Below are 55,529 nucleotides of genomic sequence, written 5' to 3' on the forward strand. Positions count from 1 at the left end.
GGTGGGGTTGGTGCCCTGGTCCTGGCGCCGGCGGCACCAGGACCAGGGTGCTCACACGGCCGGCTGTGCTGTGGTGGCGGCCAGGGCCAGCCAGGTGTCCACGACGGCGTCGGGGTTCAGGGACACGGAGTCGATGCCCTGGCCCAGCAGCCAGGCGGCCAGCTCGGGGTGGTCGCTGGGGCCCTGGCCGCAGATCCCGACGTACTTGCCGCGCTCCTTGCAGGCGGTGATGGCCATTTCCAGCAGCTTCTTCACCGCCGGGTCGCGTTCGTCGAAGGAGGAGGCGACCAGGGCGGAATCGCGGTCCAGGCCCAGGGTGAGCTGGGTGAGGTCGTTGGAGCCGATGGAGAACCCGTCGAAGTGCTCCAGGAACTGCCCGGCCAGCAGGGCGTTGGCCGGCAGCTCGCACATCATCACGATCTCCAGGCCCTCCTCCCCGCGCCGCAGTCCGTTGGCGGCCAGCAGCTCGATCACACCCTGGGCTTCGTCGAGGGTGCGCACGAAGGGGACCATGAGCTTGATGTTTCTCAGTCCCATGGTGGTGCGGGCGTGGACGACCGCTGCGCACTCGAGCTCGAAGGCGGCCCGGAAGCTCTCCGAGAGGTACCGGCAGGCGCCGCGGAACCCGAGCATCGGGTTCTCCTCGGCCGGTTCGAACTCGGGCCCGCCCAGCAGGTTGGCGTACTCGTTGGACTTGAAGTCCGAGAGCCGGATGATCACCGGCTCAGGGGCGAAGGCCGCGGCGATCGTGGCGATGCCTTCGGCCAGGCGCTGGACGTAGTACTCGCGCGGTCCGGGGTAGGCGGCGATCCGTTCCCGGATCTGGGCGGCCACCCCGGGGTCCAGCTCGGGGGACCCGTTCTGCAGGGCGAGCAGGGCCAGGGGGTGGATGCCGATCTGGCGGTTGATGATGAACTCCAACCGGGCCAGGCCCACCCCATGGTGGGGCAGCTGGGCGAAGGAGAACGCCTGCTCGGGGGTGCCGACGTTCATCATCACTTTCAGCGGTGCGTCGGGCATCGCGCCCAGGGTGGTCTTCTCCACGGTGTAGTCCAGCAGACCCGCGTAGACCAGGCCCTCCTCGCCTTCCGCGCAGGAGACCGTCACCGGGTCCCCCTCGGCCAGCACCTCGCTGGCGTCCCCGGCGCCGACGACGGCGGGGATGCCCAGTTCCCGGGCGATGATCGCCGCGTGGCAGGTGCGCCCGCCGCGGTCGGTGACGATCGCGGCGGCCTTCTTCATGATCGGCTCCCAGTCGGGGTCGGTCATCGAGGCCACGAGCACGTCGCCGGCCTGGAAGGAAGCCATCTGCTCGACCGACTCCAGCACCCGCACCCGTCCGGCCCCGATCCGTTGGCCGATGGCCCGCCCCTGGGCCACCACCGTGCCGGTCTCGTGGAGCCGGTAGCGGGCCACGGCCCCGGCCCCACGGCGGGAGACCACGGTCTCGGGACGGGCCTGGAGGATGTAGAGGTGCCCGTCGGTGCCGTCCAGGCCCCACTCGATGTCCATCGGGCGGCCGTAGTGGGCCTCGATCGCCACCGCGTAGCGGGTCAGCTGCTCCACCTGTGCGTCGGTGAGGCTGAACCTCCCCCGCTGCGCCTGCGGCACGGGGACGAAACCCACGGTCTCCCCGAGCTCCTGGGAGTCGGTGTAGGTCATCTGCAGGGCCTTGTCCCCGAGCCCGCGCTTGAGCACGGCCGGGCGGCCGGCGGCCAGGGCCGGCTTGTGGACGTAGAACTCGTCCGGGTTCACCGCCCCCTGCACCACCGCCTCCCCGAGCCCGTAGGAGGAGGTGAGAAACACCGCGTCGGTGAACCCGGACTCGGTGTCCATGGTGAACATCACCCCCGAGGCGCCGACGTCCGAGCGCACCATCTTCTGCACCCCGGCCGAGAGCGCGACCTCGGCGTGGGCGAAGCCGTGGTGGACCCGGTAGGCGATGGCACGGTCGTTGTACAAGGAGGCGAAGACGTCCTTGACCGCCGCCAGCACGTTCTCCACCCCGCGCACGTTCAGGAACGTCTCCTGCTGTCCGGCGAAGGAGGCGTCGGGCAGGTCTTCGGCGGTCGCGCTGGAGCGCACCGCCCAGGACACTCCTGCCGGGTGGGTCCCGGCCAGTTTTTCGTAGGCATCCCGGATCCCGGTCTCCAGTCCGTCCGGCAGCGGTGCGTTGCGGATCAGGGACCGGATGTGCGCACCGGCGGCGGCCAGAGCAGTCACGTCGGCGGTGTCCAGGCCCTCCAGGGTCTGGGCGATCCGCGTGTCCAGGCCGTCGGCAGCCAGGAACTGGCGGAACGCGGTGGCGGTGGTGGCGAAACCGCCGGGCACCTGCACCCCGGCGTTGCTGAGGTTGCGGATCAACTCGCCCAAAGAGGCGTTCTTGCCGCCGACCTCCTCGAGGTCGGAGAGGTCGATGTCAGTGAAAGGAAGGACAGAGGTCATGAAGGACTCCTTCGGTGGGCGCCGCCCGGGCGGGGTGCCAGTGGATCGGGGATCGGTTCTGCCCGCCGGCCCGGCCGCAGGAACATCAGCGGTCGGGACCGACCGGCTCCTGCCGGGGCAGGGGCCCAGGGCAGGGGACGGGGTGGTTCGGGGGCGGTGAAAGGTTCAGTTGGTGGGGCGCAGTACCAGCAGCAGGTCTCCACCGGTGACCTGGGTGACCCCGGTCAGTGCGACCCGGACGACGGTGCCGCCGGTGGGGGCGGTGATGGAGGCCTCCATCTTCATGGCCTCGATGGTGGCGACCTGCCCGCCGGCCTCGATGAGGTCACCTTCGGCGACCGTGACGGTCACGGCCCCGGCGAAGGGGGCGGCCACGTGGCCGCGGTCGGCGGGGTCGGCCTTCTCGGTCTCGGGCACCGAGGAGGTGATCGAGGTGTCGCGGACCTCGATCATCCGGGGCTGGCCGTTGAGGGTGACCATCACGGTGCGCATGCCCTTGTCGTCGGGCTCCGAGATGGCCTGCAGGGTCACCAGCAGCCGCACCCCTTTGCCGAGGGAGATCACGTGCTCCCGGTCGGAGGTCAGCCCGTAGAGGAAGTCCCGGGTGTGCAGCACGGTGACGTCGCCGTACCTGGCTCGGACCGCCTCGTAGTCCCGGGTGGGTCCAGCGAACAGCAGCCGGTTCAGCGTGGCCCGCCGGGTCGCGGAGTCGGCGGCCAACGCGGTCGAGTCCTCCTCGCTGAGCTCGGTGACCCCGACACGCACGGTGCGGCCCTCCAGGGCCTTGGAGCGGAACGGTTCGGGCCACCCGCCGGGGGGAGTGCCGAGCTCCCCGGCGAGGAAGCTGATCACCGAGTCCGGGATGTCGAACTTCTGGGGGTTGGCCTCGAACTCGGCCGGGTCCACGCCCATGCCCACCAGCTGCAGGGCGAGGTCGCCCACGACCTTCGACGAGGGGGTGACCTTGACCAGCCTGCCGAGCATGGCATTGGCGGCGGTGTACATGTCCTCGATCGCCTCGAACCGCTCCCCCAGCCCCAGCGCGATGGCCTGCTGGCGCAGGTTCGACAGCTGCCCGCCGGGGATCTCGTGCCGGTACACGCGCCCGGTCGGGGCGGTGAGCCCGGACTCGAACGGGGCGTACATCCGGCGGATGACCTCCCAGTAGGGCTCCAGGGCGGTCGCGGCCTCCAGGGGGATGCCGGTGTCCCGGTCGGTGTGGGCCAGGGCCGCGATCAGCGCCGAGGCGGGCACCTGGGAGGTCGTGCCAGCCATCGAGGCCTCGGCCACGTCCACCGCGTCCACGCCCGCGTCGATCGCGGCCATCAGCGTGGCGAGCTGCCCGCCGGCGGTGTCGTGGGTGTGCAGGTGCACGGGCAGGTCGAAGCGCTCCCGCAGGGCCGTCACCAGCTTCGCCGCCGCGGCGGGGCGCAGGAGCCCGGCCATGTCCTTGATCGCCAGCACGTGGGCGCCGGCGTCGACGCACTGCTGGGCGAGCTCGAGGTAGTAGTCCAGGGTGTAGAGCTCCTCGGCCGGGTCCAGCAGGTCCCCGGTGTAGCACAGGGCGACCTCGGCGACCGCGGTGCCCGTCCTGCGCACGGCCTCGATGGCCGGGGCCATCTGCTCCACGTCGTTGAGGGCGTCGAAGATCCGGAAGATGTCCACCCCGGTGGCCGCGGCCTCGGCCACGAACGCGTCCGTCACCTCGGTCGGGTACGGGGTGTAGCCCACGGTGTTGCGCCCGCGCAGCAGCATCTGGATCGGGATGTTCGGCATCGCCTCCCGCAGCAGCCGCAGCCGCTCCCACGGGTCCTCCCCGAGGAACCGCAGCGCGACGTCGTAGGTCGCCCCGCCCCAGGCCTCGATCGAGAGCAGCTGCGGCAGGGTGTGCGCGTAGGCCGGGGCCGCGGCCAGCAGGTCCCGGGTCCGGACCCGGGTGGCGAGCAGGGATTGGTGGGCGTCGCGGAAGGTGGTGTCGGTGACCGCCACCGCGGTCTGGGCCCGCAGCGCGGCCGCGAAGCCTTCGGGGCCCAGCTCCTGGAGACGTTGCCGCCACCCGTCCGGCGGGGTGTGCGCCGAGGGCCCGTCGAAGGGGGAGCGCAGCGGCTCGTCCTGCTTGTCGCCCGGGTAGTGGGGGAGCTTGGTACGCGGGTCGATACCTTCCACCCGGGGGCCGTGGGGCTGATTGACGGTGACCTCGGCCAGCCAGGTCAGCGCCTTGGTGGCCCGGTCCCCGGAGATCTTGCCTTCGAGCAGTTCGGGGCGGGATTCGATGAAGTCGGTGGCGACCTCTCCGGCGAGGAACTGCGGGTCGGCCAGCACGGCCTGGAGGAACTGGATGTTGGTGGCCACCCCGCGGATGCGGAACTCGGCCAGGGCGCGCTGGGAGCGGTGCACGGCGGTGGCGTAGTCGCGGCCGCGGCAGATGAGTTTGACCAGCATGGAGTCGAAGTGGGGGGAGATCTCCGCCCCGGCGTAGACGGTGCCGCTGTCCAGGCGCACTCCGGCGCCGCCGGCGGAGCGGTAGGCGGAGATCTTCCCGACGTCGGGGCGGAACCCGTTGGCCGGGTCCTCGGTGGTGATCCGGCACTGCAGCGCCGCGCCCCGGACCGTCAGCGACTCCTGGGCGATGCCCAGGTCCGCCAGGGTCTCCCCCGAGGCGATGCGCAGCTGCGAGGCGACCAGATCCACATCGGTGATCTCCTCGGTGACGGTATGTTCGACCTGGATCCGCGGATTCATCTCGATGAACACGTGCTGACCGGCCCGCTCCCCGGCCGTGTCCACGAGGAACTCCACGGTCCCGGCATTGACGTAGCCCAGCTCTCTGGCGAACTTCACGGCGTCGGCGTGCAGGGCCTGACGGATGCCCTCGTCGAGGTTCGGGGCCGGGGCGATCTCGATCACCTTCTGGTGCCGGCGCTGGACGGAGCAGTCGCGTTCAAACAGGTGCACCATCCCGCCCTCGTTGTCGGCGAGGATCTGCACCTCGATGTGCCGAGGCCGCAGCACGGCTTGTTCGACGAACATGGTGGGGTCCCCGAAGGCGGTGTCGGCCTCGCGCATCGCCGCCGCCAGGGCTTCGGGCAGCGCCTCAGAGGTCTCCACCCGGCGCATGCCGCGTCCCCCGCCGCCGGCCACGGCCTTCACGAACACGGGGAAGCCGATCCGCTCGGCCTCCCCGAGCAGGTAGTCCACCTCCGAGGAGGGGGCGGAGGAGTCCAGGGTGGGGATCCCGGCCCGCTGGGCGGCCTTGAGCGCCGCGACCTTGTTGCCGGCCAATTCCAGGATCTCGGCCCGTGGGCCGACGAAGGTGATGCCCTCCGCGGCCGCCGCGCGGGCCAGGTCCGGGTTCTCCGAGAGGAACCCGTAGCCGGGGTAGATCGCGTCCGCCCCGGACTCCTTGGCCACCCGGATGATCTCCGCCACGTCGAGGTAGGCCCGCACCGGGTGACCCTCCTCCCCGATCTGGTAGGCCTCATCGGCCTTCTGCCGGTGGATCGAGTTGCGGTCCTCGTACGGGAACACGGCCACCGTCTTGGCGCCCAGCTCGTAGGCGGCCCGGAAAGCGCGGATCGCGATCTCGCCGCGGTTGGCGACCAGGATCTTGGAGAACATTGACACCCGTTCCGCACCTGGGCGCTCCATTGGAGGCCCGGGTGCTGTGTTGTGAATTTCTGACAAGGTCAACTGCGAAGGAGAAACGGCCGGGCACGGCAGGGGCCGCCGTGCCCGGGCAGGGCAGACCCGGGCCCTCGGGGCCGCGATGGGGCCGGGGTGCCGAGCGGATCCGCGACGGTGCGTCTGCGCGTGCTGCGGTTCACGCGCCGTCCGGGCCTGTCAGCCGAGCAGGATCACGTCGAGCGTCCGGGGCCCGTGCACGCCTTCGACGCGTTCGAGCTCGATGTCCGAGGTCGCCGAGGGCCCGGAGATCATGGTGACCGGGGCCGTGGGCTCCACCAGGGCCAGGGCCTCGGGGATCAGCTCCACCACCGTCTCAACCGGCACCACGCAGATGTGGTGGTCGGGGACCAGGCTGATCGCCCGCCGGCCCTCCTCGGGACGGCCGGTGAGGAAGATCGTGCCGGTCTCCGCGCAGGAGACGGTCGAGGACGTCACCACCGCGTCCACGGCGTTGAGCTCCCGCACCCCCAGGGCCGAGGCGTCGCGGGCGTCATTGGGATCCACCAGCACCCGGCGGGCGGCGGTGTCCTCCGGCAACCAGGCGGTGTCCAGACCGGTCGGGACTACATACCGGGCGGAGACCCCCAGCAGCTGGGCGATCCGCCCCGGCAGGGACGCGGGGGTCTCGTGGTGCACCGCGGCCTTGTAGTCGACCAGCCGGTCCACGAGCATCTCGACGACCTCCTCAGCCGCACGCTCCGAGACGCGGCGATAGGTGCGCTGCGCCGGTGCAGGGGTAGGCGCGTCGTGCAGCGCCCCACGGATCCGGTTGAGGATCTCGGTCTTTGCCTCGCTCATCGTGCTCCCCCGTCGTCTTCGGTGTCGGTCTCGGCCCCATCCGGTGCGGTACTGCCCGCATCCGGGCCGGTGGCCGGGCCGCCGTCGGCGGCCATCCGTTCCTGGGTCTCCTCGGCGTGCTTGGCCCACCAATGGCGGAAAGACTCCTTCGGCGGGGCGGGGATGTCGCGCTCATCGGTCCAGCCCCCGGCGATCCCGGGCAACCAGGAGATCGCCCGATCCTTGCCCGCCACCGCCCTCCCCAACGGCAGACCCTTCTCGGCCAACCCCATCCGGGTGCCCGAGGACATCACCACCGAAGCGCCCTTCATCATCAAATCCATCTGGGAGGGCACCCGGGGGGTGGGCTTGCTGCGCACGTCCTCGTCGCGCAGGTGCACGAGGATTTCCGGGATGTTGATCTTCACCGGGCACACGTCGTAGCAGGCCCCGCACAGCGAGGAGGCGTAGGGCAGGGAGGCGTTCTCCTCGGAGGTGATGCCGGTCAGCTGCGGGGAGAGGATCGCCCCGATGGGCCCCGGGTAGGTGGAGCCGTAGGCGTGACCGCCGGCCTGCTCGTAGACGGGGCAGACGTTGAGGCAGGCCGAGCAGCGGATGCAGTGCAGCGCCGAGCGCCCGGCGGGGTCGTCGAGCACCGCGGTGCGGCCGTTGTCCAGGAGCACCACGTGCACGTTCTGGGGGCCGTCCCCCGGGGTGACGCCGGTCCACATCGAGGTGTAGGGGTTCATCCGCTCCCCGGTGGAGGAGCGCGGGAGCAGCTGCAGGAACACCTCGAGGTCCTGGAAGGTGGGCACGATCTTCTCGATGCCCATCACGGTGATCAGGGTCTCGGGCAGGGTCAGGCACATGCGGCCGTTGCCCTCGGACTCCACCACGGTCAGCGTCCCGGTGGAGGCCACGCCGAAGTTCGCCCCGGACACCGCCACGGAGGTGGCGAGGAACTTCTCCCGGAGGTGGGTGCGGGCGGCCTCGGCGAGGTCGCGCGGCTCACTGGTCAAGGAATCATCCGTCTCCGGCATCCCCTTCCGGAAGATCTCCCGCACCTCATCACGATTGCGGTGGATGGCCGGGACCAGGATGTGCGAGGGCTTGTCGTGGGCGAGCTGGACGATCAGTTCGGCGAGGTCGGTCTCTGTGGCGGTGATCCCGTGCTCCTCGAGGTGGGCCTCGAGGCCGATCTCCTGGGTGGCCATGGACTTGATCTTGATGACGTCGGTGGACCCGGTGGCCTGCACGAGCTCGGTGACGATCCGGTTGGCCTCCTCCGCGTCCCGCGCCCAGTGCACGGTGCCGCCGCGGGCCGTGAAGTTGGCCTCGAACTCCTCGAGCAGGTGCGGCAGGTCCGCCATGACCTGCTCCTTGAGCGCGGAGCCGGCCGAGCGCAGCTCCTCCCAGTCGGGGAGCTCCCCGGCCACCGCGGCGCGCTTGCCGCGGATCGTGTGGGTGGCGTGGCGGATGTTGGCGCGCATCTGCGTGTTGCCCATCTCGGCCTTCGCCGCGGCGGGGAACGCGGTGGACGCGTGCAGATTCCCCTGCCCGTGGACGGGACGCACAGCAGGCATCCCCAGTGCAATACGACGGGTCATCGGGCGCCTCCGGTGGTGTGGGACGAAACGGACGAGGAAGCCGGACTCGCAGGACCCGCGGCCGAGGAACGCGCCGACGTGCACCCACCCCGCCCCCTGCTCTTCGGGATCGACAGCTCGACCGGTCCGGAGACCTCCAGCGGGTTCTCGCGGGTGGACGCGAGGATCTCGGCGAAGTGGACGGTGCCCGGCCCCGTTCCCCGGCGGGCCATGGCCCCGCCCAGGTGCATCAGGCAGGAGGCGTCCCCCCCGGTGCACAGCTCGGCCCCGGTGGAGACGATGTTGTCGATCTTCTCCTCGGCCATCGCGGCGGAGACGTCCGGGTTCTTGAAGGAGAAGGTCCCGCCGAAGCCGCAGCACTCCTCGGCGTCGGGCAGCTCCACGAGGTCGAGACCGCCGACCGAGGCGACCAGGTCCTTCTGCCGGTCGCCCAGGCGCAGCAGCCGCATCCCGTGGCAGGACGGGTGGTAGGTCACCCGGTGCGGGAACCAGGAGCCGAGCTGCGCGGCCGCGTCGCGCACGCCGAGCACGTCGGTCAGCAGCTGCGAGAGCTCGTAGGTGTTCCCGGCGACGGCTGCGGCGGCCGCCGCCAGCTCCTCGTCCCCGCCGGCGCGGGCGATCATCGGCTGCTGGTGGCCCAGGGAGGCGACGCAGGAGCCGGAGGGTGCCACGGCCACGTCGTAGTCCGCGGCGGTGAAGGCCTTCACGTGGTTGCGGACCACGGGCAGGGCGTCGTCGAAGTAGCCGCTGTTGACGTGCATCTGGGAGCAGCAGCCCTGGCCGGGCGGGAACACCACCTCGTGGCCGAGCCGCTCGAGCACCCGCACGGTGGCCAGCGCGACCCGCGGATACATCGCGTCCACGATGCACGTGGCGAACAGGGCGATTCTCATGGGACCTCCGGGGGACAGGAGAACAAGGACGAAAGAAGAAGAAAAAGGGTCGATGCGAGAACACCGCACCACCTGTGGTCTGACCATAGTAGGACTATGAGCCGCACCACACAACCAGGGCGGCAGGCGGCGAAAACATTGCGCCGAAGGGTTGGTGGTGTGATCTGGGTCATGTACTCTTCGTGGTCAGACCATTGTGGTCCGACCATACGGTGATGGCATGTCTGGTTCTTCTCGCGCTGGGGTGCGGGGAACCCGACCGGCCACCCGACAGACACCAAGGTCTGTGCTGCTTTTCCGGAACTCATCGAAAGGCGCATCGAGGCCACTGGGGCCGGCACGAGCTGCGCGTCGCGTCCCGGAAACTTTGACCCAGCCCGTACCACGCACCCGGCCCGCCCCGTCACCCGTGATCCTGCGGGGCAGGGCCCAGAAAGGATCTGTCCATGGACAATCTCGCTGTTCTGAGCCTGTTGGCTCTGCTGCCCCTGCTGTTGGTGGGTGTGCTGTTGGCCGGGTTCCGCTGGCCGGCGAAGTTCGCGATGCCGGTGGGCTACTTCGCCGCCGTCATCGTGGCTCTGGTGGTGTGGCAGATGAGCTTCACCGGGGTGCTGGCCGCCACCGTCGAAGGCCTCATCGTGGCCATCACCATGCTCTACATCGTCTTCGGCGCCCTGCTGCTGCTCGCCACCCTCACCGTGGGCGGGGCCATGGCCACCATCCGCGCCGGCTTCAACAACATCTCCGCCGACCGGCGGATCCAGGCCATCATCATCGGCTGGCTCTTCGGCTCGTTCATCGAGGGCGTCTCTGGCTTCGGCACCACCGCCGCGGTGGTGGCCCCGCTGCTGCTGGCCATGGGCTTCCCCGCGATGGCCGCCGTCATGATCGGCCTCATCGTCCAGTCCACCCCGGTCAGCTTCGGGGCGGTCGGCACCCCCATCCTCGTCGGGGTCGCCAACGGCCTGGGCGGGGACCCCGCGGTCGCTCAGCGCGTCGAGGTCCTGGGTGTGACCATGCCCGAGTTCATCAACTCGATCGGCTTCTACACCGCGGCCATCCACGCCATCGTGGGCATCCTCATCCCGCTGATTCTCGTCACCCTACTCACCGGGTTCTTCGGCCCCGAGCGGCGCTTCCGCGACGGGCTGGCCGTGTGGCCCTTCGCCGTGTACGCCTCCCTGGCCATGACCGTCCCCTACGTGCTGGTCGCCCGCTTCCTCGGCCCCGAGTTCCCCTCCATGTTCGGCGGGCTCCTCGGCATGGTGCTGGTGATGTACACCTCCAGCCGCGGCTTCCTCATGCCCAAGGACACCTTCCAGTTCGGCCCCCGCGCCGACTGGCCCACCCGCTGGATGGGCACCATCGAACCGGCCGAGGCCACCGACGTCTCCACGCACATGAGCACGGTCCGCGCCTGGGCCCCCTACGCCCTGATGGCGGGGCTGCTGGTGGCCACCCGTGTCATCGCCCCGCTGAAGGAATGGCTGACCGGTCTGGCGATCCCCTTCGAGAACATCCTGGGCACCGAGATCACCACCACCGTCCAGCCCTTCTACCTGCCCGGGTTCGTGCTGATCCTCGCCTCGGCCTTCGCCTACCTGCTGCACCGGATGAACTCCCGCGAGATCGCCCAGACCCTCAAGATCTCCGCCGGCCAGCTCGCCGGCACCGCCGCCGCCCTGCTCTTCGCCGTGCCCCTGGTCCGGGTCCTCATCCAGTCCGGCCCGGCCCTCAACGAGTCCGGGCTCTCCAGCATGCCGGTCACCCTCGCCGAGGGCGCCGCCGCGATCTCGGGCAGCTCCTGGCCCGTGATCGCCCCCTGGATCGGCGCGCTGGGTGCCTTCGTGGCCGGGTCCAACACCGTGTCCAACCTGACGTTCTCCCAGTTCCAGTTCTCCACCGGCGCCGCGATCGGTCTGGACCGTCCCGAACTCGTCGTGGCCGCCCAGGCCGTGGGCGGGGCCGGTGGCAACCCGATCGCGATCCACAACATCGTGGCCGCCTCGGCCACCGTGGGCCTGCTCGGGCGTGAAGGTGATCTGCTGCGCAAGACCATCATCGTCACCACCTACTACTGCCTCGCCGGCGGCGCGATCGCCTACCTGTTCATCCACGGGGTGGGCCTGAACCTGGGCACCATCATGCTGGTGGCCCTCATCGCCGGACTGGCCCTTATCGCCGCCCGACTGTGGCGCCAGGACGCCCCCACCAAGAACGAACTCCGGGTTTGAGCCCGGCACATGGGGCCGGGCTCATGACCGGCGCCGGCCCCACGCCTGCAGCCCCCGGGGTCTCTCTAGAATGGTTTGGTTCCCCATCTACCCTCCAGGAGCCCCTCGTGCCCGCGCCCACACGCACCTACACCCTCGTCCTCGACTGGCTCGAAGAACGACTGCGCTCGGGCGAGATCTCGGTGGGCGACAGACTGCCCGCAGAGCGCCACCTGGCCGAAGAGTTCGGGATCTCCCGCGCCTCGGTCCGCGAAGCATTCCGGGTCCTCGACGCCATGGGCCTGGTCCGCTCCTCCACCGGGTCCGGGCCCAACGCCGGGGCGATCGTCATCTCGGACCCCTCGGCCGCCCTCGGCTGGGCGCTGCGGATGCACGTGGCCAACCGGTCCCTGCGCATCGGCGATCTGGTGCAGACCCGGCTGCTGCTCGAAACCCAGTCCGCCCACGAAGCCGCCACCGCCCCGGACACCCCCGAGCGCACCGCGATACTTGACCAGGCCACCGAACTGGTGGCCGCCATGGACGACCCGGACCTGCCGGACGAGCGCTTCCACGCCCACGACGCGCAGTTCCACATCCTGCTCGCCTCCCTGGCCGGCAACGTGGTGGTCGAGACCATCATGGCCTCGCTGCGCCAGGCCACCATCGGCTACGTCCAGGAGACCGTCGCCGGCCTGGCGGACTGGCCGCAGGTACGCCACACCCTCCAGGAACAGCACAAGAACATCCTGGAGGCCTTCCAGCAGCGCCGAGGCGCAGACGCCGCCGAAGCCCTGCGCCACCACATCATCTGGTTCTTCGAACTCAGCGATCACCGCTAAAGAGCGGCCCCCAGACTCCCGCACCACCCAGGACTCTTGACCGCCGCCCACCGAACGGTGCCACCAGCACGGGACCGCCCGAACGAGCCATCCCAGACCCACCCTGCCCGACTGCTGACGGACACCTCCAAAACCTCCGGCTCCAGCCGGCCGCGACCGGCCTCCGCCGTGGGGGACCCATACGCGTTCCAGGCCGAGAACACCCCGCGTCGACACCGCACCACTGAGCGCACCAGATCGGGACGACCACCCAGCATGTGCTCACCGCGTCCCGGCTGACCACCCCGAGGCCGCACCCCAGCCCATAGGCGCCGACGAAAGGCACCGCCACCATGACCAGCCCCGACCCCGTCCCCGGCCCAGTCCCAGTCCTCGTGGAGGACTGCACCGTGCTGCAGGCAGGTGATCGCATCGACGTCCACCTTGTCGGTGACCTCTACTACCGCGGACTCGTCGAGGAGACCATGCCACTCCTCCGCGTGGTGTAGGCCCGAGCACTGGGAACCGGCGAACGGAGAATGTTCTCCACCGACGAGAACCGCATCTTCCAGCAGCCACCCCCAGCCACCCCCGGAAAACTCTGACGGAGGCTTCTCCACGCGCCTACGCATCACCGACGGTGCGGTGGAAACACCACCACGCCCCCTCAGCCCGCCGGTGTCGACAGCTCTCGGACGCGCCGATAGAACGTCGCCCTGGACATCCCCAGATCGCAGACCACTTGGGTGACTGGCTCACCCGCCTCGACGAGCCGGAGTGCGTTACGGATCTGGGAATCAGTGAAGACCGGACGACGCCCACCCAAGTCCATGCCGGCAGCCCGGCGCTTGGCCACCGAGTCCGTGATCCGCTCCCGCTTGACCTCTAGGGCGTGTCTGACAATCGTTTGGACCACGCGAGCACCGCCTTCAGGATCACCGCGGCCCGGTAGACGATCGCGTACTTGTCATACCGGGTTGCCAGCCCGCGCCACTGCTTGAGTTGGGCGTACTGGCGCTCGATGACGTTGCGGCCCTTGTAGGCGGCCGCGTCGAGGCCCACGGGCCGCCCACCGTGGGAGCCCCGGCGTTTCCGGTGGCCCTGTTGGTCCGCCGGCTCGGGGATCACGGTCTTGATGCCACGAGTGCGCAGATGGGTGCGGATCGCCCGTGATGAGTACGCCTTGTCGCCCAGGACCGCGTCCGGGCGGGTGCGGGGCCGACCTGCCGGCCGGGTCACACGCAGCTGTTCCAGCAGCGGCAGCAGCATGGGCGAGTCTCCTGCTTGGCCAGGGGTGATCAGGCTGACCAGTGGCAGCCCTGCACCGTCGACGAGCTGATGGATCTTCGTGCTCAGCCCGCCGCGAGAACGTCCGATGCCGCGATCGGCCGGCTCTTCACGCGGATTCTTGTAGTTCGATCCATCCCCCTGTGTGGCGGGTGGTGTTCGTGGCGTGCTGATGTGCCCGGGCGATCGTGGAGTCCACCGCCACCGACCAGTCGATCAGGCCTTCCCCGTCCGCGGCGGCGGTCAGTGTTGCCAGCACCGTGTCCCAGGTGCCTTCTTCGGCCATGCGTCGATGCCAGGTCCACACGGTCTGCCACGGACCGAAGACCTTGGGCAGATCGCGCCAGGCGATCCCGCACCGGTACCGGTAGATGATGGCCTCGACCATCATCCGCGCATCCGAGAACGGCCTGCCCTGCCGGCCTGTGCGAGTAGGGAGCATCGGGGCGATCAGCTCCCACTGAGCATCAGAGAGGATGTGGAACCGGGACATGCCTTCCAAGGTGTCAGCCGGCCCCTGGACTCATTGTCAGACACGCCCTAGCTCCATCTGCGCCAAGGCCGCCATCACGGTGAACACCATCGAGCCCATCGGGGTGTGAGTGTCCACGTCTCCCCCACCAAGATTCAACACCCGCAGACCGGAACCTCTGCTCCGCAGCGCCTCGGCAAAAGCCAACATGTTCTGGGTCGAGCGCCCCAGACGGTCCAGGGTCGTGAGCACCAACGTGTCGCCCTCCTCGAGGGCGGCCACCGCCTTGTCAAACTGCGGACGCGAAGCATGAGCTCCAGACACTCCATGATCAACATAGAGGTCATCACGCCGCACGCCGGCAACCAACAGATCAGACACTTGACGGTCCGCGTCCTGCTGCCGCGTCGAAACACGTGCATACCCGATCAACTTCCCCACGTCCACCCCATCTGTCTCGCAACCAATGTCCACTACGCGATTCTAGGCACATAGATAAAGTACATGGTTGCAAGACTCAGCAAGTCGCGGGAATCCGCGAAAAATCACAACGGAAAATTCCTGGGACGAGACGTCTCGCATCCCATGCCTTCCAAGACGCATCGTTGCACGAGCACAGTGAGCATGCAGGCATACAATGCAATGAATACGATGCATACCCTGTCCTGGTTTCGCTGACTATAGGAGAAAGCATGCCGTTCGAGGTCTTTGATAAGAGGATGACTCCACTGGCGAAGGCGCCCAGCGTCACGATCCAGAAGCGTGGTGTGATTTCGCTGAACAAGGCCGCCCACGACTTGGTGGACAATGCCGAGACGGTGGAGCTGCTCTACGACCGGGAACGGCAGATCATAGCCCTGCGTGCCGCCGATGACTCCTCCCCGCACGCCTATGCGGTCCGTAACGGTTCCAAGCGCGGCCCCGGCCAAGCCATCGTCTCGGCCACCGCCTTTACACAGCACTACGGCATCGATACCACTGCCACCAGGCGATGGAAGCCCTTTATCGAGGACGGCATGCTCTGCGTGGACCTGACCCAGGAAGGCACGGTCATCACCGGCAACCGCACCAAGTCCACGGCACCGGCCCAAGACGCCGAGACCGCAGACCCGATGGAAGATATCGACACCATCGCTGCCCAGGACGACCCAGCCGGCGAAGACACCACCGACAACTCCTGACCAGCCGCACGCCAGTACAGCGCTGTTTTACGACCCTTCATCCGAAAGGCATCCCCACCCATGGCCCAGAGAGTCGAAGTGCATCTCGAGGACGACCTCGACGGCGGACCCGCCGACACCACCCTCACCTTCGCTATGGACGGCAAGGACTACGAGATCGACCTCTCCCAGGCCAACGCCGAGAAGCTGCGCGAAGCCTTGCGCCCCTTCGTGGCCACCGGCCGCAAAACCACCCGCGGCGGGGGCTCTCGCGGTGCCCGCACCCGCGCCTCCAGCGGCGATCCGGACACCGCCAAGATCCGCGCTGGGGCCAAGGAAAACGGCCACGAAGTCTCCGACCGCGGCCGCATCCACCAGACCATCAAGGACGCCTACTACGCAGCCCACTGAGTGCCTGCCCCGAAAGGCCTTTCTTTGTCTTGTCCGCCGCAGGACATCGCACCCAAATCCAGGTCCAGTCCAGGCACCTTGTGTAGATGTCGCCGCACGTGGGTAAGGGTTTATGCTTTGTCCCAAGTTAGGGGGACGGTGTTGAGGCTGCGCTGGAGTGAGCGTTCTGTTCGGGAGCGGGCAGCGGGTTATTTTGCCTAGTCAGAGCAATTTGTCCGTGATGCGAGACGGCCACTGGGTTTCCTGGCACCTGGAGCGTTGGCTTCTGAACGGCTAGGCCATTCGAGCCGGGGGGCTTGAACAGGTTCGGAGGGCGCCTCTGGGGGGAGGCGCCCGTCGCCCAGTCCGACCACGCCTAGCTGTGCGCCGACGGCGCACCGAAGCGCCCCTGCCCTCTTGCGGGCGGGGCGCTTTCGTCTCCAGCACATCAAGAATCCCGATATGCCGATGTTTTGACAGCCGGGGAGCAGCATGGCCGGTGGGCCGGCTTCTCCTGCACGAGACAAAGGACCTCGCGCCTGACTCCCTCTCGGTCTGCAGACCAGGAAAATGAAAAGGCGGGGTCTCGTGAGCGGTCATTGCGGGCAAGAGGGGCCGGGCGCAGCGCCCGGCCCCTCCCCCGAAGGCCATGGTGTGAGCACTGCACCCCCGGGGGCCCAGTGTGGACTGATCGACGAGGCGGACACCATTCCTGCTCAGGTGTTCGGTGGCATTTCCCGGGAAGTCGTCACATTAACAACACCCATGTAAACCCATGCACATAGGGCGTATCGTGAGGCCACCGCCGCAGATGGTTCGCGATCAGTCCCCCACTCAGTCTCTCCGTGTTCGGAGAGCTCCTGGTCCGGGCATTTCCTGCGGCGGTGGTGCCCGCATCCCCCGTGCGGATGACACCGGACGGGCCCTGCCGCATCCCCCGACTGGCAGGGCCCGCCCCCATCACCACCGAACACAGCTTTCCCACCGCCGACCATGCCTGCAGCTGAGAACATAGACTCTGCTGGCCTCGGGGCGCCCCTGGCCCACGTGACAGGAGACCGACCTCCCCCACTGGGCGCCGAAGTGCCCCCGCTCAGCAGAGCGGGGACACTCCCCTTACGGCTGGGCTGTTCCCTTGCGCAGGTAGGACACGCATTGCCGGCGGATGTCGTTGAGCACCTGCAGGGCTGCCGGCAAGCTCAGTCCCAGTGCGCCGTGTTCGTGAGTGTGGACATAGACGTAGGCGCTCAGGGTCACCGTGCCGTCGTGGGGTCCGTCCCAGTCCTCCACAATCCCGCACAGGGCAGCCGGGTGGTGCTGCACCTGCCCCGGGTCGTGGACGTGGAGCAGCTCCGCATCGACGGTGAACTCTCCGTAAAGCACGGCATCGTCGTCGATGACCGTGGTGACCACCCGGCAAAGCCCACCTAGGTCCATGTCCCGGCCGGTGATCACCTGGCCGTCGGCGACGTTGGCGGTGGTGAGCACCGCGTCCCGCGCCTGGGATGACTGGGGTGCGTCCATGGGAGCCTGTCCTTCCGCTGCACTTCTTCTGTCGATGGCAGTGGGGGGCCAGGGCCACCCTAGTGGCCCGGATCGCCCGTACTGGGGTGTGTGACGCTCCACGACCTGCCACGACCACCGCGACGCAGCCGCCTACCAAGGATTTACCGGTGCGGGCTGCGGTCCGGGGCCCGACAACGCGTCATCAGCCCCTCATTGCGAAGAAACACTGTCGGCACGTCCCCTGATCAGGGGACGTCCTGCACCTGAGGGCTTTCTCTGGAAAGGGCAGGTGGGGCCGTATCCCCTGGTGGAGGCCCGGAACAGCACCCTTTTTCGCGTCTCATGGACGTCATATGACCCCTAAGTGACCCACAGCACGGTGACTTTTGTACAGTGGGCTACACGAAAGCAAAGTTTGCTTTCGTTACCCCCCGTTCGTGGCGTCCTTCCCCCCCCCGGTTGGGTTGCCCAGTATCAGATAAGAGCGATCATGAACTTTGGTAAGAAGCTTTTCGCTACCGGTACCGCGGCCGCACTGGCCTCTGGTGGTGTGTTCCTCACGGCTGCCCCGGCGTCGGCCGCGGTGGGTGACCCGCAGTGCCTGGCCGCCGATGCTGCGCTGCAGGCGGGCCTGGAGCAGGCCGGGATCGAGGCTGAGCTCGTCGATGAGCTCGAGGCCGCCGTCGACGTCGTGGTGGCCGCTCAGGCCGAGCGTGATGCCCGGGCGCAGGCGGCCCTGGACGCCGCGACCGCCCTGGAGGTGGCGGTGGCGGAGCTGGAGGCTGCGGTGGAGGCCGCCGCCGAGGTGGACATCGAGTCCGCTGAGGCGGCCCGGGACGCCGCCCAGGCCGAGCTGGATGAGGCGAACGCGGCCCTGGCGGAGGCTGAGGCCGTGCTGGAGGCCGAGGTGGCCGCCTACAACGAGGTCGTCGCCGCCGCCGAGGCCGATCTGGAGACCGCTCTGGCCGCGCAGGTCGAGGCCGACGCCGAACTGGCGGCAGCCGATGAGGCGGTGCTGGAGGCCGAGGCCGACCTGGAGGCCGCGGTGACCGCGCAGCAGGCCCTGGAGGCCGCCCTGGCCGCTCAGGTCGAGGCCGACGCGGCGGTCGCACCGGCCCAGGACGCCCTGGACGCGGCCCTGGCCGTGCAGGTCGAGGCCGACGCGGCGGTCGGCACCGCCCAGGACGCCCTGGATGCGGCGGCGGCGGTGCAGGCCGAGGCGCAGGCCGCCCTGGAGGTGGAGCTGGGCGAGCTGCAGCTCGCCCTGGACGCTCAGGTGCAGGCCGATGCCGCGGTTGCTGCCGCTGACGTCGCGGTGGATGCGGCCCTGGGGGTGCAGGCCGATGCCGAGGCAGCCCTGGCCGATGCCACGGTGGCGCTGACCGCGGCGGTGGCCGATGGGGACGCCGATGCGATCGCCGCCGCCGAGCTGGCCGTGGAGGAGGCCACTGCGGCCGTGGAGGCCGCGGTCGCTGCGGTAGTCACCGCCCAGGCCGATCTGGATGCCGCGGTGGCCGTTGCCGCCGATGCGGCCCTGACCGTTGGGGTCGCCCAGGACGAGGCCGATGCCGCCCAGGCCGAGGTGGATCTGGCCGCCGGTGTCACCGCCGACGCGCAGACGCAGCTGGACGCCGCCGTGGCCGCCGCCGCTGAGGCCGCCGCCGCGGTGGAGACCGCCCAGGCGGAACTGGCGACCGCCGAGGCGGACGCGCAGGCCGCCGCGGCCGCGGTGGTCGAGGCGACCGCGGCCGTGGAGGAGGCCGGGTCCGTCGCCGATGCCCAGGCCGCCCTGGAGGTGGCAGTCACCGACCGCGACGCCGCACAGGCCGAGGCCGAGGCCGCCGCCGCCGCGGTGGCCCAGGCGCAGGTGGCCCTGGAGGACGCGCAGGTGGAGCCGGAATCGCTGCTCGAGGCCCGGGCGGAGGTGACCGCCGCCGAGGAGATCCAGGCTGCCGCCCAGGCCGAGTTCGACGCCGCGCAGGCCGAACTCGACGCCCAGCTGGAGCTGCTGGCCGCGGTCGAGGACGCCGAGACCGCCGTGGCCGATGCCGAAGTGGCCGTGGAGACGGCCGTGGCCGCCGCCGTCGAGGCGCAGCTGGCCCTGGACGCCGCCGTCGAGGACCTCGCCGAGGTCCGCCTGGCCCTGGGCGAGGTCGGGGTCGATGTCGAGGAGCTGGAAGCTCTCTTCGATGCAGCCCTGGCAGCCTGCGCCGGCACAGGGGCCGGCATCAACGTCGACGTGGACGAAGGCCTGGTCACCGGCCCCACCGCCGCCCCGGGTGCCCCGTGGTCCCCGGGCACCTCCCCGGTGCACTGGGTGCCCGGCTCCTCCATGGAGACCACCAACCAGGGCATGAACGTCCAGACCGCCGGCACCACCCCCAGCACGACCACCGGCGCCGGCTCCGAGAACCACCTGGGCGTGATCGCGCTGACCGGGGCCGGGCTGCTCGCCGCGACCGGGCTGGTGCTGCGCCGCCGGCACACCACCGGCAGCTAACCACCACGGCGGGTGGGTCGCTCCTGCACCCCACCCGCCACCGTCGTGACCCTCCGGGCGCCGGCCACCCCGGCCGGCGCCCGGAGCCACACCACCAGCCCTCGGGGGGCACCAGATGGGCCATCAGCACGACAAACACCAGCACGGCGCCACCACAGCACCCCACCAGCCCCGGCGCACCCGTGCCCTGCCCGTCATCACCACCCTGGCCGCGGCCGTGCTGCTCGGGATCGGCGGGCACCTCGGCCTCGGGCCCGGTCCTGATACCGAAGCGACTGCCACGGCGCCACCGGCCACCCACAGCACCACCCCCGCCCCCGACCCCATCGGGGCCGAGGGTGCGGACTCGACGGCACCCACAGCATCCGTCTCGCCCTCCCCCGCACCTTCCCGGGCGGCTCCCGCGGTGACGCCCTCACCGGCACCCACCCCACCGGCACCCGAACCGGCCCGAGCCCAGCCGGCGGCCTCCGCCCCGGTCCACCTCACCGTGCCCGCCGCCGGCATCGACCAGCCGATCCTGCCACTGGCCCCGACCACCGCCGAGCTGGCCAACCAGTCGATCGTGCCCCCGATGACCATGGACGCCTACTGGCTGACCACCTACGGCACCCCCGGAGCCGGATCCACGAACACCACCTACCTCACCGGGCACAGCTGGGAAGGCACCGAAGCCCCCTTCGACCGGCTCAGCACCCACCTGAACCCCGGGGACACCATCACCCTCGGCACCCAGACCGGCACCATCGACTACACCGTGGACGCAGTCACCACCCACGACAAGAACACCCTCAAGAACAGCGACATCTGGCAGATCACCCCGCAACGACTGGTGATCATCAGCTGCTACACCCACGACCCCTGGGGCAAGAACGTCGTCATCACCGCCACCCCCACCCACTAACCCTCCGGCGCACCCCACACCAGTCTGGGCGGAACACACAGGACACCGAGCCCACACCCGTGGCCGGCACACAGTCACCACCGATCAGCGGTGAACAGAAACACCCCATGACCACCCCTGCCCCCTGCGCTTCGCCGTCGAGCTGCACCCCCACACCCCCACGGAATGGACCGCGACCTACTACCCCCTGATCACCACCACCACAGGCAACAGCGCCGACATCACCACGGTGCTGCACCAACACCGGCTACCCGCCCCACCACCCAGCCGCGCATCCACGCCGCATCACACATCAGCACGATGGCTGGAAGCACACCTCACCGACCCCGACGCCCCCTGCTACGCGGACTACCCCCGCTGGAGAACCGCACTGGCCGCCGGCTACACGGCATCACTGAACGCCCACCACACCCAGAACGCCACACCACCGCCCCGGCACCACACCCACCACCCAACACCGGGCACCATCCTCATCCCTGCCGGACAACTCTCGGAATGGATCCTCCGCGAAACGGCGGAAGCGGTGGACTGCCGTCCCCGGCGGTGGGTGCATAACCGAAGTCTTGGGGCATCCCCGTGATGCGCCAGTAAACTGATCAATTAGTGCCCCCTCGGCCCCTCTTTGGGTCGGCCTGCCGCGCAGGAAGCCCCCCCCCCCCCCCCATGCCCCCCGCACCCATACGTCCCGTTCCCAATTGTTCTGGCTCAGCTCCCGAGCGAACCCGGGCCTACATCGCCGCCCCGGTACCCCCGGAAGACGGGCTGCTGCCGGCCTTGAAGTGGGCGTTCCAACACCATCCAGAAGGCCGATGGAACCGGATCGGGATCCTGGTACCCACCCCCGCCCATGCGCAGCACCGTGCGTTGCACCGATTGCGTGCGCGCGGCGTCACCATCGAGACCGCCACCGACCAACGGCCATTGGCCGGTTTCACCGGACCCGTCATCGCCTACGCCCCGGACTTGCCGACCCTGGCCGCCGCCGAGCAGCTACCCATCACCTGCGCGGTCCTGGCCCTCGCCGCCGAGAACATCCCTCTCAGCCCGTGGGTGGACGCCTTCACCCCCCGACACCTGGCCGGACACGTCCTGACCCCGCTGCAGCCCCTCCTGCCCGATGCCACTGTGCGCCGGGCCATGGTGTACTTCACCCACCGCCTCGTCGCCACTTCTCCCGCGAACGAGCCCTCAACGCTTCACGGCATCGTCGCAGGGATACGTCATCTGCAGGGCCAGGGGTGCGTGTTCACCACCGAGGAGTTGCTCGCTCTGGCTCTCCAACTGAACTGGTCCCCCAGCGCTATCGGGCGGTTGCAGCACATGCTCACTGACGCGTTCCCAGCACCAGCGGCCTGGCCCACACAGCCATCCAGCCCCAGGCCACCCTCAAACCCCTGAACCATCCCTACCCACCCCCAGGATCCAGCCCCCGCCCCCGCGCGGCGACCCCGAGAATAGGCCCAGGGCCTCCAACTGCACCTAGGCCGCGGTAGACGCGTATGTCTGGACAGTCGCCGAGACCAGGAACGGTCATCAACTCTGACCGGAATACTCCACCCACACTCACCCGTGAAGGCCCCAAAACTCCCTCTGCCAACAAATGGCGGCGTCTCGCAACTCAAACCCCTCATAACCCATGCCTTCTAAGACGCCGTGACGCACGGCTGCAATGCGTGTGCAGCTATACGCTGCAATGAATACAATTCATATTGTGCTTTGCATCCGTTGACTACGGGAAGAATTATGGGCTTCAAGGTGTTTGACAAGAGGATGACCCCGCTGGCCAAGGCGCCCAGCGTGACGATCCAGAAGCGCGGCGTGATCTCGCTGAACAAGGCCGCCCACCACCTCGTGAACAACGCCGAAACCGTGGAACTGCTCCACGACCGCGAACGGCAGGTCATGGCCCTACGCGCCGCCGATGACTCCTCACCCCACACCCACGCGGTGCGCAACAGCTCCAAGCGCGGCCCCGGACAGGCCATTGTCTCCGCGACTGCCTTCACCGCCCATACGGGATCGACACCACCGTTACAAGGCGGTGGAAGCCTTTTGTGGAGAACACCATGCTCTGCGTGGATTTATCCGCACAAGGTACGGTTATCACCGGTAACCGCACCAAGAGCACGGCATTGGTAGATTCTGCTGGCGAGAATGATTCCTCAGTCGAAGATTCTGTAATTGACTCACTGGCCACAGATAATTCCGGACCTGCTGAGTGACACACCGGCACCGCCGCTTCCCCGCTCGGTAAAGGAAAGGAATGTATCTGATAGCTCGGAAGGTTAAAGTGCACCTTGAGGACGACCTCGACGGTGGCCCCGCCGAGCACACCGTGACTTTCGCCCTAGACCGCAAGGACTACGAGATCGACCTCTCCGACGACAACGCGCAGAAACTGCGCGAGGTGCTGCATCCCTATGCCGCTGCCAGTCGCAAGACCACCCGCATCACTGGGGCCCGTGGCGCCTGGGGCCGCTCCACGAGCAGCGACCTGGACTCGGCGAAGATCCGGGCCTGAGCGAAGGAGAACGGCCACCCGGTCTCCAACGGCGGACGCATTCACCAGTTCGTCAAAGACGCCTACTACGCGGCTCACTGACCTCTCTGCCGATAGATACTCTCCCTTCCGCCGCTACACCACGGTCCATGCGCATGTAGCCCTGGGTCCAATGGATGTCAGGCAAGTCCTACAAAGGCTGCAGGGATGGAGGACAAATCAAACCTCGAGGGGCAAGGCCCCGCAATCGATCCAGGGTACAGGGCCTTGCCCCTGGCCATGATCAGGAAGACCTGGCCGCAGGTTGAATGCTCTCTGGCTCCTGTGTCGCTGTCACGGTCCAGGTCGAGACCGTAGCCCGGTGGACTGACGGAGATCGACGCGCCCAAACCACGTGGGCGGTGGAGCAGTTGCCCATCAGAGCCGGAGCGGCCAGTACAGGATCCGGAGACGGAAGCGTCGGCGCCGCCGGAGCAGAAACTGCTGCGCTTGGAGCAAATGGTGCGGGGGCCGAACCGATGGACTCATACCCGACATCGGACCCAAGTATAAATGAGGACATGAACACAAGTTAAAGGAGTGTTGATTATACCTAGAGGTGATTTTCCAGTGAATTAATTGTGACCGATCTCATGGCCTGCAACGTTAAGGTTCCGACAGATTGAAGGGATTTCCGCACCTTCCTCGTCCAGGGATATTATTCAGGTATGAGGAATATGCGGAACTCGAAACTAACAGTCGTCGGAGCTGGAAGTGTAGGGACCAGCATCGCCTATGCCGCCCTGATCCGAGGATCCGCCCGACATGTCGCTCTTTACGACATCGCCACTGAAAAAGTTGAGGCTGAGGTGCTCGACCTTGCGCACGGGACCCAGTTCACCGGCGCGAGCGACATCACCGGCGGATCCGATCTGTCGGTGGTCGAGGGGTCTCAGGTGGTCGTGGTCACCGCAGGCGCCAAGCAGAAGCCGGGACAGTCGCGCACCGAACTCGCCTCGGTCAACGCCGACATCATCTCCGGGATGATGCCTGATCTGCTCAAAGTCGCCCCCGATGCCGTCTACGTCCTGGTGACCAATCCCTGCGATGTGCTCACGGTGCTCGCGGCAGAGGCCTCGGGCCTGCCGCGGAACCGGATCTTCTCCTCCGGCACGGTGCTCGACACCTCGCGGCTGCGGTGGAAGCTGGCCCAGCGCGTCGGGGTGAACACCAGCAGCATTCATGCCTTCATCGTGGGCGAGCACGGGGACACGGAGTTCCCTCTGTGGTCGGAAGCCAGGATCGGCCCCGTCCCGATCCTGGACTGGGAGACAGAGGACCACCCCCGCCTGACCGTCGAGGAACTGGACCACATCGCCACCGACGTCCGTGATGCCGCTTATAAGGTGATCAAGGGCAAAGGGGCGACGAACAACGCGATCGGCCTGTCCAGCGCCCGCATCGTCGAAGCAGTCCTGCAGGATGAGAAGGCGGTGCTGCCTGTGAGCACGGTCTTGGAGGACTTTCACGGCATCGACGGAATAGCGCTGTCGGTTCCCTCCGTCGTGGGTTCCACCGGAGCCACGCCGATTCCGAACACGCCGTTCTCGCAGGAGGAGCTTCAGCTCCTTCATCGCTCCTCCGACGCCCTGGCCGGCGTCTTGGACTCGCTGCGCAACTGACCGGCCGTCACCGGACCCATCGCTCGACTCGTCGTTCCGCCTGTTACGACGGTGAATCATCTCCGCCCTTTTCCCGGCACACCCCTGTCGCAGTGCCCTGGCAGGAAGGCGGCCTGCAAAGATATGAAAGCTTGAGGAAGTGCCCTGATGTGGACCCAGACGACTGATCCCTTAGGCCTCTTGTGGCTGTCAGCCTTCGTAGCAGCACTCCCGATCGTGACATTCTTGCTGTGCCTAGTCGTGTTCAAGATGACGGGCATCAAAGCAGCAGGGATCGCTCTCCTTTTGGAAGTGATTGTGGCCCTGTGGGTCTTCGGGATGCCGGCACCGTCCGTGGCCGGGGCAGGGTTGCTGGGGCTGCTGAGCGCCATCTGGCCCATCGCCTACATCATCGTGATGTCGGTGTGGCTCTACAAACTGGCGGTCGCCAGCGGACGATTCGACGTGATCCGTTCTTCGATCGCGCAGATTTCAGCGGATCAACGGATCCAGGTTCTGCTGATCAGCTTTTCCTTCGGGGCGTTCCTGGAAGGAGTGGCAGGTTTCGGTGTTCCGATCGCCATCTGCGCCGCCATGCTGGTGCAATTAGGATTCCGGCCGCTCAAAGCCGCGATGGTGAGCCTCGTGGCCAATTTCGCCGCCGGGGCCTACGGTGCTGTCGGCATCCCGGTGATCGTCGGCGCGCAGGTCGGCGGGGTGGACGTGATGGAGCTCTCCCGCGATCTGGTTCTCATCCTGCAACCACTGACCTTTCTCATCCCCTTCCTGCTGGTGGTCATCCTCGACGGCTGGCGTGGACTGCGGGAAACGTGGCCGGCGACCGTGGCGCTGACCACAGTGTTCTCACTCAGCCAGGCCGGCATCCTGATCTTCCTCGGACCCGAGCTCGCCGCTATTGTGCCGGGCCTGCTGGGCATGGTGACGCTGGCAGCTCTGGGGCGGGTGTGGCGGCCTCGGCGGATCTTCCGCGAGAACGGCGTCGAGGCGTCCTCCGTGGAGGGGCACACCCCGGGTGAGGTCGTCGCTGCGTGGAGCCCGTTCTACATCCTCACGGCGTTCGTCTTCGTGTGGAGCACCCCGTACTTCAAGGGGTTCTTCCTTCCCGGAGGCGCGTTGGACTGGTCCGTGCTTACCCTGCCCATTCCGGGTGTGACCGAGCAGATCACCACGGCCGGCGGCGCCGTCGTTGCAAGCACGTGGAGCTGGACCCCAATCAATGCGACCGGCACCGCGCTTCTGCTGGCAGTGCTCGCGACCTACCTCACCACGTCGAGGATCACCGGATCGATGTTCCTCGGACAGTTGCAACGCACGGTCCGTGAGCTGTGGCAGGCACTGGTGCTGATCGGTGTGATCCTGGTTCTGGCGAACATCGCCAACCTGTCCGGAGGCTCAGCAAGCATCGGCAACGCTCTGTCGGCGGCCGGGCCCCTGTTCCCCCTGTTCGCGCCCATCATCGGGTGGGTCGGAGTGTTCCTCACCGGATCGGTCGTGAACAACAACACCCTGTTCGCTCAGCTGCAAGCAACAACAGCCAGTGAGATCGGCGTCGGTTCAACGCTGTTAGTGGCCGCCAACACGGCCGGGGGTACCGCCGCCAAGGTCATCTCTCCCCAGTCGATCGCGATCGCAGCCGGCGCCGTCGGACTCTCCGGGCGGGAGAGCGAAATCCTCCGGGCCTCGATCATCTACAGCGCCGGCCTGCTGGCTTTCATCAGCATGTGGACCCTGGTGCTGTCACTGACAGGAATCTCCCTCCACTGAGGCCGACACCAGGCCCCGGCCTGGTCGATACGAGAGCCCAGGACAAGAGCTTAAGACGACGAAAGGAAAGCAATAGTGATGGTAGAGCAAGCAAAGCAAATCGTAGTGGGCTACGACGGGTCCGAGTTCAGTGACCGCGCCCTGGACTGGGCCATCCGCGAAGCCGGGGCCTTGTCGATGGAAGTGAAGGTAGTGGTGTCCCGGGACTGCCCCGACTTTCCTTGACTCTCGGGGTTGATGGTTTTCAGGCGGCTCGGAGGCGTTGATTGATGGTCTCAAACTCGACCGGCGTGAGGCGACCGAGACGGCGTTGCCTGCGCCGGCGGTGATAGGTCTTCTCGATCCAGGTCACGATCGACAGCCGCAGGTCCTCCCGGGTGGACCAGCGTTGCCGGTCCAGGACGTTCTTCTGGAGTAGGGCGAAGAACGATTCCATGGCGGCGTTGTCGCCACATGCCCCGACCCGCCCCATGGAGCCCACGAGGCCATGGTGGGCGAGCTCGTGCACGAACTTCCGGGCGCGAAATTGACTACCCCTATCCGAATGAACCACGCATCCGGTCACCGTGCCTCGGCGGGCCACCGCGCTGCGCAGGGCTGTGACCGCCAGGGACGCCTGCATCCTCGAGTCGAGGGAGTAGCCGACGATGCGGTTGGAGTAGACGTCCTTGATCGCGCAGAGGTACAGCTTCCCCTCATCGGTGCGATGCTCGGTCAAATCGGTCAGCCACAGCCGGTTGGGCGCGGTGGCGGTGAAATCCCGCTCCACCAGGTCGTCGTGGACCGGTGGACCGGGCCGGCGATTCAAGCCCCGCTTCTTGGAGTGGACGCTGAAGAGGCGCTGGGCCGAGCACAGGCGCTGGACACGGTTCTCCCCAGCCGTGATGCCGTGATCGGGCAGCTCGTCGGCGATGAACCGGTAGCCGAAGGCGGGGTCGTCGGCGTGGATGGCCATCGCGGCGTTGATCAGATGAGCGTCATCCCAGTCCCGGGCGGTGACGGGCTTGGCCCGCCACTCATAAAAGGACTGCTTGGAGAAACCCAGCACCCGGCAGGTCACCGCCACGGGAACCCCGTCAGCGGCCAGATCGAGGACCAGCGGGTATGTCATTTTGGGGGCAGCTCGTTAGGCGTTGAACGCCGCGGCCCGGCGCAGGATCTCGTTCTCCTGCTCGAGCAGCCGGTTGCGCCGTTTCAGCGCCCGCAACTCCTCCGACTCGGCCGTCGTCACGCCGGGACGGACGCCGTCGTCGACATCGGCTTTGCGCAACCAGTTATGGAGCGTGGCTTCTGAAAGCCCGAAGTCGCGGGCAATCTGGGACAGCGGAGCCTCGTGCTTACGGGCCACCGCCACCACGTCGCGGCGGAACTCCTCGGGGTAGGGCTTGGGCACAGGTTCATCCTCACTGTGAGGAGAGATCCTCACAAGTCATGAGTCAGGTGAACCGGGGGCAGTCCCGCTTCTTCTCAGTCGTGGCCTTGGGTTCGAAGGTGAAGGGTGTGGCCGGCTTGTCCTGGTAGCCAAGGATCATGATGAAAAAGTCGGAGTTGTAAGCCTGCTCGCGACTCGTCTCCTTGTCGGCCTTCAGGGACCCATGGTGGTAGTCCTGGTGCCAACCACGGACGATCTCCAGCTTGTTCTGGATCTCCTCCGTGCTGACTTCCTCAGCGAGAGCCTCAAGTTTGCGTTTGCCAAATAAGCTAGCCACCCGAGGGATTCTAAGTGATGGCCTCCTATTTGCCTGGGATGGCCACGCTTGAACCAGCGCTTCAAGTTCGACGTCTATGTCCAGGTGACTCACTACCCTCTTGTTCGCGGGATGCGCCTATGTCCCTCCCAGTGGGGACGGCGTCAGCCTCTCAGACTAGGGCATCTCAGCACCGCGGTCACCGTGTCCGTTGCCGTCGCTACAGTAGAAGTAAATGCAAAATACCGAGCATCGGAGGATGCGATAGTGACGCGCAAGGACGACTACAAATCGCAACTTTTAGATCTTTTGTATACCGACTTCGACGTAAGGGTAGGCCGATCGGTTCCGACCACTGACACCGTCACTCTTAAGAACGGCGGCGTCTATCTGGACGCGGTTTACCTCTACGCCGATATGGCGGACTCCAGCGGCATGGCCCGCCGATTCACACCCGAGGTGGCCGCCAAAATTGCTCGTGCATACCTTGCCACAGTCACTAGAACCCTGCGCTATCACGGCGGTGAGATTCGCAGTTTTGATGGCGACCGAGTGATGGCCATCTTCGTAGGGGGCAATGCGGCCGACAAAGCCGTGAGAGCTGCGCTTGAAATCAAGTGGCTGGTAGATAAGGTGGTCCACAGTGAATTGCGGATATGGCTTGATGATTACCGCAATGGAAGTTGGGTGATCAGCCACAGGACCGGCATCGACATCGGTGAGGCTTTTATCGTTCGTGGAGGTGTCCGCAATAATAGTGACCTCGTGTCCATTGGTGACGCCCCCAACATAGCGGCGAAGCTCAGCGACTTGAAAGGCGCCCGCACATGGATCACCAATAGAGTATGGGACGCGGCCGACTACGACAGCTGCTTCTCAGGATATGGCAGCGACGCCAAAAGCATGTGGAGCGGAACGGAAATCAAAGACGTCGGCGGCCGATCGACATCGGTGCGGTACTCCAACTGGGGATGGATCGTGAACTGATGACCACTCCAACCGAACACGCCTGGCAAATCCACTCCACTCAGATGGACTGGACCGGCAAAGTGGATGCCAAGGCGAGCTTCGCTCTGGCACTCGACTCGGCTGCCATCGCTGCACTCGTAGCGCTGTCTGGGGAGAACATGGTCTTTGCCGACCTCAGGTTCAGCTGGGTGTGGTTCCTCTACTGGGCGAGCGTGATCCTCCTGACCGCGGGTGGCATCGCTGCCCTGCTAGCCGTGGTGCCCTCACTGCGCAAGAAGAAGCTGGAAGAAGAGAAGGACGCCAACTTCATCTACTTCGGCCACGTCAGGCATTGGCACGCAGAGAACCTGGAAATAGCTCTTCGGCACAACGATCCCCTGCCGGTCTTGTCTCGGCAGATAGTCAACATGGCCGACATCTTGTGGAAGAAGCACATCAAGGTAGCTTTGTCGCTTAGCTTCGTGGGAGCCGGCATCTTGGCGATGCTCGGCACAGCGCTGTTCGCTTGATCCGCGCCGACTACCGTTCCACTACGGAGTTGACGGTGCGCTTCGTCTTGCACCGCTCGTAGCCGAGCACGACGAAGTAGGCCTCCAAGCCGATCGGGACTGCCGCATGAACAGGCCAACCTGTCACCTATCGGTGCGGCAGTCCCTGCCCTCGAAGACGGGCCGGGCGGATCACTGTCAGAGCCAAGCGCCCCCGAACATCTTTCTGATCATCTGCTGAGGTGTGATACCCACGGAGACGGACACAGAGGCGCTCGAGGAGCCTGCGGTGTCGTGTTCCTGGGAGAAGGTGCGGGCGGCCCAGGCGCTGGGGGCCAGTTCTTCCGGCACCCGCCGCCGTCTGGGGTTGCCGATCTGGAGCGGGGTTCTGACCCCGGTCAGCACCTTGGCCAGCTCGTACCTGCTGTCTCCGTCGCCCCATCGTCGTTCCTCCGCATCACCCAACAGGTAGTTGTCCCCGAGCACCGCCTTGCATCCGGGACAGGAGAAGGCCATGTACTTCTTGCCTGTCGCCTTGGTGAAGGAAAGCCGTAGCAGTGCCAAGGGCAACCCGACAGGCCGCATCCTCTCCTCCACGATGTGCCTCACCCACGGCAAGTTCTCGGGCTTGTCCTCTTCCCACTGCACAAACGGCAACCACAAACACCGCCACATGACGCACTCCCTGTGACACTTCCAGCAGGAGTACGGGTACATCATCAGCTCCCCGACCTTCTCGTCCACGAACCACTGATCGAGGATCGCGGTCACCAACTCCGCGATGGTCAGCTGCTTGGGCCCCACCTGCGCGATGAACTCCTCGTTGTCCTGGAACCGGTCCATCGCCAGTGGGACTATGGGCAGTTCCCGGCGCAGGCCGGCGGCCTTGTTCATGTCGTGACGGGTGATCCACCAGCACTCGATGCCAGCCTCCGTGTACCGCTGCTGTCGCTGCTGATACTCCTCGAGGGATTGCTGGGACCACTGCGCCTCGATGACGACTCGGCGGTCGCCCTTGGTCATCATTGTGTCCGCCACCCACTGGCCACCCGGCGCCGGGACCTCGACATCGACCTCCCAGCCCATGGACAGCGCCTGCTCCGCGACCAGCTTTTTGAGCATGCGGTGCTGCCAGCTCTCAGAGTCCGTCTCACCCTCCGGCTTGGTCGCGGAACGATGAACGAAGTGCCGCAGCCCTCGGGAGGAAGGGCGCCCGAAGCACGGGACACCTGTGATCGGCATGACCAGCCGGCTCTGGTCCTCCTTGGACGCAGCGTGGCACTCCGACCACTCCTCATCGGTCATGAGGAAGGAGACGACCTCCCGGCCGTCGAGCATCGCTTTGAAAGGCATGAGGACCGCCTACCGGATCAGACCGTGGAAAGCGGTGACGCACTCCAGAACTCGGCACTGCCGAACGGCCGCTCCACGCAACCGACGCACTGACCCTCGCGCCCCGCCCGCCCTTCGGCCACGGGCATCCGACTCCCCTGACATCCCGCCTCCGCCTCACCCGCCATGTGTATGTGCAAAGGTAAACTACCCGCCTCACACGGTAAGGATGAATCAGCAACAACAGCGGTCAGCGTGTCCAAAGCAGTCGCCACGGGAGATAAGAACTGACCAACAGGCCAGGTATCACCACACCCCGTTTATCAAACAGTCCCTTCGAACGTCCGAGGTCTCCCCTGCCACCAGACATATGCTTCTGTGAAGGGGGTCCCCTGTCCTCCTCCCCTTCCTGGAGGACTTGCCAAGGGCGGCAGCGGGGGGATCCTGGGAGAGGACGGCTATTTCCATGGTGGGCAAGGTCTTCACGGTTCCGGCGACTGGCGAATTGGTCGACGCCGTGGGCGAGAGGAACTATCAGAAGGCGCTGTTGCGCCACTTCCGGCCCGTGCCCGGAGCGGGGCCGCTGCTTCAGGACTGCACGTTCGAGCTGGTGCCCGAGCCGGACAACCCCTACGACGACACCGCGGTGTCCATCCGCCGCAATGACGACGTGCTCGGCTACCTGCCGGCCGAGGTGGCCGAGGACTACTTCCCCGCACTGGCCACGGTCGCAGCGAAGGGACAGCTGATTCTGGCCTCGGGCACGGTGTGGGCCAAGCGGTCGGCCTACGACAGCGGTATCGGGGTGAACCTTCGGGTCAACCTTCCATCGGTCCGGGCCCTGGCCGCGGTCGCCGGTGGGCGGGCCAAGAAGTCAGTGAAGCTGCCGCGCACCTACCAGCGGAAGAACCCCACCTACCGCAAGGGTCTGCACGCCGGCGCCGACCAGCCCATCGTCGGCACCGAGAACAGCCGTCCTATGAGAACCCCGGCCGCCTACCCCGCTCGGCCGTCCTACGAGACCGTGCTACCGACCCACGTCCGCGACGCCCAGGCCATCCTGGGCGAGACCGTGCCCGCCTCGACGTTCCCGCTCCTGCCGGCCAAGTCGACGCGCCTTCAGATGTGGCGTCCCCGGCCGGAGGCGGTGGAGAAGCTGTTCACACCGGTCCTGGGGGACAAGATCACCTCCGAGGAGCTGGTCTTCGAGCTCGTGACCGAACCGGACAACCCGCACCAGTCCGGGGCGATCTCCGTGCGGCTGAAGGGCGAAGTTCTCGGTTACCTGTCCGAGCAGGACACCACCCGCTACGCCCCCGCGCTTAATCGCATCCAGGCCAGCGGCCAGCCGGTGGTCCTGCCCGGGGCCCTGACGGTGGACAAGTGGCAGTCCAGCCTGGGCCCCGCCCTGGACATCACCGTCAAGCTCGCCCTGCCGGCCCCGGAGCACCTCGTCCCCTTGAACGCCGGACACGTGCACGGGGTGGTGCTGCCCTCCGGCACCACCCTGCAGGTGGTCGGGGAAGAGGATCACTTCGACCACCTGTTCAACTACGTCCCGCCCAGCGGGGAAGGCCCCCTGCTGCTGGAGCTACGCCGCGGCACCCAGCAGCTGCGCACCGGCGGCACCAAGGACACTGTGCGGGTCTACCTCGACGGCGAGGAGGTCGGCGGTCTCACCCCGGCCAGCAGTGCCCACTTCGCCCCCACGCTGCGCCACCTGGAGGACTTCGACCAGCCCGCCCTGGTGTGGGGCCGGATCCAAGGCTCCGCGCTGAAAGCGGCCTTGACCCTCCAGGCCGCCAAAGCCCACGAGATCCCCGACGCCTGGCTGCAACACCCCCCGCAGGTCGACTACACCCTCGCCCCCGAGAACGACCGCTACGCCCTGCCCGACGCCTACGTGCCCACGCCTGAGGAGCAGGTCGAACAGCGCCGCCGGGAGCAGGCAGAGACTGAGCGGCTACGTCGGGAGCAGGAAGAGGCTGAAAAGCGCCGCAGGGAGGACCAGGAGGTCCAGCGGCGCCAGCAAGAAGCCGCGAGGCTACCGGCGCCGGCACCTACACCCCCAACTCCGGGCTGGACGCCGAATTCCGCTGAGCCCCAGGCTGCGCCGGCCCACAACACCACAAGCTCCGCCCCGGGCGTCGACTACAGTCCGGCTGCATCGGCCGCGGCGCAGTACGCGGGACCCGCACCGTCGGCCCCGCCCGCTGCACCGAAAAGGCCTGGAATCATCTCGCTCATCCTCATGTGGCTGGGCTTCGTGGGAGCACTGGCAGTGTTTGCTGAGCCGATTAGCGGACTCGTCTGGCTCGCCCTCGGCATTTTCACCTGGAAATGGCGCAAGAAGCGGCGTCAGGCGTTCCGGGCTTACCAGACTGTCCAAGGAACGCCAGCCCCATACGGCTCCTCCACGGGAATGCCCACCCACAGATAAGGCCGCTACTGTTGAGCGCGCTCCTGATCGCCGCTTTATTGGCTGGACCACGATCGATAAGCCTCGGTCGCTCCCTCGCTGTGCCGTGAATCCGGTACCGCGCCGTCCACCGCGGCACCTTGACGGGCATTGCTGTCGAGATGCGCAGAGAACTAAACGGTGCGCGGGTGAGGTGGAAGGCGATGCAGTACCGATGGAACATTCAGCACCGACCCATCTCACCCTTCTCGAGGGGCTGTTTCCGGTGATGGCCCTGCAGTCCTCCCAGTACCTCCGAAAGCACTTAGAGAATATTCAGCTCTTCCCGATAGGGTAAATCGGTGCCCGAAAGCGCTCACCATAGTTGGCTCCCCCTCAACTTGCCCCGGAAGCGTGCGGGAAAGTGGGTCGGTGCCAGAGTTTCGGACCGTGGGCGCATTCGGGTGCAGGACAAGACGAGATCAATTGAAAGGTGTTGTGATGGCCCAGAGCGTGCAGATCATTCTGGAGGACGACCTCGAGGGAGGTCCTGCTGATGAGACCGTCCAGTTCGGTCTGGACGGCCGGCAGTACGAGATCGACCTCTCCACCGCCAATGCGGAGAAGCTGCGGGGTGCCCTGCGCCCCTACGCCGCCGCTGGCCGGCGGGCCCAGTCCAAGTCCACCCGGGCCACCGGGCCCCGTTCCTCCTCCGGTGGTAACCCGGAGACGGCGAAGATCCGGGCATGGGCGAAGGAGAACGGTTACGAGGTCTCAGACCGCGGCCGGATCCACCAGTCCGTCAAGGACGCCTACCACGCCGCCCAGTAGATTCCCACTCCCCCACCCGGATACCTCCTCGGGCCTGTCCGGGTGCTCCGCGACAGCGGGGTCTGATGCCGGCGGCCACGGCCGCGGCATCACCGGGGAACGTCTCGGGGCAAGGCTCGAGCACGAGAGCCTCCACCGTGGCCCCTCCGCACGATCAGCAGCCGGTGACAGGCTGACGACCCGTTCCCGGCCACGGTGCCCCCGGGACGCCCCGCGTCCAACCTGGACAGCGCTGGTCGTTCCTTCGGCGCCCGACAACTGCCCTCGCTGGGGGTTGGCCCTGGCAGCTTTCGGACCGAGCGCGGGCACCCGGGTCGATCGAGGACCCACGGAACCACCCGCCCCATCCCGCCGCCTGTCCCCAGAAGAAGAGAACCCGGCCCACCCGCAACGGTGAGCCGGGTTCCTTCCTCGCCGACCATGGGAAAGCCGCCCGCAGCCACCCCCTCCCCTACCGGGGGCCGGGTACTACCGGTTGATCTGTTGAGCGTAGGCGCGCACGGCGTTCTCGATCACCGCCCGGGCGGTGCCGTCGTGCTCGGTGAGCTCCTCGATCAGATCCGAGACGTCTTGGGCCACCCGCACCCCGAGCTGGATCGTGGGTTCCCGGCGCGGCCGGCCACGGCCCCGCTTAGGCACGGCCACCGGGGGCTCCGCCGCCGGTGCCGCTTGCACCGGCGGGGACGACGCCACCGGTGTCGTGGGCTGGGGTGGGGTAGCGCGTGGGGGTGTGTAGTCGACCGGGTCGATGTGCTCATCCGGGGCCGGGCGCGGCCGGCGGCGGGCCAGTGAGGCGGGACGCTCGGGCTGCTCGGTCATCGCAGCACCTTCTTCGCGATCGCGGTGTAAGCATCCAGCACGCGGGCGCTTTTGCGGTACTGGCCGTACCACTCCCCCGATATCCGTACCTCCTGGACGATGGCCCGGTCCGGGATCAACGGCTCCAGGAACAACCCCGTGGCGCGCAGCTCCTCGAGGCTGGCCACCGCCGCCCGGCTCATGATCGTCTCTTTCACCCCGCCGACGACGATGCCGGCTTCGGTGAGGGTGTCCGGGGCACCCAGTTGCTGGCGGTGCCGGTGGAACTGGGCGACCGTGCGCCTCGCACCGTCCACCCCGTCGATGCCGTCGCTGGTGGCGGTGGCGGCGTAGACCACGGTGTCCGCCGCGTTCAACGCCGACAGCGTCAACGGCCCACCCTGCCGGTTCGGGCAGTCAATGACCACCACATCCGCCGACAGGCCGGTCAGGGAAATCTTCAACCGCAGCTCTGCGTGATCGGCCCGGTCGGCCTCCCGGTTGGAGACATTGCGAGTCGAGGGAACCACCCGGACGTTCGGGTGTCACCCGCGGGGCACCGCGAGGCTCTATGCAACCGAAGGGCGAATAGCCCGACCGTGACCCCAGCTTGGTACCACACCTGTACCACACCATCCTGATCTGATTTAGTACCACACTGGTACTGGTACGGCACTACATTGGTGTTACGGTGGTGCCATGATCATTGTTTTTGGGCATCAGAAGGGCGGAACGGGCAAGTCGACTCTCACCGTCAACATGGCCGTTGAGCTGCAACGACAGGGGAAGGACGTGCTGCTAGTCGACGCTGACCCGACGATCCGCACGACCTCGAACTTCACGACTGACCGAGAGGAAGCCGGGCTACCCTCGCTGCAGTCCGTGCAGAAGTCGGGATCACTGCACAAGTTCCTGGAGGAGTTCCGACCCAAGTTCGATCACATCCTGGTCGACGTCCCCGGTAAGGACTCCAAGGAGATGCGCACAGCGCTGACTGCTGCGGACATGTTGATCAGCCCCACGCGAGCCACCCAGGCCGACCTTGACGCCGTGGCCGGCCTCCTGGAGACGGTCGAAGGGGCCCAAGACTTCAACGAGGACCTCAAGTCGATGCTGGTCCTGAACTTTGTCTCCTCCAACGTGTTCACCAAGGAACGAGAGGAAGCGCAGTCGTACCTCGAGGACTTCCCTCGAGTACGCCTTGCTCAGACCGTGTTGCATCAGCGCAAGGCTTTCGCCGACTGCCTGGCCGATGGCAAGGGAGTCGTAGAGATGCGCGATGCCAAGGCCAAGGCCGAGATCCAACTGCTGACCCAGGAGGTCTTCTCATGGTGAGGAAACGTGGGCCCATTGCCTCCAATCGAGAGGAAGAGATTGAGCGGTTTGCAGCGGCAGCCGAACGACCGGGTTCAGACACCCCCGATCAGGGTCCGCCCCTGAAGCCGTGGAAGAGGCGGGCGCGGAACGGAGCCAAGGCGAAGGGGTACAACTTCCGCTTCAACAACACCCAGCATGCCTTGCTCAATTACGCCGCCGAAGCTGAGGATACTTCCCAGCAAAAGTTGATCGAAGAGCTCGTATGGCCCGTGCTTGAGGAGCGCTACGGTCAGAACGTGCCGCTCAAGTAGTGCCCTACACCACATCAGTGTGGTACTGGTACTACAGGAGTACCGTATAAGTACCAGCATGGTGCCGTGCCGGTAGTCGTCGGCACGGCACCTTCATGCTCAGGCGCTGCCGTGGACACTTCCCAACAGAAGTCGAGTAAACAGCTCGTCAGGTCCGTGCCTGAAAAGCGCTACGGCCACATAAAACTACTCACGTCCAACTTAGAGTACCACACTAGTGCGGTGTTGGTACCACTTTAGTACCACTATGGTGTTGTGCCCGATGCTGTTGGTGCGGCACCATCATGTCTAGATTTCGCCGTAGGGCGGCTCTGCAGGCACCACTATCGTCCCCAATCAAGTGAGTTCCGCTACGTGGCAGCACCTGTAGATATGAGGGGGAAATCCCCCGTCTTGGCAGGGCGAAGGAACCGTCATTGGAGTTTGGTACCACAGTGGTACCAAACCTGAGTGGTACCACTGTGGTACATGATGAATGTCGTGAGCGTCCGGGGCACTTCAGAAAATCGACCGCGCCAAAAAGTACGTGGGGATGCCGCGCATCAACGCAGTGTCGGAGGTGGTGAGATGCCGATTAGCTGACGGTGCGCATTTCGTTCCAGTCGGTGGTGTATCTGGGGGAGAGGTCGGCTTGGTGGTTGGCCCAGGGGGCGGGGGAGTGGACGCCGAGTCGGCCCTGGGCGAGGGTGCCGGCGCAGAAGCGGCGGTTGACTGCGTCGACGAGCTCTCCGATCTGGGCGGGCTGCTCGAGGATCCCGGTCAGCACGGGCACCGACCCCTCAGGAGCCAGGCCTGTGCAGAGAATGCCGGCGCGCATGTGCTGCATCCCGTGCATGGGCTTGGGCACCAAGGCCGCGCGGGCCGCGGCCACTAGGGGAGTGGGTTCGCCGGTGGGCACGGCCAGGCGCACGTGCGCGGAGACGCTGTGCTCGGGTCCGGGCCGGTGCGGTGAGGTGCTGGCGAACACCATGAATTGCCCAGTGACCTCGCCTTCCTTCCGGAGCCGGCGGGAGGCGTGTTGGGCGAACTCGGCCACCGCCGCACCAACGACCTCCGGATCCCAGATCTGGTCCGGGAACGACCGGGAGACCAGGATCTGCTGCTGGAGGACCACCTCGTCCTCCACCGGGATGGCGGGGAAGCCGTTGTGCTCCAGGACGGTGCGCATCTGCACCACGGAGAATTTGTGGCGGATGGCCACCGGGTCGGCATCATGTAGGTCGGCGACGGCCTCGAGCTTCAAACCACCGGTTACTGGCAAGCGAACTCTGCGCTAGTCCCCGTACTCGTCCGGGGCCTGGCACCAGTGCACGGCGCCATACGCGGGCGGGATCTTCCCGGCGGCCTGGCCGGCGATCTTCGCCAGTCCCCTGAACTGTACAGAAAACTGTATACTTTGGGCATGTCTCTTCTGGATCTTTCCCATCCCATCTCGGTCACCGAGGCCTCCCAGCGCGGCGTGGCCGGTCTAATCAAGGACGCCGAGGCCGGAGAGGAGGTCGTGGTCTCCCGCCACGGCAAGACCGTGGCCGCCGTGGTGAGCGCCCGCCAGCTGGAGCAGCTGCGTACCTTGGAGGGGGATCTGCGTGATGCGGCCCTGGTCATCGTGCGTGCTGCCACCGACAGTGGAGTGCGCGGTTCCCTGGATGAGGCCCTGACCGCCTTCGGCCTGGACCGGGTCCAGCTGGAGGCGGAACTGGAGGCCGATCTGGCCGCCGGCAGGCCGTGAGCGCTCCCGGGGCCTCCACCGCGGATGCTCCACGGGCGGTAGTGCGGCTCACCGAAGACGCCATCGCCGACCTGCACCGGTTGCACCGCAAGGACCCCCAGATCGTGCGCTGGGCTTTCAAGAAGATGCTCCTGCTGGAACGCTCCGTCGAGGCCGGCGAGCCACTGCTGGGGGACCTGATCGGCTTCCGCAAACTGGTGGTCGGGGACCGGGACTGGCGCATCGTGTGGCGAGCCACCACCGACACCGTCGGAGCCACCGTGATCGATGTCGCCGAGGTCTGGGCCGCCGGCGCCCGATCCGATGATGAGGTCTACCAGGAGATGACCGCCCGTGTCGCCGCCCTGGGCACCTCGCCTCAGGCCACCGCTCTCACCGCGGTACTGGAGTCCATGGGCCGTCTCTTCGCCGACCTGGAGGCCACCCCGGAACCGGCCCCGGTGGAGCCCGTCCCGGAGTGGCTTGCCCGCCGCCTCATCACCCAGGTCGGTTTGAGCGCCCCCGAGGTCGCCGCGATGACCCCCGAAGACGCCATGGCGCGGCTCGAGGCGTACTGGTCCACCCAGCGCTGAGCCCCCCGGTGTGTCCCAGCGCGATTGAGGGCTGGAGCATCGACCGGGTCGGGACAGGGGTGGGGGCCGGCCGGGCAGCACCCCGGCATCCTGGTGGATCGACGAACCAGGACAAAGATGGCGGAGGGGATGGGAAACTGTTTTGTACACGGCACCGCCCGGCACACCGATCAGGGGAGGTTCCATGACCTACCAGCACCTTCTGCCGCTGGCCCTTGAGCTCGACCGAGCCCAGCAGGTGGCCGTCGTGGTGCACAGCGCGGCCATGGAGGGACGTCACCTCACCACAGCGACCCGGGCGGAGCTGGAGCGTTTCGCCGCCGGAGATCTCCAGCTCCAGGAGCTGGTGCGGCGCACCCGCGCCCGCTACGGCCTGGCGTGAAGCTCCCGGCCTGCACCGTGATCCGTGTCTGGACGCGCACACCGGGGCCCTGACCCTCTGATCGGCGCCTGAGGGTCAGGATGCACACGGCATCGACCGGCGGATTCAACGGTGCCCGAGGTCAGTAGTGAGACGGCATCGACACCAGAGTGATCTGCGGTGCCGCAGACGGGGGCCCCGCCATGGACATCAGCGGGGCCCCCGTGCGTCCGCGAAGCGGCCAGGCCGGGACGCACACCGAGGGGACCTGCCTGCCGGTGGATTGTCGTTCACGTCCAGCAGGTTCCAGGCCACGCATCGACGTCGTCAGGGTAGGCGCCGGAACTGGGTCTTACCTAGACACAGCACCGCAGCAGACAACCACCTACTCAACTGACAGTGCGCGATTCCGCCCAGTCGGTGGTGTAGCTGGGGGAGAGCATCAGGGTAACCCTCGGTGGACACTGCGCCCCGAACGGCAGCGCGCTGCACAGGACCGGGTGTCCCAGGGGTGTGCTCAGGGTGGTGGGTCACGGGTGTTCGCGGCGTTGTTGGGAGCGTCGGGTGAGTTCGTCGAGGTCGATGTCACCGGCTACGTACCGGTCGGTGTCCGCCATGGCCGCCGGGCTGGGGGCGAGGCCTTCCAGCACCGCGTGATGCCAGCTCATCTCCGCGGCCAACACGTGCTGGAGCTGGTCTCGGGCCTTGAGGGCCTCGGGCTCCGATGCTTCGCACATCCAGCTGCCGTCCTCCCCGGCGTCCTGGTCACGGGATGAGACACCTCCACCTGCACCAGAAGGACACTGGGCCTCGGCGAAAGGCCTCTGACCCGCAAGGCCCGGGACCCCTCCCCGGTCTGTCCTTTACCCGGAGGGCCGACGCTGCGGTCGCGATGACCTCCCGTACCAGGTGCCTGGTCTCAAAAAGGGGGGGGTGGGCCCTGCCCAGCCGAAAGGGGGCGGCAGGGCCCACCCGATGCCCGCACGCGAAAGGTATCGGAACATCCTCGATCAGCATCTACTCCCCGTGGCCGGCAGGAACGCCTCGGTCTGCGGGAGGGGAACTGGCCGTTGCCGATCGATGCCCCCAGGGTAGAACACGTTTGCGTTCGTGCACGTTGTGTGACGGTGATGATTCAGGCGGACCGGGGAGGTCGCTGCTGCGGCCACCCTCCAGTTCCCGGTGCTGGAGGTGGAGGCAACGTCAGTGGACGAGGTAGGCGGGAAAGCGCGCTGAGCGCTTGGCCTCACCCTCGCCCCGGACGACTTGGTAGCTGACGGCGGTGAGGTGGGGGAAGCCCAGGCCCAGAAGTTTCCCGATGCGGGCTCTCACCTCGGCCGCTGACAACTGGGGGCCGCCGAGGTTGGTGATGGGAAATTCTGCGTGCTGGAGAATTCCGCGATAGTCCGGCCCGGTGGTGAGGGTCCAGTACCCGGAGCCCGCGGGGTAGCCGTCCAAGAAGTCCAGGGGCACCCACAGGGCCAGCCCACGGTCCTCCACGCTCAGCCGGTCCTCGACATCGGGCAGGCCGCCGCCAGGCAGCACCCCGACGGGCCATTGGTAGGCAGGGTCGGTCATGGGGAGAGTCCTCGTGTGCTGGGGCAGGATCAGATGTGCGGTGCGGGGCCGGCCCGGGCGCACCTGCACCCGGAAATGCCTTTATCAGTAGGCTTACTCTAGGGGGAGTGCTCTTTTACCCACCGCTCCTGGCCTCACCGGCAGTGCTCGATGGTGTTTCAGCCGCCGGTGGGGGAGCTCCCGGACTCAGTCCCCGGCGGGGACCCCGGGTCGGGGTCGCGGCGGTGACCGAACAGGAGCTCCGTGGAGTAGGGGGCCCTGGGTGGGGGCAGCTGGTCGATGAGGTGGTTGGCGGCATGTGCCAGCAGGTCCCGGTGGAACGGGTCCAGGTGCAGGCAGTGGTGCAGATAAGCCTCGATCTCCAGTTCGCTGAGGTTGCCGCCCAACCGGAAGGCTTGCAGCCACAGCCCGTGGATCTCGATCCCGGCCCGGTGCAGGGCCGCTCCCAGTAATCGGGCCTGTTCCCTGCCGGCGGCCTGATCGTCCATGCCGTTGCCTCGTCTTCCCGTGCCCGCAAGCAGTCCGGTGCTGTGCCCGGTGCTGTGCCCGGTGGTGGTTCTGCTCTCGGTGCAGGAACCCCCGCGGTCTCGGCGCTCAGGGGCTGGGGCCGGTGGGGCCGGGGTGGGTGGGATTGCGCCCGGTGGGGTCCTCGGCGGTGTCCAGGAGTTCGCGGGCCAGTTCGGGGGCGGGTCGGGACTGGGCGGCGGCGGTTTCCAGCAGCCATCGGCGGGCGTCCTGGGCGCCGAGGTGGTGCTGGGCCATGAGCATCCCGGTGGCCATGTCCGTGGCCTGGCGCTCCCCCAGGGCCGCTTGCAGGGCCGCGCTGAGGCGGTGCGGGGCCTGCGGGCCCTGGCCGGCCCCCAGCAGGGTGGCTGCGGCGCCGGCCAGCAGCCCCACCATCCGCTCATCGGTGGCGCTGAAGGCGCCGGCGGTGGTGGCGTAGATCTTCAGCGCCCCCATGGTCTCTCCGCGGAAGATCAGCGGGGTGCTCAGCACCGAGGCCACCCCCAGTTTCGCGGCCGCTGCGGACCAGCGCGGCCAGTGGGTGTCGATGGCGGTGTCGTCGATGCGCTGGGCGGCCCCGGTGGCCCAGGCCGACAGGCAGGGGCCTTCCCCGAGCTCGTACTGGGCCGCGTCGGCGGCCTCGACCACCGCGTCGGTGGCCGCGGTGGTGATCTTCGTGTCTTCGGCCTCCAGCAAGGACACCCCGGCTCCGACCGCGGTGTCGATGAGGTCCCGGGCGACCTGGGCCAGTTGCTGCACGGCATCGGTGGCATCGTGTTGGGACAGCAGCATGCCCTGGACCCGGGCGAAGACCGTCGTCAACTCGGCCACAGTGGATTCCGGTTCCATGGTGGTGCTCCACACCCTCGGACGTCCGCCCCCAGCCAGCTCCGGACCCGAGACGTAGCAGGGGCGCCGGGGCCGAGGTCGGCTGTGTTCGTCCAGTTTACGCCTGCCGCCTCCATCTGACCCCGCCCCAGGGAGGCGCCCTCCTTTGCCTCACGCCCGCCCCTCGAGGGCCCCCACTGACCGACCACCTCAGCCTGGCCGGCGGCGATCTGAGCGGCCCACCGCTGTCGGAACGGCCACCGGGGGTGAAGCACGGGAAAGGACGCCAGTACGGCACCCCCGCCGGTCGTGGAGGCAGCGATGCGGGCCGCATAGCGTTCGACCGCCGCGCGAGCTGCTGCGCGGCGCTGGACGGCGACACGCTGGTGCTGCGACCGGCGGGGGTGCCGTCCGGGCGGCCAGCCAGGATCCGGGGTTCTCGATGCCCTCCACGATCAGCAAGCCGTAGCGGGTACACAGCGGGAGGAACGGGGGCTCCGATACGCCCTGGGGTGCTCACCCCGCCAACGGACCCCAGGGGGAATCGCCCCCTGCACCGGGCATGGGCACCAGGGCGGCAGGGGAGGGGGAAGCCAGGAGTCCCTTTCCCGACAACACCCCCGGCAGGGCAGCGACCACCCCCACCCATGCCGGGGGGGGGGGGGGGAGCCTGCAGTGTCGGTATGGCGGGTGGGGCCAGGGCCTCACTCCACCAGGGGTGGGAAGGCCCAGGTGCAGGGAACACCGGCCCCGGGCACCAGTTGATTGGTGACCTGGGCCAGGCAGTCACGGTCCGGGGCACCCAGGTGCATCGCGTGATGGAGGAACGCATCGACCTCCCAGCGCCCGATCCCACCCCCGAGCCGACGGTAAGCCCACCACAGGTCATAGGCGCTCCAGCCCGCGCCGGTGATCGCAGCCCGGATCATCCGTGCTTGGGCCCGGGCGATCACCCGATCATCCACCACACACCCCTCATCGCTCACCCCCGGTGCAGCCCACCCTGCGCCGCAGGCCACGGGCGGGGGAGGACCGCTGGGAGGGTGGTCATCGCTGATCCCGGCGGCGCCGTGTGTCTCGTGCGCGGCGACGGGCCACCACGGCACTGATGACCAGGGCCAACAGCCCACCACCAGCCACCGCGATCACGGCGATCTCACCGCGGCTGACCACCTTGTCCTGGCGGACACCGGTTTCGCTGGCGGGGTCCCGGGGGATCATCGTGGCCCCGCCCCCGGCCGACACGCCCTCCGTGGGGAGGCTGAGTCTGGCGGGCATGTTCTCCGCCAGCCGGCTGGGGGAGCGGCTCACCAGCTCCTCGGGGTGCTCTGTCGTCTGCGGGGCACCAGCCCGTCGCGGCACCCGAACACTGACGGTCGTTCCCGTCGCAGCGGCCCGTTCCTGCCCGCCCGTGCTGGCAGGAACGGCCGGGCCGGCCAGCACGGCCGTGATCAGGCCACAGGTCACTACTGAACCGAGTACCGCCATAAAGGGAGGCTCCTGACCGGATTGTGATGAGCGCCACAGCAACCCCACACAGTATAAAGACCCCCCGCCACCCCCTCACAGGCAGTGCCGCCCCCGCTGTCCCCACCCGCCGATGTCCTCTGAATACCGAACCAGACCACCTAACGGCCAGGGAGTGCCGCAATGCTTGGGGGCTTCGTGCTCCCCAAGCATTGCGGCACTCCCCCCGTACACGCCCGGTCAGTGGACGATGTAACCGGGAAACCGTGCGGACCAGCGGCTCTCCCCGGCAACTCGAGTGACCTCGTAGGTCACGGCCCTCAGATGGGGGACGCGTAACCCGTGGAGCTCGCCGAGGCGGGCACCGACTTGGGTGACGTGCAACTCCCGGCCACCCAGGGCCGTGCCGTGGAACGGCCCATCCTTGACCGTCTCCCAGTAAGCGGAGGCGGTGGTGAAAGACCAGTACCCGGAGCCGAGGGGGTAGTCCTCCAAGAAATCCAGGGGCACCCAGAGCGCGAGGCCGCGGTCCTCGGGGCGGAGGCGGTCTCGGAAGTCGGGGTCAGGTTCGCCCGGCGGGGCACCTGTAGGCCACTGGTAGGCGGGTCCACTCATCACGGGGGCGTCCTCATCAGCTGCTGGGACGGGGGGTTCCCCCAGAGTAGGAGAGGGGACCTGCGAAACCCTGGGGGCGGAGCCAATACCTGTTGCTTGGAGAACTTCACTCTTTACCTCGGGATGGTAGATGGGCGCGTTTTTCAGCCAGGCCATCACCGTGCGGGCGGTGCGCCCCACGGCCTCGGCGATGGCCCGGTAGGTCGCCCCCGCCGCCCGCAGCCGCACCGCCTGAGCCCGCAACTGCCCCGCCCGGTCAGTGCGCGCCTGGCGAGCCTTCCCGGCGTTGTCCGCCGCCGCCCGCGCCTTGGCCTCGGTCCTCGCTTTCCCGCCGCGTCGTCCCATCCGGGACAGGTACTCGTGTGCTGCATCTGAGCCGCTGGTGGAGGTGGGGCGTCCCTTGCCAGCGTTGACCTGACGGACGGCCGAGCGCGCCAGGCAGGCAACCTCCCCATCGGGCAGCGGGTGGGGCAGCTGGGCGTTGAGCGCCCTCGCGTGGGCGATCGAGGCGGCCTCGCTGGGGGTCTGGTGGCGGCTCTGCCGCTGGTCCCACAGCCACCGGCGGGTGGCGCGGAAGATCGCGGTGTTGCGCCCCACCTCCGTAGCGGTGTCCGTGACAGATGCTCGCGGGATGCCGGTGCGTCCCAGCAGGGGCGTGCCGGGGTCCCAGGCTGGTGCTGCGGGGCCGTCGATGGTCTCGTCGTGGAACGGGTCGGTGTACTCGGCCATGTGCGCCTTGAGACCCCCCAACGACCAGGGGGTCGTTCTGCGGCCCCACCACACCCGCCCGGCCGGCAACGCAGCGGCCGGGTTGCGCACCAGATACCGGGTGAAGCACGGGTCCCCGTCCACCAGCCGGTCCAGGGCCCGCTGCACCGCCTCCGCGTAGCGGATCGGACCCGGCCGAGCGCCCTCGCCCCGGTAGACCGGCTCGATCGCCCACCCTGCCTGGGCATGACCGGTGTCCGGGTTCTCGATGATCCAGGTCGGCTCGGGCACGGCCGGGTGCATCAGGTTCAACAACGCGACCTCGTCATCGACGTCCACGACGAGGAAGTTCAGCCAGTCGGCCGGGTTGATCTGGAGAAACGCGAACTCCCCAGCAGGCCGCCCACGGTTTGGAAACGCCTGCGCCTTGGTCTGACCGCACCGGAAATACTCAATCCGGTGGTGCGCCAAGAACCGGCGGGCCGGGGTCTCGGGGCAAAAAAGGGCAACATCGAGTAGGGCGGGGTCCATTTGCGGACGCGCCTCAGGTACACTAGGAGACACAACAGTCCCCTGGTATTGGGTTCATGACAGGTTCCGATTCAGTTAGCTGTTGAAACGGCTGTCTAGGTCGCCAAACTTGCGACAGCCGGATGACTTCGACGGCCCGCCCTGCCAAGGCGGGCCGTCAGTCGTTTAAGCGGAATTAGCCAGCGGTAGGCGCGGCTCCTCCCTGTTGTCGAGCTTGTTAGGCCGTCCTGCATCGCGGTCGATCAAGGCACCGATGTACTCGGCCATGCTGAGTCCCGTTCGATGAGACGCTTCGACGGCCGCGCGATGCTGCTCAGGGGACACACGTGTGGACAGTGCCACTTTGTGTCCTTGCAGCTTCGGTTGCTGGTACTCGGTCATGAGGCCATCGTTGCACACCGCAACCGCAACCGGTAGCGGTTTGAGCTGTGTCTCCATGATTTCCTTACCCCCGTGTTTCTAGAACTTGACGTAGTAAAGACGCAGTGAAGGCTCCTACCTGGGTGTGCCGCATCAACCATACAGCTTCTGAACATGTTCAAAATTAACATGTTCAAACTCCAGGTAACCTGGAGGGCATGTCTTGGCTAGGGGGAACTGTTTCCCGTTCCGACTCCGATGTGCTGGCTGAGCTGCCGGACCATCTCACCTGGGAGGGTCTTCATCTAGAGGTACAGCGTCGGCACGGCAAGCCCATCCACATCGAGCCGGCGCCGGCGTGGTTGGGTCAGGACGTCACGGGGTTGTGGTTGGAGATGGCTGAGCGGTCCTGGATTTTCCATGCTGCTGGTGAGAGCGAGCTGCTGCGCCGGCACGTGATCCTGCACGAGTACGGACACATTCTCCTCATGCACGGTGGCTGCGAACTGACGCTGGGGAACGCCTTCGCCCACATCGGGGGCTCCCGGCGGATCAAGACCCTTCTCGGGCGTTCCTCGACCTGGACGGCCCAGGAGATCGCGGCGGAGAACGCCGCCACGAGGTTGGCCGCCCGGCTGACCCAGCAGGTGGATCCTCTGCTCGAGGCCTTCTGATGAGCCTCGGAGCGGTGTTGAGTCTGCTCAAGGCCGTGGCGTGCCTCTTCGCTGCCGTGGCAGTGGTCGTTCGTCTGCCACGAGTGGCGCGGCGGCGCCGAGTGGACTTCGTGTGGGTGGGCACGGCGTTGGCAGCGTTGGCCTTCTCGGCCAACGGGGTCATGGTTCCCGAACGGACCGTGGATGCCTTGTTGGGCGGGGAGAACATCTTCCACCTGGTGCGTAACCTGCTCGCACTCAGCGCCGTATGGTGCCTGCGGGCGGCCCTCGTCCAATCCCTGCAGCGCAAGCAGTGGAGCCGGGCGCGGACATTGCGGGAGGCCACCATAGGTAGCGCCTTGCTGCTGGGGCTGACGGCAGCGTTCTTCTCGATCGACCGGGGCCCGACCTCGACAGCGTTCATCCCGGACCACCTTGCCCAGGGCGGCACCCTGGTCTACACGCTGCTCATCATGGTGATGGGAGCCTGGAACGCCGCCGATGTTGCCCGTGTCGCCTTCCGGGAACTCACCCTGCGCCAGCCCGGGCACGGCCGCCTGCTGTGGCCGGGGCTACTCGGCCTGGGCGTGGGAGGTTCTCTGCTCGTGCTCGGCTGCACGCTCGAGGCCGGCTACGCAGTCCTGGGATATTCAGGCACGTGGGATGCTGTAGCTGTGGCCATGCGGGCCTCGTTCGGTCCGGTCTTCCTGCCCGGGGCCGTGCTGGTGTGCTTGGCCGTGGCGTGGCTGGGTCTCTACGCCCAAGGCCGGCGCCTGAAGATGGGTCTGCGCTTGGACATCTTGAGGATCGCCCCGGTGTGGACCCAACTCGGCGCGAACCGGTGGAGCCCTGGTGGGCGCCCTCCCGGCTGGTGCAGCGCTCTGTCGGCTGATCCCCAGAAGGTTCTCTACAGCGCCCTCATTGCCGTCGAAGACGCCCTGCGGGCAGAGAACGTGGGCCTGTCAGAAAAGCAACGGTGTGCTCTTCAGGCCGCCGAGAGGAGATTTGAACTCACATCATGAGTACCTCGATCGTCGTCCCCCGCTGGGAGAGAACCGCCACGGAGGTCTTCCAGCCTCCGGTGTTGCTGGCGGCACTGCTTATCGCGCTGCCCTGGGGGGCGAACCCAACGGCGGCCTCGCTGTGGTGGGGAATCAGCGCGGCCCTGATCGTGTGCGGAGTTCCGCTGGCCGTGGTCCTCATGCTGGTGCGCCGAGGGATCCTCACCGACCACCATGTGAGCGTGAAGGAACACCGCCGCCCGGTGATGGCCGGAGTACTCGCGCTGGTCCTCAGCTACCTCACGGCGGCGATCCTGCTGCAGGGACCGATCGAGATCGTGGCGCTGCTCGTGGCCACGTTCCTGGCCGGGCTGGTGATCGCTGTGGTGAGTCCGTGGTGGAAGATCTCCGGGCACGGCATGATGATGGGCGGAACTATTGTTGCCCTGACAACATCTTGGGGTGTGGTCGGGCTGCTGTTCGTTCCGGTGGGCCTGGCGGTGTGCTGGAGCCGTATCCGGCTCCAGGATCACACCGGGCCGCAGGTGATCTCAGGCTTCATCTACGGGCTGGCTTTCCTGGGCAGTATCTACGCCTGGATCGTGACATGAGGAGCGGAAAAGTGGCAGACGAGGACCGCCGGCGCTCAGCCGAGATCTTGGCCGACAAGATCAACCTGCTGCTGGACACCCTGCGCACCGAAGCCGGCGAAACTTACGACTTCACCACGATCCAGCAAGGCCTCAAAGACCGCGGCGTGGCGATCTCCCGTACGAAATGGCACTACCTGAAAACAGCAGACGTCCGGGTGCGCCCCGACGAGAAACTGCTCCGGGCACTGGGGGAGGTGTTTGGCGTGGACCCCCGATACCTCGTTCAGGAGGACGGCCCGCTGCCGCAGCAGGTCGAGCAGGAGCTGGCCACGGTCCGGGCCCTTCGACGAGCCGAGGTCCGCAATTTTGCCGCCCGAGCCCTTGGGCAGATCGATCCCGAAGGCCTTCAGGCAATTCTCGAGGTCATCGAGAAGGACCAGCGCGAGCGGTAGAACGTGCCGTACAGCATTTGAGGCCTAGGCGGACTGCCCGTAGGATCTATGTTGAACATGTTCAACATAGTTTCGAAAGGGTGCTCGGCATGGGAAAACATCAATGGGGGTTGATGCGCGTCTCCGCATCCGCACCCCGGGCATCCGCCAGGACATACTGCGTGAGAGCCAACAGCAGCCTCTCGAGCCGGGCGTGGTTCGCGTAGTACAGCATCGGCCGACCACGGCTGTGCTGCGCCTCTGCCTTCACGGCATCCATAGCCTCTAGCTCGGCCAGCTGAGCACCGAGAGTCTGGGGCGGGAGCCCCGTTCGCGCCACCAGCTCCGCACGTAGCGCCGGCCCCTGCCTGAGGGCATTGATGATCGACAGCCGGACGGTGTTGCCGAACACCTTGGCGGCCTCGGCAACAAGATCAGGCTGACCTGCGGGGCGAACTACGGATGGCACGGAATTCATTGTGTCGCACCCACAAGACCTCCCACGCACCTGACATCGCACCCCAGGCCTGAGATCCATACCGCAACAGGCCGAACTTGTTTTGACTGCTTTACGCAGAAGAAACGTGCTACAACTCTTATAGCTGTATAAGACAGCCATAACGATTCACATCGGGACGGGAGGTGGCCCATGGAGGAAGACCAGTCCAAGGGCTCCTCCGGTCTGGTTTTCGCTGCTCTGGCACTGGTTGGGGTGGTGGCTGTCGGCGTGCCCGTGGCGGGTGTTGCCAGCCTCGCCCTGGTGTCGGACATGCAGGCATCGGCGGGCGGGTGCACCCCTGCCACGGTCGTCGCCGGCGAGGACTCCAAGGACGGCGTGATCAATGTCCCTAACGGTCGGGGACCGCTCGTGGAGGAGGCCGCCAAGACCGCTGGGCTGCCGGTGAGTGTGGCGGCCGCCCAGCTCAAACAGGAATCCAACTGGGACCCCCGCGCCGGTAGCTCCGCCGGGGCCCAGGGCATCGCCCAGTTCATGCCCGACACCTGGGCTCAGTACGGGGAGGGCGGGGACGTGACCGACCCCGAGGACGCCATCCCTGCCTATGGGCGCTACATGGCCGCGCTGCGCAATGAGGTAAAGCCCTTGGCCGGTGATGACGCTGACCAGTTGGTGCGCCTGACGCTGGCCGCCTATAACGCCGGTCCGGGCGCGGTGGCTCAGCACCAGGGTGTGCCGCCGTTCGCGGAGACCCAGCGCTACGTGGAGACGATCCTCGACGGGGGACAGGTCGAGTTCTCCGCCGGCTGTGAGGCCCCCACCGGAGGCAAGGCGTGGGACGGGGACCTCGGGGAGGGGGAGTGGACCACACCGCTACCCGGGGGGAAGTTCACCTCCGGCTACGGGCGGCGCAACGTGCCGGGGGTGCCCGAGTGGGCGCAGAACCACGTGGGCATGGACTTCGCCACCCCCGGTGCCGGCTCCCGTCCCGGGGGGCCGGTGATCGCCCCGACCGATCTGCGGATCACCGGGTTCAACGACACCGATGGATGCGTGATCGCCAAGGAGGACGGGGACGATCCCGATTTCGGGTTCGCCTTCTGCCACCTGAACTCCTGGGGCGTGAAGAAGGGTCAAAAGCTCAGCCGCGGCGACGTGATCGGTGTGGAGGGCAACCGGGGCCAGTTCGGCATGTCCACCCACCTGCACATCGAGATCTACCGGCCCGGGGCCCCTGACGTGGTTTTCCCTTATCAGGGCTTCAACATCGACCCCGAGCCAATCCTGCGCGAGAAAGGAGCGTGGCCGCAATGAGCCGCCGCCCCCACCTGATCACTGCCCTGGCCCTGTGCGCCCTGCCCCTGGCTGCCTGCTCTGCTGAGCCAACGCAGGAGACGTCCGCCTCCTCCAGTGCTGCGGCCCCGGCCAGCTCGGTCCCGGCCGACTGGCCGACATCGAGCAGCTTCCCCACCCCGGAGGTCCCTGGGGATGGGACGTTCCCGGCCGTTGAGGACGTGGACCGCACCGATGTGGACTCCACCGCCCGGGCGGCCGCGCTTTTGCTGCACTCTTGGGACACCGTGGTGGACCGCACGGAGACGGCCGCGGCGATCCGTGCCAAGCCGCTCATGTCCGATGAGTGGGCGGCCCAGCAGATCGAGCCTGAGCGGAACGCCTCCCAGGGGGCGTGGCTGGAGCCCGCCTCGCACGGGGCCTACAGCCGGGCCCAGGCGGTGCCGGCGATCGGGGACGTCACCCGCGACGTCGCTGAGGACAAGGCGGTCCGGGCGTACAAGGTGACCTGGCGGTGGGCCAGCCGCGATGGAGAACCGGCCGAGGGCACCGGCACCCGGCACGTGACGCTCTACCTGGAACGCCACTCCGGGGCCTGGCAGGTCGTGGGCCACCAGTCCCACGAGCTGCCCGCCGGGGAGGCCGCCTCGTGAGCCCGGCCGTGCACACCTGGCCGGTGATCACCCTGACCTTCGGCGCGGAGCAAATCGTGGCCGACGCCAACGGAGAGGTGCTGACCTACCCGGTGCTCGATGCCACCACCGCGCACGAGGTCGCCGCGGACGCGGCCACCGAGGCGTGCCGACGACTCGGGTTGAAGGCGTGCCGGGTGCAGGGTCACACCGAGGACGGGTCCATGTTTGAGATGGTCGTGGACGCCGAACTCGGCACCCTGGAGGAGTACGAACTCCCAGCGACCGCCCCTGCTCCCGGTCCGGGAAAGCGGCTGGCGGGCAGCACCACGGCCGGCCGCGCCTCCCGCGTCAAGGGCGGGAACCAGCGCCGGGCCCTGGCGATCTGGGGCAGCGTCGGGGTCCTGGCCCTCACCGCCGGCGCCTCAGTGGCGATGAACCTCACCGAGGGCGACGGGGAACCGGTCGCGGTGGTGCACACCCCGCCCCCAGCCCAGCTGCCGGTGCCGGCCCCGGCCGGATGGGACACCTACGGCGCCTGGGCCACACCCATGTCCGGGTCCCAGGTGCAAGCGGTCCTGGACTGGGAGGGCCGCCCCGTGAGTGTGGACGGGGCCAAGCTCATCGGCCACGACCCCGACACCGGGGTGGAGCAGTGGAGCCGTGCTACTCCGTTCACCGTGACGCAGCTGGCGGTGTTCACCGTGGACGGGCAGACCCGCCTGGCGGCCGCCACGGGCAAAGAGCTGGTGCTGTTCACCCCGGACTCACCCGAGCCGATCCGGGTCCAGGTCCCGCAGGAGGCCACCGTGGTCCTGGACGGCGGCACCGTGCCCCGCCTGGACCTGCCCAATCAGAAGTCCCTGCTGGTTGGTGCGGACGGGTCCACCGCCACCCGGGTGGTGCCCGCGGCTGCCAAACCCCTAGAAGCCCAAGGGGCAGACCTGATCGCCGCCGATGCCAAGGCGGGGAAGGTGTGGCGGGTCGGCACCGACTCGGCGGCCCTGCCCAAGCCCGCAACCCTGCCGGCCCCGGCCAAGGGCGCGCAACTCACCGGCATCCTCGGCAGCGTCGAGGGCCGGGTAGTGGCCGCGTGGAAGGACGGGAAGCAGACCGTCGTCGGGTTCTATGACGTCGATGAGTCCACCGTGGCGACGGCGGTGAAGCAGGTCGCGGTGCGCGAACTCGACGGGAACCAGATCACCACCTCCACCGTGCAGACCGATCGGTTGCACGGGTTGCTGCTGGCCTCGACAGTGCTGGTCGATGTGGACGCCACCACCGCCCACCGCCTCGATGGCCAGGTCACGCTGGCGGCCGGCTACGCCTGGGTCACCGATGACGGGGAGCAGGCCCAGGTCACCCGTGACGGGGCGATCGAGGCGACCACCAGAGCTGACCAGGCGGCGGTGCCCGACGTCATCACCGACAACGGGATGGCGCTGACTCGGGTGGATGGGTCCACCGATGGCTCCCTCTACGCCCTGGTCGAGACCGGCCCCACCCCCACAGCCAGCCCTTCGCCAACGGCCAGCACGTCACCGACTGAGAGCACTACCCCCACTGCCAAGGAGACCCCCTGATGAGAATGACCGCCACGATCGACTCCACCGGTGCCGTGCACCTGGACACTGATGGGGAGACGACCCAGGAGAACCACTCCACCGTGGGCGATGCCCGCCGCTCGGTCATGGCCACGGCAAAGGCCCTGGCGGAGCAGACCAGCCAGGACATGCAGCTGCACATCGAGGACCCCGCCGGGTCCCGCACCTTCCTGGTCGGCGCCGATGGCACCTCCCGGCAGGAGAGTGCGGCACCGGCCACCATGCAGGCCCCGGCTGAGTCGGTGGCCACGGCAGAGCGGGCGGCTGCCCCGGTCGAGTCCCCTGAGCCGGTTCCTGCGGTGGAGCCAGTGGAGTCGGCCGCTGTTGAGTCCCCGGACCCGGTGGCTGCTGCGGAGGAGGACCAGGTGGTGGCCCCGGTGGCGGCGACGTCCACGGCCCCGAATCCGTTCCTCAGTGGCCGTCCCTCCACGGCCCGCCCGGCGGCGGAGCCTGAGACGGTTGGCAGCCGGCGGGAGTCGCTGCCGTCGTTCGTGGACCGCCCCGAGGTGGACGCCCCGGCCCAGCACGGGTGGCGTGGGGCGCTGAACTCGATGGGTCTGAGCCTGGCGCCCTCGGCGGCGGAGCTGAGCCAGCGGAAGGATGAGGCCGCGGTCTCGGCGCACTGGCCGGGCCCGCGCACGATCGCTGTCCTGAACCCTAAGGGCGGGGCCGGCAAGACGCCGACGGTCATCTGCCTGTCGGCCGTGTTCGCCCGGCTGTCCGGTGGTGGGGTGCTGGCCTGGGACAACAACAACTCCCTGGGCTCGCTGGGCTGGCGCACCTTCGACGCCGGGCACACCTCCACCGTGGTCGATCTGCTGGGGCGTACTGAGCACTTCATGGCCTCCGATGCCCGGGTGGGGGATTTGTCCGAGTACGTCCACCACCAGCCGGCGGATCGCTATGACGTGCTGCGCTCCGATGACCGTTCCGGGGACCAGGAGCGGCACATGGTCACCGGGGACGAGGTGGACCGGCTGCACGCGGTGGCCGCGAAGTACTACCGGGCGATCGTGATGGATTCGGGCAACACCGAACGCGGAGCGAACTGGCAGGCGATGATCGGCCACGCCGATCAGGTCGTGATCCCGGTGAAGTCCGTTGATGACGCCGCCGAAGGAGCCTCCCGGGTGCTGGCCGCCCTGCACACCGGAGACACCCACGCCCAGGGCCTCGCGCGCAACGCGGTGGTGGTGGTGCTGTGCTGCGAGCCCGGCCACCAGAAGACCAAGGCCAAGGAACTCGCGGAGGAGTTCGCCCCCTACGCCCGGGCCGTGGTCACGATCCCCTATGACCGGGCGCTGGTGGAGGGGCGGGTGCGGTTCACCGCGATGACCCCGGCCACCCGCCGGGCCTGGCTGCGCGCCGGGGCAGCGGTGCGGGAGGGGCTGTGATCGTGGACGGCCCCCGCAACCCCTTCGTGGCCGCCCCCGAGGTGATCGAGGAGGAGGACCCGATGGAGGAGGACCCGATCCTCGGGTCCCGGGACTCCATCCGCGGCCCGCAGAACCTCCAGCAGACCTTGGCCCAGGAAGCGGTCCCTGAGGAGGAGGAAGCCGCCCCGGTGGAGGTCACCCCGGCCACGCTGTGGCTGGTCGGGGCTTCCGGTGGGGTGGGCACCTCCACCCTGGCCGGACTGTGCTCCGAGCAGGTCGTGGACGCCGGCGTGCAGGAACCGGAGTGGGCGGCCCGTGCCCTGCTGGTGTGCTCCACCAGCGCGACCTCCTTGGAGGCAGCCGCCCAGCTGGCCCGGGCCTCGGCCACCGGGCAGCTGCCCTATGAGCTGGTCGGGTTGGTCATCGTCCACGACCGGCCCAAGAACCGGATCACCAAGCCCACCCTGACCTACGCCCGCAGTGTGGCGCGCATGTTCCCGGTGGCCATGACCGTCCCCTATGAACCGTCGTGGCGCGAGGTCGGCGTCACCCCATCCCCTTCCAGCACCCGGTTGAAAACCGTGCTGCGGAAGATCCACAAAATCGCCCAGACCGGGCACTGAGAAAGGAACCCCCCAATGTTCGTCAACACCCTCAACGCCCTGATGATCCCGGCCATCAACGCCACCCCCACCCAGCCCCCGGGCATGGAGAACGTGACCATGATCCTCGGCTGGATTCTCTGGGCCGCCGGGCTGGTGCTGTTCGTCTACTTCATCTTCGGGCTCGTCACCGCCGGGCGGAACCGCCGCCGCGGGGACGAGGTCGAGGCCCCCGTGTGGCCGCTGGTCGCGGCCGCCCTGCTCGGAGCGGCCGGGGCGATCTGGAACATGATCACCGGCGGCTGAGCCGGCCCCCGATCCCCAACCAGCACCGCAACGACAGGGAGACCCCCCGATGAACACGAACAACAACAACGCAACCCGGACCCGCCCCCGCTGGTTCGGCCCGGCTCTGATCGCCCTGGTGCTGCTGCTGGTCGCGGTGGCCGGGGTGACCATCCGCAACCTCACCACCGATGAAAGCCAGGCCCAGACCCCCCAGGCCCCTGCTGCCTCGACCGCCCCCGCCCCCGGGGCAGCCGAGGCCGTTGCCCCCCAGCTGGGGGAGGACTTCGCCTGGGACTGCCAAGCACAGCTGAGCACGGACACCTCCTCGGTGGCCGATGAGGCTCCCGAGGTGCAGGACTGGGTGGCCGCCGGCTACAGCGTGGTGCCCTCCTCCCCGGAGTTCGGCGGCTGCGAACGACGGGACTCCGGGTTGCGCGTCGGTTTCGCTCACTCCGAGGCCGGGGCGCTGATGGCTGCGGCGACCTACGCGATGGCCTTGGATCCTTCGGTGAGTGAGGAGGCCGCGGAGGACGTCGAGGTGGCAATGGTGGAAAGTCCCAACCGAGACCAGATCGAGGAGAAGGCCCAACGCATCCGCGACGGACTGGAGCAGGGCGACGACGGGACCAC

54 protein-coding genes and 4 pseudogenes (1 of these 58 running past the window's edge) are annotated in these 55,529 nt (G+C 67.6%); 34 read left to right on the plus strand and 24 right to left on the minus strand.

What is annotated here, in order from left to right:
- Positions 1-51 precede the first annotated feature (51 nt).
- The 5 genes from ppsA to ACWCOM_RS12115 form a co-directional block, all read right to left on the minus strand.
- Positions 52-2,445 (minus strand): phosphoenolpyruvate synthase, encoded by a 2,394-nt coding sequence (gene ppsA / locus ACWCOM_RS12095; protein WP_454548997.1) that lies wholly within the window; start codon positions 2,443-2,445, stop codon positions 52-54.
- A gap of 165 nt (positions 2,446-2,610) precedes the next feature.
- Complete coding sequence (locus tag ACWCOM_RS12100) at positions 2,611-6,063, minus strand: pyruvate carboxylase (protein WP_454548998.1); 3,453 nt, start codon at positions 6,061-6,063, stop codon at positions 2,611-2,613.
- Between the two features lie 222 nt (positions 6,064-6,285).
- The gene (locus ACWCOM_RS12105) at positions 6,286-6,927 is read right to left on the minus strand and encodes a LutC/YkgG family protein (protein WP_035925203.1); all 642 of its coding nucleotides are present in this window, start codon (positions 6,925-6,927) and stop codon (positions 6,286-6,288) included.
- Complete coding sequence (locus ACWCOM_RS12110; RefSeq protein ID WP_454548999.1) at positions 6,924-8,489, minus strand: lactate utilization protein B; 1,566 nt, start codon at positions 8,487-8,489, stop codon at positions 6,924-6,926. Before ACWCOM_RS12110 ends, ACWCOM_RS12105 begins: the two co-directional genes overlap by 4 nt.
- A 20-nt stretch (positions 8,490-8,509) precedes the next feature.
- Positions 8,510-9,406: a (Fe-S)-binding protein gene (locus ACWCOM_RS12115; RefSeq protein ID WP_454549000.1), complete on the minus strand. Its 897-nt coding sequence runs from the start codon at positions 9,404-9,406 to the stop codon at positions 8,510-8,512.
- Between the two features lie 446 nt (positions 9,407-9,852).
- Between ACWCOM_RS12115 and ACWCOM_RS12120 the strand changes: the two genes are divergently transcribed.
- The 3 genes from ACWCOM_RS12120 to ACWCOM_RS12130 all read left to right on the plus strand — a co-directional run bounded on the left by ACWCOM_RS12120 (position 9,853) and on the right by ACWCOM_RS12130 (position 12,949).
- Entirely contained in the window at positions 9,853-11,640 is a 1,788-nt protein-coding gene (locus tag ACWCOM_RS12120; protein ID WP_368799507.1) for an L-lactate permease, read from the plus strand.
- A 107-nt stretch (positions 11,641-11,747) separates the two neighbouring features.
- The gene (locus ACWCOM_RS12125) at positions 11,748-12,461 is read left to right on the plus strand and encodes a FadR/GntR family transcriptional regulator (protein WP_062735556.1); all 714 of its coding nucleotides are present in this window, start codon (positions 11,748-11,750) and stop codon (positions 12,459-12,461) included.
- 332 nt (positions 12,462-12,793) lie between these two features.
- Positions 12,794-12,949, plus strand: a complete 156-nt coding sequence (locus ACWCOM_RS12130; protein ID WP_454549001.1) for a hypothetical protein — start codon at positions 12,794-12,796, stop codon at positions 12,947-12,949.
- Between the two features lie 158 nt (positions 12,950-13,107).
- Here the strand turns inward: ACWCOM_RS12130 and ACWCOM_RS12135 are convergent.
- From ACWCOM_RS12135 to ACWCOM_RS12145, 3 genes and pseudogenes are all read right to left on the minus strand, one after another.
- Positions 13,108-13,329 (minus strand): annotated as a pseudogene (locus ACWCOM_RS12135) (helix-turn-helix domain-containing protein); the annotation flags it as partial.
- Positions 13,326-14,220 (minus strand): IS5 family transposase gene (locus tag ACWCOM_RS12140; RefSeq protein ID WP_454549002.1). Its coding sequence is split into 2 segments (ribosomal slippage): positions 13,326-13,862 and positions 13,864-14,220, totalling 894 coding nucleotides; the frame shifts between segments, so codons are not numbered across the junction. The gene ACWCOM_RS12140 and the pseudogene ACWCOM_RS12135, both read right to left, overlap by 4 nt.
- 48 nt (positions 14,221-14,268) lie before the next feature.
- Positions 14,269-14,640: pseudogene (locus ACWCOM_RS12145) on the minus strand (recombinase family protein); the annotation flags it as partial.
- A 251-nt stretch (positions 14,641-14,891) separates the two neighbouring features.
- On the opposite strand from ACWCOM_RS12145, the gene ACWCOM_RS12150 reads away from it, so the two are divergent.
- Together ACWCOM_RS12150 and ACWCOM_RS12155 are read left to right on the plus strand one after the other, a co-directional pair.
- Complete coding sequence (locus tag ACWCOM_RS12150; RefSeq protein ID WP_454549003.1) at positions 14,892-15,380, plus strand: hypothetical protein; 489 nt, start codon at positions 14,892-14,894, stop codon at positions 15,378-15,380.
- 60 nt (positions 15,381-15,440) lie between these two features.
- A complete protein-coding gene (locus ACWCOM_RS12155; RefSeq protein WP_454549004.1) occupies positions 15,441-15,770 on the plus strand; it encodes a histone-like nucleoid-structuring protein Lsr2 in 330 nt (109 codons plus the stop codon).
- Between the two features lie 1,095 nt (positions 15,771-16,865).
- Here the strand turns inward: ACWCOM_RS12155 and ACWCOM_RS12160 are convergent.
- Entirely contained in the window at positions 16,866-17,273 is a 408-nt protein-coding gene (locus ACWCOM_RS12160) for a hypothetical protein (protein WP_454549005.1), read from the minus strand.
- Between the two features lie 565 nt (positions 17,274-17,838).
- Here ACWCOM_RS12160 and ACWCOM_RS12165 point away from each other — a divergent pair.
- The 9 genes and pseudogenes from ACWCOM_RS12165 to ACWCOM_RS12205 all read left to right on the plus strand — a co-directional run bounded on the left by ACWCOM_RS12165 (position 17,839) and on the right by ACWCOM_RS12205 (position 26,809).
- Complete coding sequence (locus ACWCOM_RS12165; protein WP_454549006.1) at positions 17,839-19,755, plus strand: hypothetical protein; 1,917 nt, start codon at positions 17,839-17,841, stop codon at positions 19,753-19,755.
- A 115-nt stretch (positions 19,756-19,870) separates the two neighbouring features.
- Entirely contained in the window at positions 19,871-20,659 is a 789-nt protein-coding gene (locus tag ACWCOM_RS12170) for a class F sortase (protein ID WP_454549007.1), read from the plus strand.
- Positions 20,660-21,433: 774 nt separating this feature from the next.
- The gene (locus tag ACWCOM_RS12175; RefSeq protein ID WP_454549008.1) at positions 21,434-22,057 is read left to right on the plus strand and encodes a hypothetical protein; all 624 of its coding nucleotides are present in this window, start codon (positions 21,434-21,436) and stop codon (positions 22,055-22,057) included.
- Between the two features lie 345 nt (positions 22,058-22,402).
- Positions 22,403-22,798, plus strand: a complete 396-nt coding sequence (locus ACWCOM_RS12180) for a hypothetical protein (RefSeq protein ID WP_152683244.1) — start codon at positions 22,403-22,405, stop codon at positions 22,796-22,798.
- Between the two features lie 151 nt (positions 22,799-22,949).
- A complete protein-coding gene (locus ACWCOM_RS12185; RefSeq protein WP_454549009.1) occupies positions 22,950-23,180 on the plus strand; it encodes a histone-like nucleoid-structuring protein Lsr2 in 231 nt (76 codons plus the stop codon).
- 9 nt (positions 23,181-23,189) lie between these two features.
- Positions 23,190-23,261 (plus strand): annotated as a pseudogene (locus tag ACWCOM_RS12190) (Lsr2 family DNA-binding protein); the annotation flags it as partial.
- A gap of 605 nt (positions 23,262-23,866) precedes the next feature.
- Complete coding sequence (locus ACWCOM_RS12195) at positions 23,867-24,820, plus strand: L-lactate dehydrogenase (protein WP_047801739.1); 954 nt, start codon at positions 23,867-23,869, stop codon at positions 24,818-24,820.
- Positions 24,821-24,967: 147 nt separating this feature from the next.
- The gene (locus tag ACWCOM_RS12200) at positions 24,968-26,584 is read left to right on the plus strand and encodes an L-lactate permease (protein WP_454549010.1); all 1,617 of its coding nucleotides are present in this window, start codon (positions 24,968-24,970) and stop codon (positions 26,582-26,584) included.
- 78 nt (positions 26,585-26,662) lie between these two features.
- Positions 26,663-26,809, plus strand: a complete 147-nt coding sequence (locus ACWCOM_RS12205; RefSeq protein ID WP_454549011.1) for a universal stress protein — start codon at positions 26,663-26,665, stop codon at positions 26,807-26,809.
- A 19-nt stretch (positions 26,810-26,828) separates the two neighbouring features.
- Here the strand turns inward: ACWCOM_RS12205 and ACWCOM_RS12210 are convergent.
- Positions 26,829-27,977, minus strand: a pseudogene (locus ACWCOM_RS12210) (IS3 family transposase).
- A gap of 43 nt (positions 27,978-28,020) precedes the next feature.
- On the minus strand, positions 28,021-28,293 hold the full coding sequence (locus ACWCOM_RS12215; RefSeq protein ID WP_454549012.1) for a hypothetical protein: 273 nt from the start codon (positions 28,291-28,293) through the stop codon (positions 28,021-28,023).
- 246 nt (positions 28,294-28,539) lie between these two features.
- On the opposite strand from ACWCOM_RS12215, the gene ACWCOM_RS12220 reads away from it, so the two are divergent.
- Complete coding sequence (locus ACWCOM_RS12220; protein WP_454549013.1) at positions 28,540-29,259, plus strand: adenylate/guanylate cyclase domain-containing protein; 720 nt, start codon at positions 28,540-28,542, stop codon at positions 29,257-29,259.
- Entirely contained in the window at positions 29,259-29,750 is a 492-nt protein-coding gene (locus ACWCOM_RS12225; protein ID WP_454549014.1) for a Pycsar system effector family protein, read from the plus strand. Before ACWCOM_RS12220 ends, ACWCOM_RS12225 begins: the two co-directional genes overlap by 1 nt.
- Before the next feature lie 177 nt (positions 29,751-29,927).
- Here ACWCOM_RS12225 and ACWCOM_RS12230 read toward each other — a convergent pair whose 3' ends face one another.
- Entirely contained in the window at positions 29,928-31,082 is a 1,155-nt protein-coding gene (locus ACWCOM_RS12230) for a competence protein CoiA family protein (protein WP_454549015.1), read from the minus strand.
- A gap of 496 nt (positions 31,083-31,578) precedes the next feature.
- On the opposite strand from ACWCOM_RS12230, the gene ACWCOM_RS12235 reads away from it, so the two are divergent.
- Both ACWCOM_RS12235 and ACWCOM_RS12240 read left to right on the plus strand, forming a co-directional pair.
- Positions 31,579-33,501: an HIRAN domain-containing protein gene (locus ACWCOM_RS12235; protein WP_454549016.1), complete on the plus strand. Its 1,923-nt coding sequence runs from the start codon at positions 31,579-31,581 to the stop codon at positions 33,499-33,501.
- 459 nt (positions 33,502-33,960) lie between these two features.
- Positions 33,961-34,290: a histone-like nucleoid-structuring protein Lsr2 gene (locus tag ACWCOM_RS12240; RefSeq protein WP_454549017.1), complete on the plus strand. Its 330-nt coding sequence runs from the start codon at positions 33,961-33,963 to the stop codon at positions 34,288-34,290.
- Positions 34,291-34,758: 468 nt separating this feature from the next.
- Here ACWCOM_RS12240 and ACWCOM_RS12245 read toward each other — a convergent pair whose 3' ends face one another.
- Both ACWCOM_RS12245 and ACWCOM_RS12250 read right to left on the minus strand, forming a co-directional pair.
- Complete coding sequence (locus ACWCOM_RS12245; protein WP_454549018.1) at positions 34,759-34,935, minus strand: hypothetical protein; 177 nt, start codon at positions 34,933-34,935, stop codon at positions 34,759-34,761.
- Between the two features lie 170 nt (positions 34,936-35,105).
- A complete protein-coding gene (locus ACWCOM_RS12250; protein WP_454549019.1) occupies positions 35,106-35,618 on the minus strand; it encodes a ParA family protein in 513 nt (170 codons plus the stop codon).
- Positions 35,619-35,787: 169 nt separating this feature from the next.
- Here ACWCOM_RS12250 and ACWCOM_RS12255 point away from each other — a divergent pair, with 169 nt between their 5' ends.
- Entirely contained in the window at positions 35,788-36,423 is a 636-nt protein-coding gene (locus ACWCOM_RS12255; RefSeq protein ID WP_112254792.1) for an AAA family ATPase, read from the plus strand.
- On the plus strand, positions 36,417-36,716 hold the full coding sequence (locus ACWCOM_RS12260) for a hypothetical protein (protein ID WP_454549020.1): 300 nt from the start codon (positions 36,417-36,419) through the stop codon (positions 36,714-36,716). Before ACWCOM_RS12255 ends, ACWCOM_RS12260 begins: the two co-directional genes overlap by 7 nt.
- A gap of 574 nt (positions 36,717-37,290) precedes the next feature.
- Here the strand turns inward: ACWCOM_RS12260 and ACWCOM_RS12265 are convergent.
- Complete coding sequence (locus ACWCOM_RS12265) at positions 37,291-37,884, minus strand: DinB/UmuC family translesion DNA polymerase (RefSeq protein ID WP_454549071.1); 594 nt, start codon at positions 37,882-37,884, stop codon at positions 37,291-37,293.
- Positions 37,885-38,118: 234 nt separating this feature from the next.
- Between ACWCOM_RS12265 and ACWCOM_RS12270 the strand changes: the two genes are divergently transcribed.
- The 3 genes from ACWCOM_RS12270 to ACWCOM_RS12280 all read left to right on the plus strand — a co-directional run bounded on the left by ACWCOM_RS12270 (position 38,119) and on the right by ACWCOM_RS12280 (position 39,399).
- The gene (locus ACWCOM_RS12270; RefSeq protein WP_454549021.1) at positions 38,119-38,445 is read left to right on the plus strand and encodes a type II toxin-antitoxin system Phd/YefM family antitoxin; all 327 of its coding nucleotides are present in this window, start codon (positions 38,119-38,121) and stop codon (positions 38,443-38,445) included.
- Between the two features lie 41 nt (positions 38,446-38,486).
- Positions 38,487-39,017, plus strand: a complete 531-nt coding sequence (locus ACWCOM_RS12275; RefSeq protein ID WP_454549022.1) for a hypothetical protein — start codon at positions 38,487-38,489, stop codon at positions 39,015-39,017.
- A 184-nt stretch (positions 39,018-39,201) separates the two neighbouring features.
- Complete coding sequence (locus ACWCOM_RS12280) at positions 39,202-39,399, plus strand: antitoxin VbhA family protein (RefSeq protein ID WP_454549023.1); 198 nt, start codon at positions 39,202-39,204, stop codon at positions 39,397-39,399.
- Between the two features lie 509 nt (positions 39,400-39,908).
- On the opposite strand, the gene ACWCOM_RS12285 is transcribed toward ACWCOM_RS12280, so the two are convergent.
- The 8 genes from ACWCOM_RS12285 to ACWCOM_RS12320 all read right to left on the minus strand — a co-directional run bounded on the left by ACWCOM_RS12285 (position 39,909) and on the right by ACWCOM_RS12320 (position 46,047).
- Positions 39,909-40,115, minus strand: coding sequence for an antitoxin VbhA family protein (locus ACWCOM_RS12285; protein WP_454549024.1), 207 nt, complete (start codon positions 40,113-40,115; stop codon positions 39,909-39,911).
- Positions 40,116-40,581: 466 nt separating this feature from the next.
- Positions 40,582-40,956: a hypothetical protein gene (locus ACWCOM_RS12290; protein ID WP_454549025.1), complete on the minus strand. Its 375-nt coding sequence runs from the start codon at positions 40,954-40,956 to the stop codon at positions 40,582-40,584.
- Between the two features lie 158 nt (positions 40,957-41,114).
- Positions 41,115-41,444, minus strand: coding sequence for a hypothetical protein (locus ACWCOM_RS12295; protein ID WP_454549026.1), 330 nt, complete (start codon positions 41,442-41,444; stop codon positions 41,115-41,117).
- A 106-nt stretch (positions 41,445-41,550) separates the two neighbouring features.
- Positions 41,551-42,309, minus strand: a complete 759-nt coding sequence (locus ACWCOM_RS12300; protein WP_454549027.1) for a GAF and ANTAR domain-containing protein — start codon at positions 42,307-42,309, stop codon at positions 41,551-41,553.
- A 683-nt stretch (positions 42,310-42,992) separates the two neighbouring features.
- Complete coding sequence (locus ACWCOM_RS12305) at positions 42,993-43,274, minus strand: hypothetical protein (RefSeq protein ID WP_454549028.1); 282 nt, start codon at positions 43,272-43,274, stop codon at positions 42,993-42,995.
- A 61-nt stretch (positions 43,275-43,335) separates the two neighbouring features.
- On the minus strand, positions 43,336-43,599 hold the full coding sequence (locus ACWCOM_RS12310; protein ID WP_454549029.1) for a hypothetical protein: 264 nt from the start codon (positions 43,597-43,599) through the stop codon (positions 43,336-43,338).
- Between the two features lie 396 nt (positions 43,600-43,995).
- Complete coding sequence (locus ACWCOM_RS12315; protein ID WP_454549030.1) at positions 43,996-45,609, minus strand: replication initiation protein; 1,614 nt, start codon at positions 45,607-45,609, stop codon at positions 43,996-43,998.
- Between the two features lie 165 nt (positions 45,610-45,774).
- On the minus strand, positions 45,775-46,047 hold the full coding sequence (locus ACWCOM_RS12320; RefSeq protein WP_454549031.1) for a hypothetical protein: 273 nt from the start codon (positions 46,045-46,047) through the stop codon (positions 45,775-45,777).
- A gap of 182 nt (positions 46,048-46,229) precedes the next feature.
- Between ACWCOM_RS12320 and ACWCOM_RS12325 the strand changes: the two genes are divergently transcribed.
- The 4 genes from ACWCOM_RS12325 to ACWCOM_RS12340 are packed head-to-tail and all read left to right on the plus strand — an operon-like array spanning position 46,230 to position 48,668.
- Complete coding sequence (locus ACWCOM_RS12325) at positions 46,230-46,643, plus strand: hypothetical protein (protein ID WP_454549032.1); 414 nt, start codon at positions 46,230-46,232, stop codon at positions 46,641-46,643.
- The gene (locus ACWCOM_RS12330; RefSeq protein WP_454549033.1) at positions 46,643-47,644 is read left to right on the plus strand and encodes a hypothetical protein; all 1,002 of its coding nucleotides are present in this window, start codon (positions 46,643-46,645) and stop codon (positions 47,642-47,644) included. The genes ACWCOM_RS12325 and ACWCOM_RS12330 overlap by 1 nt, the downstream gene beginning before the upstream one ends.
- Entirely contained in the window at positions 47,641-48,234 is a 594-nt protein-coding gene (locus tag ACWCOM_RS12335) for a hypothetical protein (RefSeq protein ID WP_454549034.1), read from the plus strand. The genes ACWCOM_RS12330 and ACWCOM_RS12335 overlap by 4 nt, the downstream gene beginning before the upstream one ends.
- A gap of 11 nt (positions 48,235-48,245) precedes the next feature.
- Positions 48,246-48,668 carry a hypothetical protein gene (locus ACWCOM_RS12340; RefSeq protein ID WP_454549035.1) on the plus strand — a complete coding sequence of 141 codons (423 nt, stop codon included), beginning with the start codon at positions 48,246-48,248 and terminating at the stop codon, positions 48,666-48,668.
- 100 nt (positions 48,669-48,768) lie between these two features.
- Here ACWCOM_RS12340 and ACWCOM_RS12345 read toward each other — a convergent pair whose 3' ends face one another.
- The gene (locus tag ACWCOM_RS12345; RefSeq protein WP_454549036.1) at positions 48,769-49,116 is read right to left on the minus strand and encodes an ArsR/SmtB family transcription factor; all 348 of its coding nucleotides are present in this window, start codon (positions 49,114-49,116) and stop codon (positions 48,769-48,771) included.
- 180 nt (positions 49,117-49,296) lie between these two features.
- On the opposite strand from ACWCOM_RS12345, the gene ACWCOM_RS12350 reads away from it, so the two are divergent.
- The 7 genes in view from ACWCOM_RS12350 to ACWCOM_RS12380 are tightly spaced (at most 49 nt apart) and all read left to right on the plus strand, a layout consistent with a single transcriptional unit that may run on beyond the window.
- Positions 49,297-50,418, plus strand: a complete 1,122-nt coding sequence (locus tag ACWCOM_RS12350) for a transglycosylase SLT domain-containing protein (protein WP_454549037.1) — start codon at positions 49,297-49,299, stop codon at positions 50,416-50,418.
- Positions 50,415-51,050, plus strand: a complete 636-nt coding sequence (locus ACWCOM_RS12355; protein WP_454549038.1) for a hypothetical protein — start codon at positions 50,415-50,417, stop codon at positions 51,048-51,050. Before ACWCOM_RS12350 ends, ACWCOM_RS12355 begins: the two co-directional genes overlap by 4 nt.
- Positions 51,047-52,612, plus strand: a complete 1,566-nt coding sequence (locus ACWCOM_RS12360) for a hypothetical protein (RefSeq protein ID WP_454549039.1) — start codon at positions 51,047-51,049, stop codon at positions 52,610-52,612. The genes ACWCOM_RS12355 and ACWCOM_RS12360 overlap by 4 nt, the downstream gene beginning before the upstream one ends.
- Positions 52,612-54,027, plus strand: coding sequence for an AAA family ATPase (locus ACWCOM_RS12365; RefSeq protein WP_454549040.1), 1,416 nt, complete (start codon positions 52,612-52,614; stop codon positions 54,025-54,027). The genes ACWCOM_RS12360 and ACWCOM_RS12365 overlap by 1 nt, the downstream gene beginning before the upstream one ends.
- A 2-nt stretch (positions 54,028-54,029) precedes the next feature.
- On the plus strand, positions 54,030-54,632 hold the full coding sequence (locus ACWCOM_RS12370) for a DUF6668 family protein (protein ID WP_454549041.1): 603 nt from the start codon (positions 54,030-54,032) through the stop codon (positions 54,630-54,632).
- Positions 54,633-54,647: 15 nt separating this feature from the next.
- Positions 54,648-54,917, plus strand: coding sequence for a hypothetical protein (locus ACWCOM_RS12375; protein ID WP_075872775.1), 270 nt, complete (start codon positions 54,648-54,650; stop codon positions 54,915-54,917).
- A gap of 49 nt (positions 54,918-54,966) precedes the next feature.
- A protein-coding gene (locus tag ACWCOM_RS12380; RefSeq protein ID WP_454549042.1) for a hypothetical protein crosses the window boundary here: on the plus strand, positions 54,967-55,529 show its 5' portion. 238 nt of this gene lie beyond the right edge of the window; only the first 563 of its 801 coding nucleotides appear in the window; its start codon is at positions 54,967-54,969; its stop codon lies off the right edge, out of view.

It is taken from the genome of Kocuria sp. KH4, assembly GCF_053711175.1.

What these genes read in the sequence shown, in the direction of transcription:
- ACWCOM_RS12170 (WP_454549007.1), top strand. Translation starts at nt 19,871, where the DNA reads ATGGGCCATCAGCACGACAAACACCAGCACGGCGCCACCACAGCACCC.
- ACWCOM_RS12130 (WP_454549001.1), top strand. Translation starts at nt 12,794, where the DNA reads ATGACCAGCCCCGACCCCGTCCCCGGCCCAGTCCCAGTCCTCGTGGAG.
- ACWCOM_RS12115 (WP_454549000.1), bottom strand. Translation starts at nt 9,406, where the DNA reads ATGAGAATCGCCCTGTTCGCCACGTGCATCGTGGACGCGATGTATCCG.
- ACWCOM_RS12280 (WP_454549023.1), top strand. Translation starts at nt 39,202, where the DNA reads ATGACCTACCAGCACCTTCTGCCGCTGGCCCTTGAGCTCGACCGAGCC.
- ACWCOM_RS12260 (WP_454549020.1), top strand. Translation starts at nt 36,417, where the DNA reads ATGGTGAGGAAACGTGGGCCCATTGCCTCCAATCGAGAGGAAGAGATT.
- ppsA (WP_454548997.1), bottom strand. Translation starts at nt 2,445, where the DNA reads ATGACCTCTGTCCTTCCTTTCACTGACATCGACCTCTCCGACCTCGAG.
- ACWCOM_RS12375 (WP_075872775.1), top strand. Translation starts at nt 54,648, where the DNA reads ATGTTCGTCAACACCCTCAACGCCCTGATGATCCCGGCCATCAACGCC.
- ACWCOM_RS12200 (WP_454549010.1), top strand. Translation starts at nt 24,968, where the DNA reads ATGTGGACCCAGACGACTGATCCCTTAGGCCTCTTGTGGCTGTCAGCC.
- ACWCOM_RS12350 (WP_454549037.1), top strand. Translation starts at nt 49,297, where the DNA reads ATGGAGGAAGACCAGTCCAAGGGCTCCTCCGGTCTGGTTTTCGCTGCT.
- ACWCOM_RS12105 (WP_035925203.1), bottom strand. Translation starts at nt 6,927, where the DNA reads ATGAGCGAGGCAAAGACCGAGATCCTCAACCGGATCCGTGGGGCGCTG.
- ACWCOM_RS12355 (WP_454549038.1), top strand. Translation starts at nt 50,415, where the DNA reads ATGAGCCGCCGCCCCCACCTGATCACTGCCCTGGCCCTGTGCGCCCTG.
- ACWCOM_RS12160 (WP_454549005.1), bottom strand. Translation starts at nt 17,273, where the DNA reads ATGGACGCACCCCAGTCATCCCAGGCGCGGGACGCGGTGCTCACCACC.
- ACWCOM_RS12155 (WP_454549004.1), top strand. Translation starts at nt 15,441, where the DNA reads ATGGCCCAGAGAGTCGAAGTGCATCTCGAGGACGACCTCGACGGCGGA.
- ACWCOM_RS12195 (WP_047801739.1), top strand. Translation starts at nt 23,867, where the DNA reads ATGAGGAATATGCGGAACTCGAAACTAACAGTCGTCGGAGCTGGAAGT.
- ACWCOM_RS12365 (WP_454549040.1), top strand. Translation starts at nt 52,612, where the DNA reads ATGAGAATGACCGCCACGATCGACTCCACCGGTGCCGTGCACCTGGAC.
- ACWCOM_RS12230 (WP_454549015.1), bottom strand. Translation starts at nt 31,082, where the DNA reads ATGCCTTTCAAAGCGATGCTCGACGGCCGGGAGGTCGTCTCCTTCCTC.
- ACWCOM_RS12315 (WP_454549030.1), bottom strand. Translation starts at nt 45,609, where the DNA reads ATGGACCCCGCCCTACTCGATGTTGCCCTTTTTTGCCCCGAGACCCCG.
- ACWCOM_RS12180 (WP_152683244.1), top strand. Translation starts at nt 22,403, where the DNA reads ATGGGCTTCAAGGTGTTTGACAAGAGGATGACCCCGCTGGCCAAGGCG.
- ACWCOM_RS12265 (WP_454549071.1), bottom strand. Translation starts at nt 37,884, where the DNA reads ATGCGCACCGTCCTGGAGCACAACGGCTTCCCCGCCATCCCGGTGGAG.
- ACWCOM_RS12300 (WP_454549027.1), bottom strand. Translation starts at nt 42,309, where the DNA reads ATGGAACCGGAATCCACTGTGGCCGAGTTGACGACGGTCTTCGCCCGG.
- ACWCOM_RS12225 (WP_454549014.1), top strand. Translation starts at nt 29,259, where the DNA reads ATGACCACTCCAACCGAACACGCCTGGCAAATCCACTCCACTCAGATG.
- ACWCOM_RS12120 (WP_368799507.1), top strand. Translation starts at nt 9,853, where the DNA reads ATGGACAATCTCGCTGTTCTGAGCCTGTTGGCTCTGCTGCCCCTGCTG.
- ACWCOM_RS12150 (WP_454549003.1), top strand. Translation starts at nt 14,892, where the DNA reads ATGCCGTTCGAGGTCTTTGATAAGAGGATGACTCCACTGGCGAAGGCG.
- ACWCOM_RS12255 (WP_112254792.1), top strand. Translation starts at nt 35,788, where the DNA reads ATGATCATTGTTTTTGGGCATCAGAAGGGCGGAACGGGCAAGTCGACT.
- ACWCOM_RS12330 (WP_454549033.1), top strand. Translation starts at nt 46,643, where the DNA reads ATGAGCCTCGGAGCGGTGTTGAGTCTGCTCAAGGCCGTGGCGTGCCTC.
- ACWCOM_RS12335 (WP_454549034.1), top strand. Translation starts at nt 47,641, where the DNA reads ATGAGTACCTCGATCGTCGTCCCCCGCTGGGAGAGAACCGCCACGGAG.
- ACWCOM_RS12320 (WP_454549031.1), bottom strand. Translation starts at nt 46,047, where the DNA reads ATGGAGACACAGCTCAAACCGCTACCGGTTGCGGTTGCGGTGTGCAAC.
- ACWCOM_RS12205 (WP_454549011.1), top strand. Translation starts at nt 26,663, where the DNA reads ATGGTAGAGCAAGCAAAGCAAATCGTAGTGGGCTACGACGGGTCCGAG.
- ACWCOM_RS12100 (WP_454548998.1), bottom strand. Translation starts at nt 6,063, where the DNA reads ATGTTCTCCAAGATCCTGGTCGCCAACCGCGGCGAGATCGCGATCCGC.
- ACWCOM_RS12270 (WP_454549021.1), top strand. Translation starts at nt 38,119, where the DNA reads ATGTCTCTTCTGGATCTTTCCCATCCCATCTCGGTCACCGAGGCCTCC.
- ACWCOM_RS12285 (WP_454549024.1), bottom strand. Translation starts at nt 40,115, where the DNA reads ATGTGCGAAGCATCGGAGCCCGAGGCCCTCAAGGCCCGAGACCAGCTC.
- ACWCOM_RS12110 (WP_454548999.1), bottom strand. Translation starts at nt 8,489, where the DNA reads ATGCCTGCTGTGCGTCCCGTCCACGGGCAGGGGAATCTGCACGCGTCC.
- ACWCOM_RS12290 (WP_454549025.1), bottom strand. Translation starts at nt 40,956, where the DNA reads ATGACCGACCCTGCCTACCAATGGCCCGTCGGGGTGCTGCCTGGCGGC.
- ACWCOM_RS12295 (WP_454549026.1), bottom strand. Translation starts at nt 41,444, where the DNA reads ATGGACGATCAGGCCGCCGGCAGGGAACAGGCCCGATTACTGGGAGCG.
- ACWCOM_RS12240 (WP_454549017.1), top strand. Translation starts at nt 33,961, where the DNA reads ATGGCCCAGAGCGTGCAGATCATTCTGGAGGACGACCTCGAGGGAGGT.